A 57,080-nucleotide genomic window follows, 5' to 3' on the forward strand; every position below is an offset into this window, starting at 1 on the left:
CGTGGTGCTGCTGGTCGCGATCCTCGGCGCCGCGTGGATCGGCATCCGTGGTGCACTGGCCTACAGCCACCTGCGCGACGCGCAGCAGACCGCCGTCGCCGTTCGCGACAGCCTCGCCGACCCCGCCGCCGCAAGCGACGCGATCACCTCGCTCGCCGCCGACACCGGCGCGGCCCACGCGCTCACCTCCGACCCGGTATGGAGCCTCGCCGAAGGCGTCCCGTGGGTCGGCCCCCAACTCGCCGCCGTCGCCACCGTCGCCGAATCCCTCGACGGCGTGGCGAGCACCGCGCTGCGCCCGCTCTCCGAGGTCGCAGCCTCCTTCCGGGTCGACGCACTCCGGCCGCAGGGCGGTCGCCTCGACCTCGCTCCGCTGCAGCAGATCAGCGGCGCCGCGCAGACCGCCACCGACGGGGTCGGCGCGGCTGCGGCATCCGTCTCGGCGATCGACCGCACCGCGCTGGTCGCCCCCGTCCGCACCGCCGTCGACGAGGTCGATGGGCTCCTGACCGAGGCCGGGACCGCCACCGACGCGCTCGCCCGCGCCACGCAGCTCCTCCCCTCGATGCTGGGCGCCGACGGACCCCGCGACTACCTCGTGCTCTTCCAGAACAACGCCGAATGGCGCTCGCTGGCCGGCATCCCCGGTGCGATGGCGCTCATCCACACCGACGGAGGGGCGCTGAGCCTGGCGGCGCAGGAATCGTCGAGCGACTACGACCGCTACGACGACGCCGTGCTGCCCCTCGACGACGAGATCACCGCCATCTACGGCGATCGTCCCGCGCGGTTCATCCAGAACGTGACCCAGGTGCCCGACTTCACGGTCAGCGCCACCCTCGCGCGCGAGATGTGGGCCCGTGAGCACGGCGGGCAGCAGGTCGACGGCGTCATGGCCCTCGACCCCGTCGCACTGTCGTACCTCCTCCAGGCCACCGGCCCGATCACCCTGCCCACCGGCGACGTGCTCGCTCCCGACACCGCCGTGCCGCTGCTCCTCAACGAGGTGTACGCCCGCTACCCGCGACCGGCCGACCAGGACGACTTCTTCGCCGTGGCCGCCGCCTCGGTGTTCGCGAAACTGTCGGGCGGCGACGTCGACCCGGCCGCGCTGGTGGCCGCGCTCACCCGGGCCGGTGACGAGGACCGCCTGCTGCTGTGGAGTGCGCACGAGGAGGAGCAGCGTCTGCTGGCCGGCACCACACTCGCCGGCGGCTTGCCCGAGTCGGACGACGACGCCGCGCGCTTCGGCGTGTACGTCAACGACGGCACCGGCTCGAAGATGGACTTCTATCAGAGCGCTTCGGCCACCCTCGCCTGGGACGGCTGCACCCTCGACTCCGCGGGCCAGGCGACGGGCGACGCCGTCCTCACCGTCACAATCGGCAACACCGCTCCGGCCGACGCCGCCGGCCTTCCGTCCTACATCACCGGCAACGGCGCCTTCGGTGTGCCGGCCGGAATCACCCGGACGATCGGCTATCTGTACCTGCCCCAAGGTTTCGAGCTGATCGACGCGACGATGTCGGACGGCTCGGGATTCGGCGGCGGAACGCACGACGGACGCCGCGTCCTCAGCTTCGCCATCGACCTCCCGCCCGGCCAGACGGCGACGGCCACGGTCGTCGCGCGGGCCGCGGCACCGGTCGCCTCGACGCTCGAAGCCGCCATGACCCCCACGCTGACTCCGCCGGCCGCGGTTGCCGCAGTGTGCGGGGGTTCGTAGACTGCACTCGATGCCCCACATCGCCAGCACACCTATGCCCCGGTTCCTCCCCCGAGCCGCCCTCGTTGCGACGCTCGCACTCGGAGCCGCGATCGCGGTGCCTGCGGCGGCGAGCGCGTCGACCATCTATCCGCCCTCCGGCTCATGCACCACCACGCCGGCGACGGCGCAGGCGGGCGGCACCATCGTCTTCGCATGTGAGGCGGAGACATTCGCGTCCGACGAGACCGTGACCATCACCGTCACCGGTGAGAACGGCGCCGAGGCGAGCATCGGCATGGTGCGCTTCGCGATCAGCACGGCCAGCGACACGACGACCTCCGCCGAGGACGGCTCGATCGCCCCCATCGACATCACCCTCCCGTCCAACGCCACGGGAACGTACAACATCGCAGCCGTATCCTCGACCTCCGCGGGCGGCACCGCAGCCGTCACCATCACGGGCGCCGACGGACTGCCCGCCACCGGTCTCGACCAGGGCCAGACCATCGGCCTCTGGATCGGCGGCGGCGCGCTCCTGCTCGCCGGCGCCGCGCTGGCGGTCGTCGCCGCCGTGCGCCGCTCACGCGACTCGCGCTGACCAGCGGCTCAAGCTGACCCGCCGTGTCGACCTCGCTCGAGCGCACCTACCGGTACCTGCGGATCGGCATCGCCGGCACCGTCATCGCGATCTTCGTCGCGATCGCACAGGCGGCGACCACCTACGGCTGGCTCACGTCGGTGAGCGACTACTTCTACACGCCCGCCCGCGACGTGTTCGTCGGGTCACTGATCGCGGTATCCCTCGCGCTCTTCGCGTTGTCGGGTCGCGGCGCCGAGCGTGCGCTCCTGGACGCCGCCGCGCTGTTCGCACCCCTCATCGCCCTCGTGCCGACGACGCTGTCACCGGATGCCGTGCCCGGCGTCCCCGTCGACTGCACGCAGCGCTGCTTCCCGCCGCAGTACGAACCGGATGCCGCGAACGGCGTCGCCGTGTACCTCGTGCTGGGGGCGCTCGTGCTCCTGGTGGCCCTCGTGCTCGCCGCCCTCGGTCAGGTCTCGCTCGCCGCCGTGTGGCCGTCGCTGCTGATCGCCGTGGTCGTCCTCGCCGTCACGGGACTCACCTGGGTGTTCGCGCGCGACGCGTTCCTGCAGCAGGCGCACTTCGTCGCCACGACGGCCTTCTTCGCGCTCTTCGCGGCGACCGCGGTGCGCAACGCGTTCCCCCGCCGGGGCCCGCAGCCGACGCCGGCGTTCCGCGTGCTCTACACGATCATCGCCGTGGGTCTCGTGCTCACCCTGATCGCGTACGTCATCCTGCTGCCGCAGGCGGACGGCTCCGGCATCCCGATCGTCCTCATCGTCGAGGGGATCGCCCTCGCGCTGTTCTTCTCGTTCTGGGTCGTGCAGGGCATCGAGAAGTGGGCGGAGCCCGACCCGACGCTCCTCTGACCGCTCCGGGACGTCAGCCGGCCGCCGGGAAGAGCGCTGCGCAGCTTGGATCGATCGTGACGCTGGTCGCGGTCGCCGTAGGGGTGTGGCGCAATCGCAGCGGAGCGAGGTCGCCAGGCGGCAACGCGACGGTGAAGGCGGTGGTCACGGTCTCCCCCTTGCCGACGAACACCGTCTTGCTGACTGCGGTGTTCCCCTTCTCGACGCCGCTGCGTTCCCACCGCGCGACGTCCCCCACCGCAGGTACGGTGTCCGTGATGTGAGCTCCGGGAGGCGCGAAGAACAGCACGTCGAGCATCATCGTGGTACGCGGCAGGCCGAATCGCCCGTTGCGGAGCCCCAGCGTGTAGTTGCTTCGGATGTTGTCGCCGATGCCGTTGGCCAGCGTCATCGTTGTCGTGATCGTCCGCGCCGCGGCGTCGCACGTCGCGATGATCGACGTCGTCAGGTGGTACTCGAGCTTGCCGACGGAGGAGTCGTTCAGGTAGATCCCCACCTGCGTCTGCGTCGTGGTGTCGCTGGCCAACGCGCCGTCCACACCGAGCTCGACGGCGAGCGCCTGCGCCTCCGGGTCGACGAACGCGAGGTTGACCCGCTGCTCTGCGGCGCCCTTCTTCAGCGCCTCGAGCATCTGCAGCGGGTCCCATGTCGAGGTGGTGAGGTGTGCGAACACCTGCTTCGCGGCATCCGCGAAGAACTGGTCGGAGTCGCGGCCCTCGGGATACCGCTCGTACGCGTCACGCAGCAGCACCGAGACGGCGTTGTCGGCGGTCAGCTGTTCTCCCGTGCCCAGCGTCACGGGTCCGGCGACGGCGAGCATGTACGAGAGCACGACGGGGTCGATCGAGACGACACCGTCGAACGTCGCGCCGGTGGTGTGGGTCCAGAGGGCCTGGAACAGCTGCGCCGTCGTCGGGAAATCGGGCGTGAAGGTGTAATCCTGCGAATGCTTCGCCAACGTGGCCAGATACAGACCGCTCGTCTCGGCGGGCAGCGCCACGTACACGTCATCCTGCGTTCCGGCGTCGTAGAACGTCTGCGAGCTCGCCTGGTCCACGTACCCGAGCTTGCCGTCGGTGAGCGTCACGATCATGCTCGCCGCCGGGTTCCCGCCCGTGGCACGGATCTCGGCGTTGTTCTGGAAGATCAGGAGATAGGTCTTGGTTCCCCCCGAACCGGCCATGTCGAGAAGCGTCGGCAAGTACGTCTCGGCCACGCCGAGCGCGGGTGTCGCGAGGTCGATGAAGCTGACGATGTCGGAGATCGAGTCGCTCACCTCGGGAAGCAGGGTCGCCGTGTCGATCGGCGCGACGATGGCCTGCGCGTCCGCGAACGCTGCGGCGATCTCGGGGATCGAGCTCTGCACCTGCCGGAACGGCTCGAGGTCGATCCCGCCGCCGTCGAGCGTGAGGTCGTCGAAGTCGGTGGCCGACAGGAACTGCAGACCCGGCGCCAGGGCGCGCTCGACGAGGACGTCGACCGCATGCGTCACGCGCCGCACCGCATCCACGTTCTGCCCGATGAACGGCACCCGGGAGGCGAGATCCCACAGCGGGCCGTCCACGGTCCGCACGGCGAGCGTGACGTTCGCCTGGATCTCGTCGGTCGCCGCGAGAAGCTGGGCCTCGTCGGCATCTCCGAGATCGTCGCGCAGCGCCTCGATCCCCACCGCAGCCCGCTCGACCGCGGCACGGGCACGCTGGGCCTCCGACCAGAACTGCATCGCGAAGGCGCCGACGGTGACGCCGCCCACCAGCACGGTGAGCAGCGCGACCACGATCCACGGCCACGCGCGTCGGCGGCGCGCCTGCACAGGCGTCGCCTCATCGTCGACAGCGGCCCCAGTTTGCGCACCCTCGGGTTCGGAGCGCGTGACGATCCCCCTCGCCACGCACCCTATGGTACTCTTCGCGCCTCCGCCTGTCAGAGGTGGAGCGAGAAGGACGAGCTAGGCGGCGCCGGTCTCCGCTTCGGCGATCTCGACGACGCGCTTCACGCCCGGGGCGGGGTGGGCCGTCACCAGGATGGGCAGGTGGTCGCTGAGGCCCTGCGGGAGGGTCCGCACCCGGTCGATCTCGAAGCCGACCGACGTCGCGAAGTCGTAGTGGCCGCGGAAGAATCGGTAGCGCGTGTACGTTCGCGAATCGCTGAGGTTGAGCTCGTACCCCTGCTCGCGGATGTGCTGGCCGAGCCGCTCCTTGAACACCGGGTAGTTGTAGTCGCCGACCATGAGCGCCGGCAGCCCCTCTCCGAGCTGCTGCAGCTCACCCAGCGCCGTGCGGATCTGATGGCGCCGCAGCGAGTTCAGCGCCGTGAGCGGAGCGGCATGGAACGAGGCGACGATGACATCGATGTTCTCGTCGATGTCGTGGAGCCTGACCCCCAGCATCCGCTCCTCCGCCGGCTTCAGCACGCGGTCGTGGAGCGACTTCTTGAGCGAGATGGCCCGCACATCGACCGCGCGGAACGTGTTCTCGCGGTAGTAGAGGGCGAGACCCAGTCGGTTGCGCTGCGTCGAGTCGGCCAGCCGCAGGCCCGAGATCTCGTCAGGGATGTCGGTGGTGTCGGCCTCTTGGAGGCACAGGACGTCTGCGCCGTGGCGTTCCACCAGGTGGGCGAGCTCGCCCGCCGCCCGGTGCTTGCGCAGGTTGTACGAGATGACCTTCATGTCGACGCCCAGCCTATGCCGCAGATGTCATCGGAGGGGGGTCTTGCGGAATCACAACGACACCTCACAGGGAACGCCGATCCGTGTCGCCGGCGCGATGTACGAAAACGCCGGCGGGCGCCTCTGGAGTGTTGTCCGAGAACCCAGGAGGACCCCATGGCCGCCGTATCCACTCCCGCCATTCGCGCCGAACTCGCCGGCGCCCTCGACGTCAGCCGCCTCGCGCGCGAAGCCGCTGAGCGCGAACTGCATCGCAGCATCGCGGTGCGTTCGCGTGCGGCCGAGACGCTCGAGCGCACCGCCGAACGGCGCGGGGTCGAAGAGTCCGAGCGAACGCGCCTGCGTGACGACTACGCGGCCGCCGACCGCGCCGTCGCCGAACACCGTGCCGCCCTCGACAAGGCGCGCCAGTTCGAGCGCGCGGCGGCCATCGTCGCCGACGCGTTCGAGACCGAGGCGACATCGCCCAGCCCGCTGGCGGCCGCGCTGCTCGCGCTCGTCGGCTCACGCACCAAGGGGGCGAGGGCGCGCCGCGCAGCGGCCTGACCCCCCGGGGCGGTGCCATGTTCTCGTAGAGTCGCCTTCGTGGCTACCTCGCGACGGACGATCACGATCCTCGTCGCCGCGGGTGTGTTCGTCGTCATCGGCGTCGCCGTCGCCGCGGTCGCCCTCGGCGGGCAGGCTCCCGAGCCGCCGGGGCCGGGAACCCGCGTGGTCGCGTCGGCTCAGTCGAAGGCGACGGATGCCGCGGCCCGCGCGGCAGCGGGAAGCCCCGAGTACGACGCGGCCCACTATCTCAGCGAACAGCCGACCGCGATCTGGCTGACGCCCGAGGGCGACCCCGCCGACGCCGTCGGCGAGCGGATCGCCGACCTGGCGCAGGAGGCGAGCGCGCAGTCCGCCCGCCTCGCGGTCGTCGTCTACGGCCTGCCGGAGCGCGACTGCGGCGGACAGTCCGCCGGCGGTCTGGACGACGATGCGTACGCCGAGTGGACGGCTGCGATCGGCGACGCACTGCGCGCCGCCGCCGACACGTCGCCCCTCGTGATCCTCGAACCCGACAGTCTCGCCCTGGCCCCGGAATGCGGCAACGTCTCGGCCCGGGTCTCGCAGCTGGCGACGGCGGTCGACGCGATCGCGTCCGACAGCACCTGGGTCTACGTGGACGGCGGCCACTCCGACTGGCTGCCGGCCGACGAGATGGCCGGCCTCATCGAGCAGGTCGACCGGGCGTCCGACGACGACGGCCGCGGCATCCGGGGCTTCGCGACGAACGTGTCGAACTTCCAGCCGACCGACGACGAGGTGGCGTATGCCCACGACGTGGCCGTGCGCCTCGACGGGCTGCACGCGGTCATCGACACGTCGCGCAACGGCGCGGGCGCGAACGGCGAATGGTGCAATCCGCCCGGCCGCCTCGTCGGCGAGCCGGGCGGCACCATCGGCGACGATGTCGTCGACACCAACCTGTGGATCAAGCCGCCGGGCGAGAGCGACGGCGAGTGCAACGGCGGTCCGGCCGCCGGTCGGTGGTGGCCCGAGGCGGCGATCGAGCTCACGCGGGACGTCGTCGGATCGGAATGAGCCCGGCGGCTCGCCGCCCGCGTTGTGTAGCATCGGGGTACTGCGCACGCGTCGGGGGCCGCGGCTGGGGTCGGTCATCGGCGCAGGTTCGACCAACCGTCCGAGAGAGGACGCCCGCCGCATGAGCACCCCTGCCGACGAACTCCAGACCGCCGTCATCATCGAGGACGACCCAGAGATCCGGCACGTCCTCGCCGAGGTGCTGGAGTCGTCGGGGTTCTCGACGGTCTCGGTCGGCAACGGCATCGATGGGGTGCGGGCGGTGCTGACCTACAAGCCGGTGCTCACCACGATCGACGTGCATATGCCGGGCATCGACGGGATCGAGGCGGCCAAGCGCATCCGCGCCCAGTCCGACACGTTCATCATCATGCTCACCGGCCTGGCCGACGAGGCCGATGTGATCGCGGGCCTCGGGGCCGGCGCCGACGACTACCTCGTCAAGCCGTTCCGCCCCCGCGAACTGCGGGCGCGCGTCGAGGCGCTCCTGCGCCGTGCCCGCACGGCCACCGAGGCGACCGCGCCCGCGGCCCTGCCGACGCAGGGCAGCGTCGGCCCGTCGTTCCCGAACGCCCGGCCGGCGACGACGTCGATCCCCACGACCCCGGTCGTCGACATGCCCGTCATCGTCGACAGCACGGTTGAACGCCTGGGCGACGGCGAGTGGCTCGCACACCGCGACCTGCGGCTGCACCCCGAGAACCGGATCGCGCTCATCGGCGACGAGGAGCTCGACCTGACGCGCACCGAGTTCGACCTGCTCGCGACCCTGCTCGAATCGAAGCGCCGCGTGCGCAGCAAGGCCGACCTGACGCTGGTGCTGCGGGGCGAGTCCTACGTGACGAGCTACTTCGTGGGGGACGCCGACAAGCGCGCGGTCGAGGCGCACATGACGAATCTGCGGCGCAAGCTCGGTGAGAGCGCAGCGAACCCGCGGTACATCGAGACGGTGCGCGGCGTCGGCTATCGCCTGACCTCAGAGGTGATCTGATCCGGTGAAGGGGCCCGCCTGTCCCCTCAGGCGGGCCCCGTCACTTCCTCCCCCGCGCCGTGCTCCCCAGCCCCGGCGCTCTCCCCAGTTCCGACTCGCTTCGGGTGCGGGTCAGACCTTGTATCCGTGCTGGCGACGGATGAGCTTGAAGAACATCGACAGTGTCTGCAGCACCGTGACGACGCCGACGATCGGCCAGCCGATCCACAGGATGGTCGACTGCACCATCGGGCCGAGCATCGACCAGATGACGGCCATCGCGATGATGACCGCGATCACCACGACGAGCGGCGTCCAGTGGCCGAGGCCCGAACCGCGTTCGGCCTTGGCCTGCATGGCCCAGTTGTCGACCTTCTTGCGCGACAGGAAGCGCGTCCATGACCGGGCGAAGTAGCTGAGCCGCAGCCACATGTACACCTCGGCGGGCACGAGCGTCACAGCGAAGAAGATGTCGCGTGCGGTGCGGTTGCCCATGGTGAGCGCCATGCGGGTGTTCAGTGCGATGGCGACCGCGGGCGCCAGCAGCCACCACGGCGAGAACACGAAGGCGCCGAGCGAGAGCGAGCCGGCCAGCAGCGCCACGAAGGCGACGCGCACGAAGAGGTTCGTGAGCATACCGAAGTTCTCCAGCCAGCGCACGCGCAGGTTCGGGTGGAACGGCTGCCCCTTGGTGTCGCCGCGCTGCCCGGGCCACATGAGCTCGATGGCGCCGTAGGTCCACTTCACCTGCTGCGCGTCGAGCGCGCGGAGCGTGCTCATGCCGCCGACGTCGGCGCGTGCGAAGGGGCTGATCTTGGTCAGGTAGCCGGCGCTCTTGATCTGCAGCGAGAGCAGCGAGTCCTCGACCTCGGAGTCCTTGACCCAGGGCGTGGACTGGTGGTTCTCCTTCATGACGTCACGCAGGGCCTGCGTCGAGAAGATCGAGAACTGGCCGCCCAGCACCGCCATGTTGCGGCCGCGCAGGAGGTTGTGCAGGTTGAAGGCCGCGAACTGCGCGCGCTGACCCGTGATCAGGAACTTCGCGATGCCGCCCTTGATCGGCTTCTCGTCGATCGAGTAGATCGCCGAGATGCCCCCGATGCGGGTGTCGGAAGCCGCCTCGGACTCGAGGTACTCGACCGCCTTCGCGTCGGCGACCGTGTCGCCGTCGACGCCCAGCAGGTAGTCGTAGCCCTCGACCAGCGTGTAGCCGTAGTTGAGCGCGCCGACCTTCTTGTCGGGGTTCTTGCCGATGTCGTGGACGAACACCTCGGTGAACTGCTCGCCGAGCTCGGTGACGATCTCGTGGGGTCCCGCGAACTCCGAGGCGATGCTGACGGTGCGGTCGGACGTGTTGTTGACGACGACGTGGATCACGTCGGGCACGCGGGTCTGGCTCAGCAGCGACGCGATCACCTGGGCGATCGACTCCTCCTCGTTGTACGCCGGAATGACGCAGCCGATGGTCGAGCGATGCACCGAGGTGTCGTCGAGCACCGCCTCGAAGTCGTCGGCGAAGCCGTGGGCCGAGACGCTGAGCGGGACCAGTTGTGTCACGTTCGTCGCTTTCAAGATCAGGGCACCGGGGTCTCCGGCACGGGTACAGCCTCTCCCGCCGACCGCAACGCTCCTCCGAGGGACCGTGAGGGCTCGCGCAAGGTTTGCGCAAGGCCTCCGCAACGAACGTTGTGGCCAGGGATGCGGCGCGGCCCGAAATGCCGGATGGTCGGGCCAATAGAATCGCGGCATGGCTACCGGGGCGGCACGAACGATGCCCGTCGTGGGCACGCCCGACGCCCGGACGCGGTCGATCTGGCTCACCCAGCTCGTCCTCGCGGCGAGCGTGCTCATCACGGCGATCCTGGTGATGGTGCTGCAGCCGGACCTGTTCGGTCATTGGAACTTCCTGCTCGGGACCCTCTTGGTCGTGGTCCTGACGCTGGCGACGCTGACGGTGCCGTGGTCGGGGGTTCCGGCATCCGCGGTCCTGGCCGTCCCGTTCGCGGACGCGATCGCGATCGGCCTCATGTCGAGCGGCAGCGAACTGCGTCTGGGCTACCTCTGGGCCTTCCCCGTGATGTGGGTGGCCATGCACTTCCGCACCACCGCGCTCGCGATCATGCTCGCGTTGATCGGGATCATCCTCCTGTTCGACTCGGCGATGACCCCCGGACCGCTGGGCGCGCTGCGGGTGTTCGTGGTGCTCCTCACGCTCACCTTCATCGGGATCACCGCGCACCTCTCGCTGCGAAGGACCCGCTCGCTGCGCCGGCTCCTGCGGCGTCAGGCAGACCGGCTCACCGCCACCCTCTCCCGCCGATCCGACCAGGAGCGCCGGACGATGGAGATCCTCAACGGCATCGACACCGGCATCGCGCGCATCTCGGAGGACGGCACGGTCCTGGCCGTGAACGACGCGTATTCGCGGCTGTACGGGCTGGACGCGCTCGATCCCACCCTGCCCGCGCAATCCGTCGAATACACCGGACTGCGAGGGATGCCGGTGCCGTACTCGGAGCGCCCCTTCTCCCGCGCCGCGCGCGGGGAGACCTTCACGGATGCCTCGGTGTGGCTGTTCACCGTGGAAGGCGAATGGCGCGCCCTGTCGGTCACCGCGAAGCGGCTGGCGGCCCGCGGCGACGAAGAGTCCAGCATCCTGCTCCTCGTGCACGATGTCACGGCGCTCACCTACGCCCAGCGCGAGCGCGAGCGGTTCACGGCGATGGCCTCGCACGAGCTGAAGCATCCGCTCACGGTGATGATCGGCAACGCCGAGCTGGCCCTGGAGCTCGACGAGCTCACCCCCCGCACGCGCGAGCGCTTCGAGTCGATCGTCGCCGCGAGCGACCGCATGCTCACCATGACCGAGAGCCTGGTCACCACCTCCCGGCGCGGGTTCTCCGGCCGCGACGAGGTCGCCGACATCGACCTGCGGCAGATCCTTCTCGAGTCCGTCGCCTCCTTCCGGCCGACCGCAGCCGCGAACGACATCTCGGTCGACGTGCGCGCCGACGAGGCCCTGCCGATCACCGCCGACGGCTTCCGGCTGCGTCAGGTGGTCGACAACGTGGTGAGCAACGCCATCAAGTACACCCCCCGCGACGGGCGCGTGCGCATCGTGGGAGCGGTCGACGGCGGCACGGTCGTGCTGACGGTCGCCGACAGCGGGATCGGGATCGGCGCCGAGGATCTGCCCCGGGTGCTGACCCCGTACTTCCGCACGGACGAGGCGAAGCAGAAGTCCGGCGGCACCGGGCTCGGCCTCGGCATCAGCAACGACATCGTGCTCGCCCACGGCGGCACCCTCGAGATCGACAGCGAGGTGGGGGCAGGCACGACCGTCACGGTCCGCCTCCCGCTCGCCTCGGCATTGACGGAAGGACGACCATGACCGACGTCATCGCCGCCTCGGGCGTCGATCTCGGAATCGCTCAGGCGGTGATCACGACGCTCGCCACGATGCTGACGATCGGCGTCGCCTTCCTGGTGCGGCCCGGCCCGCCGACGCTGTACTGGAGCTTCGCGTTCACCCTCGCGATGCTCGCCACCTACGGCGTCGTCGCCGGACAGATCACCGACATGGAGGGGCTCCGGCGTGCGTCACTGGGCGCGCTCCTCGGCGCGCCGGCGTTCCTCTGGTCCGGCTTCCGGGCGGCGTGGGGCCTGCGCCCGCACGTCTGGGCCGGCGCGGTCGTCGCGGGCGCATCCGCCGTGGTGCTCGCGAGCATCGACGACCTGACATGGTTCACCGTGGCGTACCGCACCGCCTTCTTCGCGGCATCCGTCTTCGCAGGCCTGTTCGTGCTCGACTGGGCGCGGTCGGCGAGCCGTCGCAGCGACCGGCTCGTGCTGCCCCTCGCCATCGTGTCGGTCGCCTTCTTGGTGACCGGGCTCGCCACGTTCGTCGGGGGCTTCGCGTTCCCGCCCTCGGGCGGCGATGACTTCGCGCTGCTGCGGCTCGTCTCGTCAGTAGGGATGCTGGTCTACGTCGCCTGCGCGGTGGTGGCCGTCGTCGGCACGACGGCCCGCGACAGCGGGCTGGGCCGCCCCGCGGCGGTGTCGACGGGGTGGCAGCAGTTCGAGCGGATCGCCGGCGACCGGCTGCTGCGCGCCGCGAAGACGCCGGAGCCGTGGGCGGTGGTCTACCTGGGCCTCGATGACGCCCCCGACATCCGCCAGACCGCGGGTGCGGCGGCATTCGCACGCCTGTCGGAGCGACTCCAAGACGAGGTGCGCGCCGTGTTCCCTGCCGAGTCTGACGTCGGCTCGCCCGCGTCGGGCGACGTCGTGGTGCTGGTGCCGAGGCCGGATGCCGCGGTCCGTGACCTGCTGCGGACCATCCTCGAGCGGATCACGCGCCTCGACGTGCACGGCGCCCTGCCGATCCGCCCCACCGCGAGCGCCGGATGGGCGCCGGCGTCGGTGCTGGGCTACGACCTCGACACCCTCGTGTACACCGGCCGGGAGGCCGCGCGCGTCGCGAGCGAGAAGGGCGGCGACCGGTGGGAGCGCGTGGGCGCCGCCGTCGTGGACCGCCTGATCAGTCGGTCAGAGCTACCGTGAGCGTGTCGGTGGCCGTCTGCTTGGCGTATTCGCTCGACGTCGGAGTGGTCTGCACCAGGAAGTCGTAGCTGAACTGCAGCGTGACGAACGTCGCCTCCGCCGGCACCGGGCCCACGTTGAACGTCTGCGAATAGCTGTAGGGGTCGAGCACCAGGTAGCCGGGGCTCACGGTCGACGCGTCGAGCTGGGGCGGGAGGGCCTCGAGCGCGCCTGTCGGCGTCGACGGCACCGCGGTCATCGATGCCCGCTGGAGGTAGACCTTCTGCCCGTCGTCCGGCTGCACCGTCGTGATCAGCGAGATGCTGACCGGCTTCACCGCCTCGGCGGTCCATTGGTCCATCGCGAGCGTGGACCAGTAGTCGACCGTGGCAGTGACGGCGCCGGCGGTGAGAGTGCGCTGGGTGGCCCCGCCCGAGAGGTCGTTCGGCACCGGAGTCGGCACCGCGGTCGATGACGCCGTCGGCGTGCCGCCGCCGCCGGCAGGATCCCAGGGAGCCGGCCCGCAGCCCACGAGCGCGGTCACCGCCACCGCGCTGATCAAGACCACCCCGGCGAACCGGCTTCGCGTGCGCATAGGACCCCCGAGTCGACCCGCCCGAAACGTCCGGTCAGTCTAGCGGGGGCCGCTACTCGCGATCGCGCCGCGCGCGGGTCTGTTCGGCCCGCTGCGCCAGCAGATCGTCGGCCGGATAGCCGACCTCGGTCAGCGTGAGCCCGCGCGCGGCGAGCACCTTGACCTCGGGCACGCGCTCCTGCGCGTCGCGGATCTCGACGACGTCCTCGATGTCGAGCCGCCCGTCCCCCACCGCCACGCACGCTCCGACGAGCGCACGCACCATGCTGTGGCAGAACGCATCGGCCTTGACGTTGGCGACCAGCACGCCCGCGTCGTCGCGGCGCCAGTCGAACTCGAGCAGCGTGCGGATCGTCGTGGCCTCTTCGCGCGGCTTGCAGTAGGCGGCGAAGTCGTGCAGCCCGATGAGGGCGCGGGCCGCGGCATCCATCGCCTCCGCATCGAGGGGTGCCCGCACCGTGGTGGTGCGATGGCGCTCGAGCGGGTCGTAGCCCGTCACCGTGTCGCCGACGCGGTACTGGTAGCGCCGCCACACCGCCGAGAACCGGGCATCGAAGCCGTCGGGGGCGAGCCGCGTGGCGAGGACTGCCACATCGGAGTACGCGCCGACCACCCCCGTCATGCGCGCGGCGAGCGCGGCGGCGCGGTCTTCGAGCGTCGATGTGCCGGCACCGGGACGCGCATGCCGTGCGAGCAGGCGCTGCACCTGCGCGTCGTCGAGGTCGACGTGCGCGACCTGGCCGGTGGCGTGCACACCGGCGTCGGTGCGACCGGCGACGACGAGCCGCGGCGCGCCGCCCAGCACGCGGGCCAGTGCGGACTCGAGCGTCTCCTGCACCGTGCGCAATCCCGGCTGGCGCGCCCAGCCGCGGAAGTGCGTGCCGTCGTAGGCGATGTCGAGGCGGATGCGCACCTCCCCACCCTATTCGGCCACAGACAGCGAGACCCGCCACCCTCGAGGGGTGGCGGGTCTCGCGGTGCGAAGGGGTCCGATTACTCGGACTTCTCCTCGGCGGGAGCCTCGACGGCGTCCGCGGCGGCAGCCTCGGCGGCCGCGCCCTCCTCCTGCGACTCGGCGCCGGCAGCGGCGGCCTCGTCGGCGGCGGGAGCCTCCTCGGCCGCGGGGGCCTCGTCGGCGACGGGTGCCTCTTCGGCCGGCGCAGCCTTCGCGGCAGCAGCCTTCTTGGCCGACGGCTTCTTGGTCACGGGCTCGAGGACGAGCTCGATGACCGCCATGGGGGCGTTGTCACCCTTGCGGTTGCCGACCTTCGTGATGCGGGTGTAGCCGCCCTCACGGTCGGCGACCAGCGGCGCGATCTCGGTGAAGAGCTCGTGCACGACGGACTTGTCGCCGATGACCGACAGCACGCGACGACGCGCGTGCAGGTCGCCGCGCTTGGCGAACGTGATCAGGCGCTCGGCGAGCGGACGCAGGCGCTTGGCCTTGGTCTCGGTCGTCTTGATCGACTTGTGGGTGAACAGCGCTGCGGCCAGGTTCGCAAGCAGCAGGCGCTCGTGGGCGGGGCCGCCTCCGAGGCGGGGACCCTTCGTGGGCTTGGGCATTCTTTGTTACTCCAGGATCAGATTCGGGGGGTCAGGAACTCAGACGGTCTCGTCGTCGTAGCCGCCGTAGAAGTGCGCGCCGTCGAACCCGGGGACCGAGTCCTTCAGCGACAGGCCGAGCGAGACGAGCTTGTCGCGCACCTCGTCGACCGACTTCTGCCCGAAGTTGCGGATGTTCATGAGCTGCGTCTCCGAGAGGGCGACGAGCTCCGACACGGTGTTGATGCCCTCACGCTTGAGGCAGTTGTACGAACGCACCGACAGGTCGAGGTCCTCGATCGGCATCGACAGCTCGTTCGACAGGACGGTCTCGACCGGCGCGGGGCCGATCTCGATGCCCTCGGCCTCGACGTTGAGCTCGCGTGCCAGGCCGAAGAGCTCCGTCAGGGTGCGGCCGGCCGAGGCGACGGCGTCGCGCGGGGCGATCGACGACTTCGACTCGACGTCCAGCACGAGCTTGTCGAAGTCGGTGCGCTCACCGGCACGCGTCGCGTCGACGCGGTACGAGACCTTGAGCACGGGCGAGTAGATCGAGTCGATCGGGATCTGACCGGCCTCGGCGTACTCGTTGCGGTTCTGCGTCGCCGAGACGTAGCCGCGGCCACGCTCGATCGTGAGCTCGAGCTCGAACTTGGCGGTGTCGTTGAGCGTCGCGATGACGAGCTCGGGGTTGTGCACCTCGACACCGGCCGGCGCGGAGATGTCGGCGGCGGTGACCTCACCGGCGCCGGTCTTGCGCAGGTACGCGGTGATGGGCTCGTCGCGCTCGCTGGAGACGACCAGCTGCTTGATGTTGAGGATGATCTCGGTGACATCCTCCTTCACACCCGGGATGGTGCTGAACTCGTGGAGGACGCCGTCGATGCGGATCGACGTCACTGCGGCACCGGGGATGGACGACAGGAGGCTGCGACGCAGCGCGTTGCCGATCGTGTAACCGAAGCCGGGCTCCAGCGGCTCGATGACGAAACGGCTGCGGAACTCCCCGATCTTCTCCTCGGTCAGAGTGGGACGCTGTGCGATGAGCACTATGTGTTCCTTTCGATCACGTGCCCGCTATATGACACGTGCGGTGGGTGAGGTGTTGAGTTTTGATCAGGATGCCTCGTGCCGAGGCATCCGAAAACGAAGGCTGGCCCTTCGACAGGCTCAGGGACCGGTCCCCGAGCCTGTCGAAGGGCGAAGCGTCAGACGCGGCGGCGCTTCGGCGGGCGGCAGCCGTTGTGCGCCTGCGGCGTCACGTCCTGGATCGAGCCGACCTCGAGGCCGGCGGCCGTGAGCGAGCGGATCGCGGTCTCGCGACCCGAACCCGGACCCTTCACGAAGACGTCGACCTTCTTGACGCCGTGCTCCTGCGCCTGGCGGGCAGCGGACTCCGCGGCCATGCCGGCGGCGTACGGCGTCGACTTGCGCGAGCCCTTGAAGCCCACGCCACCCGACGAGGCCCAGCTGATGACAGCGCCGGACGGGTCGGTGATCGAGACGATCGTGTTGTTGAACGTCGACTTGATGTGGGCCTGGCCCAGCGCGATGTTCTTCTTCTCCTTGCGGCGCGGCTTGCGCGCGGCGGACTTGGCCTGTGCCATGTGCGTTCTCTCCCTGAATCCTTGGGGCGCCGGCGGAGGCCTAGCGCGCCTTCTTCTTGCCGGCGACGGTGCGCTTCGGGCCCTTGCGGGTGCGAGCGTTCGTCTTCGTGCGCTGACCGCGCACCGGGAGGCCGCGACGGTGGCGGATGCCCTCGTAGGAGCCGATCTCGACCTTGCGGCGGATGTCGGCGGCGACCTCGCGCCGCAGATCACCCTCGACCTTGTAGTTGCCTTCGATGTGGTCGCGAAGGGCGATCAGCTGGTCGTCGCTGAGGTCCTTGACGCGGATGTTCTCGTCGATCCCCGTCGCAGCGAGGATCTCGTTGGAGCGGGTACGGCCCACGCCGTAGATGTACGTGAGGGCGATCACCACGCGCTTGTCGCGCGGGATGTCAACGCCGGCAAGACGTGCCATGCGGTTTCTCCTGTGGAGTGAGTGGAGGTGTGGAGCAGGATCGGTGCCCGGGCCTCCGCCCGAGGTGTCCCCTCCGAAGAGGTTCTGACCCTGCCTGTGATGTGTTCAGTTGTACGTGCCGGGGCTGCGCGAAGCGCAGCAGCCCATCAGCCCTGGCGCTGCTTGTGACGCGGGTTCGACTTGCAGATCACCATGACGCGACCGTGGCGGCGGATGACCTTGCAGTGGTCGCAGATGGGCTTGACGGAGGGCTTGACCTTCATGTTGTTTCCTGTTTCGCTGTCTTCGCCGGGCAGGCTTCGCGGCTCGGTTGCTGAGCTTGTCGAAGCACTGGGGCGTTACTTCTCGACCGGTCTAGCGGTAGCGGTAGACGATGCGCCCGCGGGTGAGGTCGTAGGGCGAGAGCTCCACGACGACACGGTCCTCGGGGATGATGCGGATGTAGTTCTGCCGCATCTTGCCGGAGATCGTAGCGAGGACCTTGTGTCCGTTGCTCAGCTCAACGCGGAACATCGCGTTGGGCAGCGCCTCGGAGATCACGCCCTCGATTTCGATGACACCGTCTTTCTTCGCCATACGCTCGCTAACAGTTCTGCAGACCGGTCGGTCTGCGGTGGATGGGAGTCGGTGCTACGACACGCCAATGAAGGCGCAACGCACCAAAGATCAATCATACGTGATAGTGGATGCCTCGGCAAATCACCGACGGGATGCCGCGGGCCGCGGCATCCCGTCGTCGTGATGCTTACTCGAACAGCGTCGCCAGCTGACCCGCGGGCGGCAGCGACGAGTTCGCGATGACCTCGCCGTTGACCGCGATGGTCGGCGTGCCGATGCCCTGCGAGCCCGGCTGGATGGGGGTCTCCTCCGTCATCGCGGTGACGTAGCCGGCGTAGGTGCCGTCGTTGACGCACGAATCGATGCCGGTCACACCCACCCCCGACGCGATATCGAGGATCTCGCTGTTCGTGAGGCCCTTCGACCCCTCGGCAGGCTGGTTCTCGAACATCGCCTGCAGGAACGGCAGCGACGCGTCGGCGTCTTCGACGGCCACGCAGTACGCGGCGTTGGCGGAACGCGTGGAGTACTGCGTCCCGCTCGACTGGCCGTCCAGGATCGAGATCGGGTGGATGCCGAGGGTGATGCTGCCGTCGTCGACCATGCCCTCGATCTCGGCGCCGTACACCTGCTCGAACTGGTTGCAGACCGGGCACATGAAATCGATGTACGTGTCGAGGCGGTCCTCGCCGTCGCCCACCAGGATCGCGCCGGTCTCGCCGTCGATGTTCGACGCGGACGGGGTGTTGACCTCGGTCGGCAGCGGCTTGGGCGTCGCGGCGTTGTTGAGCGTCACCACGAGCACGATGACGAGCGCCAGCGCGATGACGACACCGGCCGTCACCCAGATCGCGAACCAGTTGGTCTTGCGTGCCGTCTGTGCCATGTCGTGCCTCCTAGGCGATCTCGCGCGGGGTCACGCCGAAGGGCGCCAGGCCCGCGGCACCGCCGTCGGGTGCGGTGAGCACCCAGATTCCGTCTTCGTGCACCGCCACGCTGTGCTCCCAGTGGGAGCCCGCCGTGCCGTCGAGCGTCGAGACCGTCCAGCCGTCGTCCTCGACGAAGGTGGCCTGATCGCCGATCACGACCATCGGCTCGATCGCGAGCACGAGCCCGGGCCGCACCTCCGGTCCCGGGTCCGGCACGCGGTAGTTGAAGACCGAGGGCGACTCGTGCATCTTGCGGCCGATGCCGTGGCCGACGTACTCGCGCAGGATGCCGTAGGTCCCCGACTCCGGGGAGTTGGCCTCGATGTACTGCTGCACGGCCGTGCCGATCTCGCCGATGTGCTTCGCCGACGCGAGTGCGGCGATGCCGGCCCACAGCGATCCCTCGGTCACGTCCGACAGCCGCTGGCGCTCGACGACGATCTCAGGGCGCGAGTCGTCGGGCAGCACGAAGGTGAACGCGGAGTCGCCGTTCCAGCCCTTGTACTCGGCACCCGCGTCGATCGACAGGATGTCGCCCGGGGCGAGCACCCGATCGCCGGGGATGCCGTGCACGACCTCTTCGTTGACCGAGGTGCAGATGGTGTGGCGGTAGCCGCGCACCATCTGGAAGTTGGACTTCGCACCTCGGGCGGTGATGAGACCGGATGCCGCGGCATCCAGTTCCGCCGTCGTCACACCCGGAGCGATCAGGGCCCGCGCGGCGTCGAGGGCCGCGGCCGTGATCAGCCCGGGCTCGACCATCGCCCGCAGCTGGGCGGGCGACTTGTAGATCGAGCGGCGCAACGACACGGGCTCAGGCGGCAGCGGCGCGGTCGAGGCCGCGCGCTTCCAGCGCCGCGATGATGCGGTCGGTGATCTCGTCGAGCGAGCCCACGCCGTCGATCCGGTCGACGATGCCGCGCGTGCGGTAGATGTCGAGGATCGGCGCGGTCTCGCGCTCGTAGATCGCGAGCCGGTTGGCGATGACCTCTTCGGTGTCGTCGCTGCGGCCCTGCTCGGCGGCACGCAGCGAGATGCGCGCGATGCTCTCGTCGCGCGGCACGTCGAGTTCGATCACGGCGTCGAGCTCCTCGTCGCGGCCCTCGAGGAACTCGTCGAGGTGCATGACCTGGGCGACGTTGCGCGGGTAGCCGTCCAGGAGGAAGCCGGCTGCGGCATCCTGCTGCGACAGGCGGTCGCGCACGACCGCGCTGGTCAGCTCGTCGGACACGAGATCCCCGGCCTCGATGATGGCCTTCACCTGCTCGCCGAGCTCGGTGCCCGCTGCCACCGCGCCGCGGAAGACGTCGCCGGTCGAGACGGGAAGGATGCCGAACGCCTCGGCGATGCGGACGCCCTGCGTGCCCTTGCCGGAGCCCTGCGGTCCGACGATGAGGAGACGGGTCATCGGAGAAGCCCTTCGTAGTGACGCTGCTGCAGCTGGGCGTCGATCTGCTTCACCGTCTCGAGGCCGACGCCGACGATGATCAGGATCGAGGCGCCGCCGAACGGGAAGTTCTGGTTGGCGCCGACCGTGGCGAGGGCGATCAGCGGCAGGAGCGCGATCAGACCGAGGTAGATCGAGCCCGGGAGCGTGATTCGCGTCAGCACGTAGTCGAGGTACTCCGCGGTGGGCCGGCCGGCACGGATGCCGGGGATGAAGCCGCCGTACTTCTTCATGTTGTCGGCGACCTCGACCGGGTTGAACGTGATCGCGACGTAGAAGTAGGTGAACCCGACGATGAGGAGGAAGTACAGCGCCATGTACAGCGGGTGGTCGCCGCGCACCAGGTAGAGCTGGATCCAGGCGACCCACGCCGGGACCTCTTCGCCCGCCTGCGGCTGGTTGAACTGCGCGATGAGAGCCGGGATGTACAGCAGCGACGAGGCGAAGATGACGGGCACGACGCCGGCCATGTTCACCTTGATCGGGATGTAGGTGTTGGTGCCGCCGTACGTGCGGCGACCCACCATGCGCTTGGCGTACTGCACCGGGATGCGGCGCTGGGACTGCTCGACGTAGACCACGAGCGCGACGACGACGATGCCGACCGCGAGGACGAGCAGGAACACCTCGAAGCCCTTGGACTGCGCGATCGCCCACATCGAGACGGGGAACGCCGCGGCGATCGAGGTGAAGATCAGCAGCGACATGCCGTTGCCGATGCCGCGCTCGGTGACGAGCTCGGCGAACCACATGATGAGGCCGGTGCCGGCGGTCATCGTGATGATCATCAGGAGCTGTGCCCACCACACGTCGTTGGTGAGGAGCTGCTCGCACTCGGGGACGTTCGTCGTCCCGAAGAGCTGGCCGCTGCGGGCCACGGTGACGAGGGTGGTCGACTGCAGGAGCGCCAGCGCGATCGTCAGGTAGCGCGTGTACTGCGTGAGACGCGCCTGGCCCGACTGGCCCTCCTTGTAGAGGGTCTCGAAGTGCGGGATGACCACGCGCAGCAGCTGGACGATGATCGTCGCCGTGATGTACGGCATGACGCCCAGCGCGAAGATGGACAGCTGCAGCAGTGCACCGCCCGAGAAGAGGTTGACCAGCGACAGCAGCCCCTCGGTGCCCGAGGACGCCTCAAGACACGTCTGGACGTTCGGGAAGTCGACGAAGGGCGCCGGGATGTGCGCGCCGAAGCGGTACAGGGCGATGATCGCCAGGGTGAATGCGATCTTCCGACGAAGGTCGGGTGTGCGGAAGATCCGCGCGATGGCGCTGAACAAGAGGATTCCTCCAGAGGGGGGCGTCGGCACGCAGACGTGCCGACGTCCAGGGTAACCCAGTGGGGGCCGGAGCAAGCTCCGACCCCCACTGTGCGCGTACTACTTGACGGTGCCGCCCGCGGCGACGATCTTCTGCTCGGCGGAACCCGAGACCTTGTCGACCGACACGGTGAGCTTCACCGAGATGTCGCCGGTGCCGAGCACCTTGACCTTCTCGTTCTTGCGCACTGCACCCTTGGCGACCAGGTCGCCGACGGTGACGTCGCCACCGGCCGGGTACAGCTCCGCGAGCTTGTCCAGGTTCACGACCTGGTACTCGACGCGGAACGGGTTCTTGAAGCCGCGCAGCTTCGGGGTGCGCATGTGCAGCGGCATCTGGCCACCCTCGAATCCGACCTTGACCTGGTAGCGGGCCTTCTGGCCCTTGGTGCCACGGCCGGCGGTCTTGCCCTTCGAGCCCTCACCACGACCCACGCGGGTCTTCGGGGTGTTGGAGCCCGGGACCGGACGCAGGTGGTGCACCTTCAGCACGCCGGGGCGCGCCACGGGGGCATCCTTCTTGGGAGCGTCCTTCTTGGGTGCGGCAGCCTTCTTCGCCGGCGCAGCCTTCTCGGCGGCGGCCTTGGGGGCAGCCTTCTTCGCAGGAGCCTTCTTGGGCGCCTTCTCAGCCTCGACGGCTTCGTTCTTCTCGGCCTTTTCAGCCATCAGTCGATCTCCTCAACCTTGACGAGGTGAGCGACGGTCCGGACGTAGCCGCGCGTCTGCGCGTCGTCGGGACGGACGACCGAGTCGCCGATCCGCTTGAGACCGAGCGAACGCAGCGTGTCGCGCTGGTTCTGCTTCTCACTCACCTTGGACTTGACCTGCGTGACCTTCAGACGCGCAGCCATCAGACACCTGCCTTCGCAGCGGCCGCGGCCTCAGCCTCGGCACGGACGAGACGGGCGGGGGCGACCTGGTCGAAGTCGAGGCCACGACGCGCGGCGACCGCACGGGGCTCCTCGAGCTGCTTCAGGGCCTCCACCGTCGCGTGGACGATGTTGATCGTGTTCGACGAGCCGAGCGACTTCGACAGGACGTCGTGGATGCCGGCGCACTCGAGCACGGCACGCACCGGACCACCGGCGATGACACCGGTACCGGCAGCGGCCGGACGAAGCAGCACCACACCGGCAGCGGCCTCACCCTGCACCGGGTGCGGGATGGTCGAGCCGACGCGGGGCACGCGGAAGAAGTTGCGCTTGGCCTCTTCGACACCCTTCGAGATCGCCAGCGGCACCTCGCGAGCCTTGCCGTAGCCGACGCCCACCACACCGTTGCCGTCGCCGACGACGACGAGCGCGGTGAAGCTGAAGCGACGACCGCCCTTGACGACCTTCGAGACACGGTTGATGGTGACGACGCGCTCGAGGAACTGGCTCTCGTTGCGGTCGCGGCCACCGCGGTCACCGCGGGTCTGGTTGCGTTCGCGTCCACCGCGGCGCGGCTCGCGCTCGCGCTCGGCGGGCGCCGTCGCGGCAGCCTCGGCCGGAGCCTCGGCAGCTGCCTGCTCGGTCACGATGTTCTCCTTGTTGTCACTCACAGGTTCAGACCTCCCTCGCGGGCGCCGTCGGCGATCGCCGCGACACGGCCCGCATAGCGGTTGCCGCCACGGTCGAACACGACATCCGAGACACCGGCGGCCTTGGCGCGCTCCGCGAGGAGCTCACCGACCTTGCGTGCCTTGGCCGTCTTGTCACCGTCGAAGGTGCGCAGATCGGTCTCGAGGGTCGAGGCCGAGGCCACCGTGTGGCCCTTGCTGTCGTCGACGACCTGCACGAAGACGTGGCGGGCCGAACGGGTGACGACGAGGCGCGGACGCAGCTCGGTGCCGACGACCTTCTTGCGCAGGCGGGCATGACGACGCGAACGCGCCTGAGTCTTTGTCTTGACAGCCATGGTTACTTACCACTCTTTCCGGCCTTGCGACGAACGACCTCGCCGGCGTACCGCACACCCTTGCCCTTGTACGGCTCGGGCTTGCGGATCTTGCGGATGTTCGCGGCGGCCTCGCCGACGGCCTGCTTGTCGATGCCCGAGACCGTGAGCTTGTTGTTGCCCTCGACGGTCAGGGTGATCCCGGCGGGCGGGTCGACCAGGACGGGGTGCGAGAAGCCGAGAGCGAACTCGACCGCCGTGCCCTTCTGCGCGACGCGGTAACCCGTGCCGACGACCTCGAGGCCCTTGGTGTAGCCCTGGGTGACACCGATGATGTTGTTGTTGATGAGCGTGCGGGTCAGGCCGTGGAGCGAACGCGAGGCGCGCTCGTCGTCGGGACGGGTCACGACGACCTGTGCCTCTTCGACCTTGACTTCGATGGGGCTGGCCACGGTGAGCGTCAGCTCGCCCTTGGGGCCCTTGACGGCGACATCCTGGCCATCGACCGAAACGGTCACGCCGGCGGGGATGTCGATCGGAAGACGACCGATTCGCGACATGTCAGATCACCACACGTAGGCGAGGACTTCCCCACCCACGCCCTTCTGCTCGGCCTGGCGGTCCGTGAGGAGGCCAGAGGAGGTGGACAGGATCGCGACGCCGAGGCCGCCGAGGACGCGAGGGATCTCGGTCGACTTCGCGTACACGCGGAGGCCGGGCTTCGAGACGCGCTTGATGCCGGCGATCGACCGCTCGCGGTTCGGGCCGTACTTGAGCGTCAGCGTGAGGGTCTGGCCGACGCGCGCGTCGCTGATCTCCCACGCGGAGATGTAGCCCTCGCGCTTGAGGATCTCGGCGATGTGGGTCTTGAGCTTGGAGCTCGGCAGCGACACAGAGTCGTGGTGCGCCGAGTTCGCGTTGCGCAGACGGGTCAGCATATCTGCGACCGGGTCTGTCATTGTCATTTGTTGATTCCTTTGTTCACGAGGTATCGGCTGCCGTTACACGCCAGACGACCTTCCATGATTGCCGTATTCAGTTATGTGATCGGATGCCGCGACCGCCGCTCGCGCGCCGGCCGCGGCATCCGGTTCAGGAGTTACGCCTGCGCGTCGTCCGACTTGAACGGGAAGCCCAGGTGGCGCAGGAGTGCGCGGCCCTCGGCATCCGTCTTCGCGGACGTCACGATGGTGATGTCGAAGCCGCGGACGCGGTCGATCTTGTCCTGGTTGATCTCGTGGAACACGGACTGCTCCTGGAGACCGAACGTGTAGTTGCCGTTGCCGTCGAACTGCGCACCCGACAGACCGCGGAAGTCGCGGATGCGGGGCAGGGCCAGGTTGACGAGGCGGTCGATGAACTCCCACGCGCGGTCGCCCCGGAGGGTGACGTGCGCGCCGATGGCCTGACCCTCGCGCAGCTTGAACTGCGCGATGGACTTGCGGGCCTTGGTCACGACCGGCTTCTGGCCGGTGATCTTGGTGAGGTCGTCGACCGCGCCATCGATCACCTTGCTGTCGCGAGCTGCCTCGCCGACACCGGTGTTCACGACGACCTTGACCAGGCCGGGCGTCTGCATGACGTTGGCATAGCCGAACTCGTCCTGCAGAGCCTTCTTGATCTCGCCGTTGTACTTCTGCTTCAGGCGGGGCTGGATCTTGCCAGCCTCCACGGCAGTGGTGGTGCTCATCAGAGGTCCTTGCCTGACTTCTTCGCGTAACGCACGCGGACGGTGCGCTTCACGCCGTCCTTCGTCTGCTCCTCGACGCGGTGACCGACACGGGTCGGCTTCTTGCTCGAGGGGTCGACGACTGCGACGTTGGAGATGTGGATCGGGGCTTCCATCGTCTCGATGCCGCCCGTCTTGGTGCCGCGCTGCGACTGGCCGACGCGGTTGTGCTTCGTGACGAAGTTCACACCCTCGACGATGACGCGGTTCTGGTCGGCGAGGACCTCGAGGACCTTGCCCTGCTTGCCCCGGTCGCCGCCCTTGTCCTGCTTCTTGCCAGTGAGGACCTGAACCAGGTCACCCTTCTTGATCTTGGCCATGGGGTCAGATCACCTCCGGTGCGAGCGAGACGATCTTCATGAACTTCTTGTCGCGAAGCTCACGGCCGACCGGTCCGAAGATGCGGGTGCCGCGGGGCTCCCCGTCGCTCTTCAGGATGACGGCGGCGTTCTCGTCGAACTTGATGTAAGAGCCGTCGGAACGACGGGTCTGCTTGACGGTGCGGACGATGACGGCCTTGACCACATCGCCCTTCTTGACGTTGCCGCCCGGGATCGCGTCCTTGACGGTGGCCACGATGATGTCACCCACGCCGGCGTACCGACGGTTCGAGCCGCCGAGAACGCGGATGGTGAGCAGCTCCTTGGCGCCCGTGTTGTCGGCGACCTTGAGGCGGGACTCGTTCTGAATCACTTGGCCTTCTCCAGGATCTCGACCAGACGCCAGCGCTTCGTGGCGCTCAGCGGGCGGGTCTCGTTGATGAGCACGAGGTCACCGATACCCGCCGAGTTGCCCTCGTCGTGCGCCTTCACCTTGGAGGTGCGGCGGATGACCTTGCCGTACAGCGGGTGCTTCACGCGGTCCTCGACCTCGACGACGATGGTCTTGTCCATCTTGTCGCTGACGACGTAGCCGCGGCGGGCCTTGCGGTAGCCGCGGGCGTGGACGTCGCGCACATCGTGCTCGGACGACTCGTGACCCTTTGTCTCGACCGCGTCGGCGGCCTTCTTCGTGTCAGCCATTACTCGGCCTCTTCCTTCGCGGCCTTGTCAGCGTCGTCCGCCTTCTTGGCCTTCGTCTTCTTCGCCTTCGTCGCCGTCTCCAGCGGTGCGGGCGTGGCACGGATGCCGAGCTCGCGCTCACGGATCACGGTGTAGAGCCGCGCGATGTCGCGCTTGACCGCACGGATGCGGCCGTGGCTCTCGAGCTGGCCGGTGGCCGACTGGAAGCGCAGGTTGAACAGCTCTTCCTTGGCCTTGCGCAGCTCCTCGACGAGGCGCTGGTCTTCGAACGTGTCGAGCTCGCTCGGAGCGAGCGTCTTGGTGCCGATCGCCATTACGCGTCGCCCTCCTCGCGCTTGATGATGCGTGCCTTCAGGGGCAGCTTGTGGATTGCGCGGGTCAGGGCCTCACGAGCGAGTTCCTCGTTGACGCCGGCGACCTCGAAGAGGACGCGACCCGGCTTGACGTTTGCGACCCACCACTCGGGCGAGCCCTTACCGGAACCCATGCGGGTCTCGGCCGGCTTCTTGGTGAGCGGACGGTCGGGGTAGATGTTGATCCACACCTTGCCGCCACGCTTGATGTGACGCGTCATCGCGATACGAGCGGACTCGATCTGACGGTTGGTCACATACGCGGGCGTCAGAGCCTGGATGCCGAACTCGCCGAAGGAGACCTTCGTGCCGCCGGTGGCCTGGCCGGAGCGACCCGGGTGGTGCTGCTTGCGGTACTTGACCTTGCGGGGAATAAGCATTACGCCGATGCTCCTTCTGCGACGGGGGCCTCGTTGCGACGGTCACCACGGTCACCGCGGTCGCCGCGGGGTCCGCGACGGTCGCCGCGATCGCGCGCCGGCTTCTGGTTGGCCTGCTCGCGAGCGAGCTCCTTGTTGGTGAGGTCGCCCTTGTAGATCCAGACCTTCACGCCGATGCGGCCGAAGGTGGTCTTCGCCTCGTAGAAGCCGTAGTCGATGTTCGCGCGCAGCGTGTGCAGCGGCACACGACCCTCGCGGTAGAACTCCGAACGGCTCATCTCGGCGCCGCCGAGGCGGCCGGAGACCTGGATGCGGACGCCCTTGGCGCCGGCGCGCTGCGCGCCCTGCAGGCCCTTGCGCATCGCGCGGCGGAACGCCACGCGAGCGGTGAGCTGCTCGGCGATGCCCTGCGCGACGAGCTGAGCGTCGGCCTCGGGGTTCTTGACCTCGAGGATGTTCAGCTGGATCTGCTTGCCGGTGAGCTTCTCGAGGTCGGCGCGGATGCGCTCGGCCTCGGCGCCGCGACGTCCGATCACGATGCCCGGGCGGGCGGTGTGGATGTCGACGCGGACGCGGTCACGGGTGCGCTCGATCTCGATGTTGCTCACGCCGGCCCGGTCGAGCTGGGTCTGCAGGAGCTTGCGGATCCTGATGTCCTCGGCGACGTAGTCGGCGTAACGCTGACCCGGCTTCGTCGAGTCCGAGAACCAGCGCGACACGTGGTCGGTCGTGATGCCGAGGCGGAAGCCGTAGGGGTGGACTTTCTGTCCCATTACTTGCTCGCCTTCTTGCTCTTGGCAGCCGGCGTCGTGTCGGTGACCTCGGGGGTCGACAGCACGACGGTGATGTGGCTGGTGCGCTTCTTGATCTGGAAGGCACGACCCTGCGCGCGGGGGCGGAAACGCTTGAGCGTCGTGCCCTCGTCGACGTACGCGTTGGCCACGTACAGGTCCTGCTCGTCCAGGTACTCGCCGTCCTTGTCTGCCTTCACGCGAGCGTTCGCGATGCCGGCGGCGACGAGCTTGTAGATCGGCTCGCTCGCGCTCTGCGGCGCGAACTTGAGGATGGCCAGGGCCTCCTCGGCCTGCTTGCCCTTGATGAGCGCGACGACACGACGAGCCTTCTGAGGGGTCACGCGGATGTGTCGCACGCGTGCGATGGACTCCACCATTTCTCTCTCCTCTGCCCCCGCGTCAGCGGCGGCGGCCCTTCTTGTCGTCCTTCACGTGGCCGCGGAAGGTGCGGGTGGGCGCGAACTCGCCCAGTTTGTGGCCGACCATGGTCTCGGACACGAACACGGGGATGTGCTTGCGTCCGTCGTGCACGGCGATGGTGTGTCCCAGCATGGCGGGGATGATCATCGAACGGCGCGACCAGGTCTTGATGACGTTCTTGGTGCCGGCTTCGTTCTGGACGACGACCTTGCGAAGCAGGTGCTCGTCGACGAAGGGGCCCTTCTTAAGGCTGCGAGGCATCTTCCTCTACTCCTACTTCCGCTTCTTGCCGGCGTTGCGACGACGGACGATGTACTTGTCGCTTTCCTTGTTCGCGTGGCGGGTGCGGCCTTCGGCCTGACCCCACGGCGAAACCGGGTGACGACCACCGGAGGTCTTACCCTCACCACCACCGTGCGGGTGGTCGACAGGGTTCATCGCGACACCGCGGACGGTCGGGCGGATGCCCTTCCAGCGGTTGCGACCGGCCTTGCCCCAGTTGATGTTCGACTGCTCGGCGTTGCCGACCTCGCCGACGGTCGCGCGGCAGCGCGCGTCGACGTTGCGGATCTCGCCCGAGGGCAGACGCAGCTGAGCGTAAGGGCCATCCTTCGCCACGAGGCGAACCGACGTGCCCGCCGAGCGCGCCAGCTTCGCGCCGCCGCCGGGGCGGAGCTCGATCGCGTGGATCACGGTACCGGTGGGGATGTTCTTCAGCGGCAGGTTGTTGCCCGGCTTGATGTCAGCCGACGCCCCCGACTCGACGATGTCGCCCTGCGCCAGCTTGTTCGGCGCGAGGATGTAGCGCTTCTCGCCGTCGAAGTAGTGCAGGAGCGCGATGCGCGCGGTGCGGTTGGGGTCGTACTCGATGTGAGCGACCTTGGCGTTGACGCCGTCCTTGTCATTGCGACGGAAGTCGATGACGCGGTACTGGCGCTTGTGGCCACCACCGATGTGACGCGTGGTGATGCGGCCCTGGTTGTTGCGGCCACCGGTCTTGCTGAGCGGGCGGAGGAGCGACTTCTCAGGCGTCGATCGGGTGATCTCGGCGAAGTCGGCCACCGACGAGCCGCGGCGACCCGGGGTCGTGGGCTTGTACTTGCGAATAGCCATATCTCTAGTCCTCTATCCCGACCGTCAGCCGACTGCCGTGAAGATGTCGATGGTGCCCGACTTCAGGGTCACGATGGCGCGCTTGGTGTCCTTGCGCTTGCCGGTGCCGAAGCGGGTACGACGGGCCTTGCCCGTGCGGTTGAGCGTGTTGACCGCTGCGACCTTGACGCCGAAGATCTTCTCGATCGCGAGCTTGATCTCGGTCTTCGAAGCGCGGGGGTCCACCAGGAAGGTGTACTTGCCCTCGTCGATGAGCCCGTAGCTCTTCTCGGAGACGACCGGCTTCAGGATGATGTCGCGCGGGTCCTTGTTGACGGCGGTCATGCCGAGACCTCCTCGGTGGCGGCGGTCTTCGAGGCGACGAACGCGTCGAAGGCGGCCTTGGTGAAGACGATGTCGTCCGAGACGAGAACGTCGTACGCGTTCAGCTGGTCGAACGGCAGCACGTGGGCGAACGAGATGTTGCGAACGCTCAGCACCGTGACGTCGTCCTCGCGGTCGACGACGACGAGCACGTTCTTGGTCGCGTTGACGCTGGCGAAGACCGCTGCTGCGGTCTTGGTCGAGGGCGCACCCTCGATGCCGAACGTCTCGACGACGTGCAGACGCTCACCACGAGCACGGTCGCTGAGCGCGCCCAGGAGGGCGGCGGCGATCATCTTCTTGGGGGTGCGCTGCGAGTAGTCGCGCGGCTTCGGGCCGTGCACGATGCCACCGCCGGTCATCTGAGGCGCGCGGATCGAGCCCTGACGGGCGTTACCCGTGCCCTTCTGCTTGAAGGGCTTGCGGCCGGCGCCCGAGACCTCACCGCGACGCTTGGTCGAGTGGGTGCCCTGGCGAGCCGCCGCGAGCTGCGCGACGACGACCTGGTGGATGAGCGGGATGTTCGTCTTGACGTCGAAGATCGAAGCCGGCAGTTCGACGGAACCAGCCGTCGTGCCGTCTGCCTTCAGGACGTCGAGCGCGAGAGTCGAGTCAGCCATGAGATCAGGCACCCTTCACTGCGTTGCGGACGTAGACGATGCGGCCACGAGCACCGGGGACGGCGCCCTTGACGAGCAGCAGACCCTTCTCGGCGTCGACGGCGTGCACCTTGAGGTTGAGGACGGTCACGCGCTCGCCACCCATACGGCCGGCCATGCGCATGCCCTTGAAGACGCGGCTCGGCGTCGACGAGGCGCCGATCGAGCCGGGCTTGCGGTGGTTGCGGTGCGCACCGTGCGAAGCGGAGACGCCCTTGAAGTTGTGGCGCTTCATGACGCCCGCGGTGCCCTTGCCCTTGCTGGTGCCGACGACGTCGACCAGCTGGCCGGCCTCGAACGTGCCGTCCACCGTGAGCTCCTGACCGAGTGAGTAGTCAGCAGCGTCCGAGGTGCGGACCTCGGTGAGGTGACGGCGCGGGGTGACACCCGCGGCCTCGAAGTGGGCCGTGAGGGGCTGGTTCACCTTGCGCGGGTCGATCTGGCCGTACGCGATCTGGACAGCCTTGTAGCCGTCCTTCTCGGGCGTACGCACCTGCGTGACCACGTTCGGTGCGATCTCGATGACGGTGACGGGAACGAGCTTGCCGTTCTCGTCCCACACCTGGGTCATGCCGAGCTTGGTGCCCAGCAGTCCCTTGGAAACCTTGTTGTTGATGTCAGCCATGTCGAACCTCAGAGCTTGATCTCGATGTTGACATCGGCCGGGAGGTCGAGGCGCATCAGCGAGTCGACAGCCTTGGGCGTCGGGTCGACGATGTCGATCAGACGCTTGTGGGTGCGCATCTCGAAGTGCTCGCGGCTGTCCTTGTACTTGTGGGGAGAACGGATCACTGCGATCACGTTCTTCTCCGTCGGAAGGGGCACGGGGCCCACGACCGTCGCGCCCGCACGGGTCACGGTGTCGACGATCTTTCGTGCCGACGAGTCGATGACCTCATGGTCGTACGACTTCAGGCGAATGCGGATCTTCTGTCCCGCCATTGTCTGCTCACTCTCTTTCTCGCGTCATACCCCAGTGGCATTGGACGCACGTGGCGCTACGCGCCTGGCACTTGCGCACCGCTGTTCTGCTGTCAATCCGGGTGTCACGCCGAAGCGCTGCTCCCGGCATCCGTTCTCCGCTTGCGCGCGAAGCATGGCTCCGCTGTGGGTGGATTCGAGATGTGGTGGTTCTGCTGCCCGCGGCCTAGGACTCTGCGCTTTGCGCCTGCCTATGCACTGCCCTGACAGTGATCCGACGCACGCCAAGAGGGGCGCCGGAATGTGGAACCTCACTAGTCTACGTGCAGCCCGGGCGTGTCGCAAACTCGGGCGTGTCGTGACGCGAGTATGCTCGGCCGTTTCCCAGATCGGGGATGCCGCGTGGCAGCGGAAAGGGCGGCCGCGCTGTGCGCGACCGCCCTCTCCGTGCTGTGTGGCGTTGTTACTGCATGCTCGCGTGACGGCGGCGGTAGGCCACGATCGCGACGACCGCGATGCCGGCGAGGAGCGCCGTTCCGCCCGCTGCGACGATGATCGGGCTGACCCCGCCACCGGTCACTGCCAGTGCTTCGGCGTCGGTCGACGTCGGGGTGCCGGCCGGCTCGTCGCCGCTGCCCACGGGCGGGTTGGCGCAGAGCGCGGTGGCCTGCGGGTACTCGACCTCGGTCGTGTAGGTCGGGTTCACCTCGAACTCGACGGTGACGCCCGCGCGGGTCCACGCGAAGTTGCCGTCGGTCTGCACGTACTCGCCGTCGACGAGGTCCCAGCCGGGCCACATCTTCGGGTTGCCGTCGGATGCGCCGGGCCAGAGCAGCTTGCCGCTCAGGGGCTGGTCCTCGACGACATAGTCCTCGCCATCCGGGTTCACGAAGGTGATCGTGACGGGGTTGGCGCTGTCGGCCACGAAGCCCTCGGGCAGTGACACGGCGTAGCCCAGGTACGGCACGTCGCCGACGCACACGGACTGGATCTCACCGGGCACCAGATCGCAGGTCTCGCCGATCTCGGCCTGCGTGAGCGGGCGGGTCTGCGTCTCGGTCACCTTCGTGGTCGACGGGACCGCCGGGCCCTCGCCTTCGAGCGTGTAGGTGGTGGTGCTGACTTCACGCGTCTGAGTCACCACGGTGTCACCGCAGGCCCACACGCCGTCCTTCCACTCGGTGCGCTCGACCGTGGTGTCGGGCGGGCACGTCGCCTGCTCGGCCGGAGTCAGGGCACGGGTGGTGACGACCGGCTCGGAGTCCACGGGAGTGCCGAGCACCCACTTCTCGGCCTGCTCGTCCCACGTGTGGTCCGTGGTCGTGGTGATGGTCGTCACGGTGGCGAGCTTGGTGTTGCAGTCGAACTTCTCCGTGGTGCGATCCGTGATGACGGGCTCGGGCTTCACCGGTAGCTCGGGTTCGCAGCCTTCAGCGAGCTGCGCCAGGTTCGAGCGGACGGTCCAGGTTGCCACCGTGCCGGCGGGGAACGCGGTGCCCGCGAGCGGCGTCGCGATCCAGGTCGTGGTCCCGTCGTCATTCACCTCGGAATCCCACTTGACTCCGTCGCCGCGTGTCAGCGAGCCGGCCGCATCACACGACGGAGGCGTGTAAGTCAGCCGCGGGGTAACGAGCGTCGGCGTCGTCGTCGGCACGGTGCCCTTGCAGACGATCCAGTGCGACACGTCGGACTGAGGGCCGCCCGCCTTCGTCAGCGGCGACGCGTAAGCCACGCCGGCCTTCGGGTTCTCGATGACGTTGTTGCTCGTGGCGCCCTTGACGATCAGCACGACCCACTGGTCACCGGGCCAGGAGTCCTGGAACTGCGACAGCGTGACGGTCTTGCCGTTGTTCGTCACAGCGCCGTGGTCGTTCCGCTCGTTGCCGTGCTTGTAGCACTGCGCGTCGAACTGGTCGTAGCGCGCCTCCCAGTACGCCTCACCATTGGCCTTGGCGCTGGCCGGCTCGATCGTTCCCACGGTCCCAACCATCGGCTCAGCGGCGGTGGCGCCGGCGGTGACCAGCGGAGCCACCACCAGTGCTGCGGCGACCAGCGCCCCAGCGAAAGCTCTCAAAGTTCTCTTGCGCACTGCAGACACAGTGTTCCTCCCCTATTCGGCGTCGAGCGCCGTCCCAGCGGTGCGCAGAGCGCACCGTACTTCCCAGCGACGTACGAGAGCACGCCGTACTTCCCAGCGACGTGCGAGAGCACGCCGTACTTCCCAGCGGCGCGCGGGGGCACGCCGGTACTTCTGCGACGCGCGGGGGCGCGTCGTACTCGCCGGCACGGGGGTGCCGTTCCTCCTCCGATGCGGGGGGCGCAGAGGAGAACGGCGGAGAACCGCCGCTCGTGCAGGCTATCGGTCGGGGGTGGATGTGCGAAATCGACGCGCGGGCCGTGGCGCAGACGCGCTCGAGCCCCTCGCGTTCGGGGTGCGAGGGGCTCGAGCTTCCGGCCTACCGAAGCGGGCCGGAGTCAGGTGGGAGAGAGCGGGCCTTGGGGCGGTCCCGCCCTCTCTCACGTCAGATGATCGCCTTGGCCTCTCCGCGGCGGCGGCGGGCGACGATCAGCATCGTCGTGCCTCCGAGCAGAGCGAACAGGCCCATGATGACCAGCAGCGGCGGCAGTTCCCCGCCCGTGGCCGGGAGCGCCGACAGCAGCACGGTGGCGTCGTCGGAGTCACGGCCGGCGTCGTCCGGGTTGCCGAAGGTGTGGTAGTCGACGACTGCCACGTTGGTGATCGAACTGCTCTTGGACGCCGGGTTCACCGTCGCCGCGAGCGTGATGGTGGGAGCCGCCGAGGCACCCTCGTTGGCACCCTGCGGCTGCAGGGGTCCGAAGAGCACGCACTCGAGCGATCCGCCGTAGCCGGCGCTGTCCTGACCCGTCACGTCACAGCTCTGCCAGTTCGGGAACACCGTGTCGTCGCCCTCGCCGTCCCAGGTCACGTCGGTGATCTTGATGTCGGCGGGGATCGCGTCCGTGACCACCACGGACTCGGCGGCCGAGTCATCGCTCATGTTGGCCACTGCGAGGCTGTAGGTGAACGATGCGCCCGGGTCGGTCTTCTCGACACTTGCCGTCTTCTCGATCTGGACGTCCGAGTGGCGGGCCACGAAGCACTCCGGGCTTGCCGGCGGATACTCGACCGCGAACTCGAGCGTCGGGTTGACGCTGAAGGTCACCGTCGATCCCAGTCGCCACGAGTAGTCCAGCTCACTCGGGTCGAGGATGAGGCCGTTGAATACGAACTCGGCCTGCTCCTCCGGCGTCATCACGTCGGTCGTTCCCGGCATGTAGTACTGCGTGGGGATCGAACCGGGCACGATGTCGCTCGCGACGATCGGCCGCCATCCGGGGTAGTCGATGGAGACTCCCGAGGGTGTGAAGGCCGTTCCGACCCATTCGATCTCATCGCTCCAGGTCGTGTCTCCACCCGGGTGGGTGATCGCCACTTCCTGGGGGTCCGTGGTCGGCTCGAGGCTGTCCGGCGTCCACAGGAAGTCGATCGGGTAGTCCAGCAGCGTGCCGGACTTCGAGATCGTCCACCCCAGCAGCGGGGCGTCACCGATGCAGCTCGTGTAGACCAGCGCCGTGATCTCGCGGACGGGGATCTCCACCTCGTCGCAGTCGTTCGTCGGGTCCTCGTCGTAGAGGGCTGCGACGCAGGCCTCGTTGACGAGTTCGTCGATCGGTGCCGGCGGCTCTTCCGCCCCGTCCGGGTAATCCGGTGCGAGGAACTCGACCGTGATGGTGATGTCGACCGACTCGCCCGCTCCCAGGGTCGGGATGCTGAGGCTCACGACGTTGTCGCCGTCGACCAGCTCGGGCGCGTTGTCGTTCGTCCAGTCCGCCGGGAAGTCGATGTTCGTGACCTCGAGGCGCTCGGGCACCGGATCGGTCACCACGACGTCCTCCGCGTCGCGGGTGCCGTTGTTGGTGACGGTGAGGACGTAGTCGAACGTGTCGCCGACCTCGACCCACGGCTCCTCGCCTTCCGGAGCCTCCGGCAGGTTCGTTGCCGTCTTCTCGATCGAGACGTCATCGAAGTGCACCGTGCCGCAGGCACTGTCGTCCTCGGTGACCTCACCGACGGTGAGGTACGCGGTGTTGACGACGCCGATGCCTTCCGCCACTTCGGCGTCACACGGCTCAGGATCCTCGGGCACGACGGTCACCTCGACGTCGACCGACACGGTGTAGACCGGGTCGTTCGCTCCGTTGCTCGGAGGGGCGACCTGATCGTCGGCGAGCTGAGCCGTCAGGCTCGGCAGGGCCCACGTGCCGCTCGTCGGCCCGGTCCACGATGCACCCGTGTAGGTGACGCCGTCGGCCGGGGTGTCGAGGGTGTCGGTGAGGTCGTACGTGATCGGCACGAGGACGCTGTTGTTGTGCACGGTGATCTCGTAGGTCACCGTCCACGACCCGTCCTCGTTCTGCACCGAGTCCACGACGTCCTTGTCGACCGTGAAGCCCTGGTCGACGTGGGAGTTGACGATGGTGCAGACCACGTCTTCACCCTTGTCGAGACCAGCGAGGTCCGCGGCACCGGAGACGCTGTTGGTCACCGCGACCGCGCCGTCTCCATCCACACACGACCACTGACCGGCCGCGAACTCGTTGGAGCCCGGGAACGTCGCGATCAGCGCTTCGGAGAGGTGGAACGGGACGCCCGCCACGACGTTGGTCGGGGGCACGTCGCCGCCGGCGATGTTCGTGACGTTGACGCCGATCTCGGGGTCTGCGGTCAGCTGCCAGTTCGTGTCGGCGACACCCGGGGCGCCCGATACGACCTTGAGCAGCGCCAGGGTCGGCAGCTCGGCGGTGTTGGTGAACACACAGGTCACCGGCTGCGCCGGCATCTCGAACGAGCCTTCACGAGCGCCGACGTCGAGGATCACCGTCTGGTCGCCACCGGTGCATACCAGTGTCGACGTGTAGTCGGACGGGTCGCCATGGGCGACCTCCACCAGTTCGGCGACGGTCACCTGCTCCCCGATCGTCGCGTCTTCGCTGATGATGTTCTCGAGGTCGGTGAACGTTCCGCCATCCGTCGTGGACGTCGCCGTTCCAGTGCCGCCGCCGCTGAGTGTGAGTTCAGCGCTGTCGCCGCTCTCGCTGTTCACCCAGCTCTTGATGACCGTGAGGTGCGACGTCTGCGCCTCATTGACGAAGCGGCAGATCGCTGCGCCCGTCACCTTGAGGAGGAAGCCGCGTCCGTCCGTGCCGACCGGAGTGGTGTCACCGGCGGTGCAGGAGAAGGACGACACGTACGTGCCCTCCGCCTGCAGCGACTCGGCCATCGGAAGCACCGCACCGATGCGAACCTGAAGCGAGACGACGTTGAGCGCGTCGAGGAAGTCCCTCGGCGAGTCCGCCAGCATGGTGGAGAGCCTCGTCGCCAGGGCGCCCGACTCGGGCGTCACCGACAGCGTCGTCCTGTCACCGGTGAGTGCGTCGATCCACCGCTTCTGCAGCAGGACCCCGACCTTGACGGAGGTGTTCGTGAACGTGCAGTTCACGTCGACCGCGGGAGCGGTGAATTCCGCAATCGTCGTCGTCTGCCCGGACGTCGCGTAGCCCGTGCACACGTAGCTCGACGTGTAGGTGCCGCGGTTCGCGCCACCCAGCGACTCGGCGATGTTGACGTCGTCACCGATGCGGACCTGCTTGACGACCACGTCGCTGTCGGTCTCGTTGACGATGAGCTGACCTGCAGTGCCGGCCGTCGACGTCGCCGCCGTGCCGTTCACCGACAGACCCGCGGTGTCACCGCCGAAGGCATCCGCCCACGTCTTGTGGACCTTCACCTGCACGGTCTTGGCCGTGTTGACGATGGTGCAGTCGACGCTCTTGCTGACGGTGATCTGCGGGATGTCGGTGCCACTGCCGTTCGAACCGTCGGAGCACGACCAGGTCGAGGTGTACTCGCCCTGGTTGTCGTCATCCAGGCCCTCGGACAGGGTCACCTTGTCGCCGATGCGCACGCTGACCTGGGCCGTCTGGGGTGACGTGCCGTTGCCCTCGGGAGCTACCGCGTTCGCGGAGCCGGTGGCGGCACCTGTGATCGAGAGGTGGGCGATATCGCCCTCGAAGGCGTTCACCCACTGCTTCTTCAGCGTGACGGTCGCCTTCTGCGCCGTGTTGGTGAAGGTGCAGACGACGTTCGCGTCAGGCATGCGGTCCAGCGTGTACGCCGTGCCGCCACCCGTGGTGGTCTGCGCCGGCGTGCACGAGAACGTCGTGCCGTAGGACGCGCCGCTCGGGGTCGTCAGCTGCTCGCCGAAGTTCACCGTCTCACCGATGCGGACGGTCGCCGTCGCGGCGTGCGCCGCGTCGAGCCACGAGCCGGACTGGCCGTTCGAGGTGCTGACGTTGCCGTTCGAACCCGTGAGGGTCAGCGCGGCCGAGTCACCCTGGAAGCCGTCGATCCACTGCTTCTGCAGCGTGACGGTGCGGGTCTTGGCCGTGTTGGTGAACGTGCACTGGACGCCGTTCGCCGACGCCGGATACGCCGGCACGACGATCGCGCCACCGGTTCCGGTGTTGTTCGTCACGGTCGCGCCCACACAGACGAGGGTCGACGAGTACGAGCCGCGGTTCTGGCCGTTCAGCAGCTCGCCGAGGGTCAGCGCCGATCCCGGTGCGACCGAGACCTGGACGACCTGACCGTTCGTCGGAGCCGTCGAGGTGCCGTTCGCGGTGGCAGCTCCCCCGATAGAGAGGTCGGACTTGTCGCCCGTGAAGGAGTTCACCCAGACCTTGCTCAGCGTCACGGTCGCGAACGGGATGTTCACGAACGGTGCGGAGATGATCGCATCGGATGCACCCTGCTTGATCTCGAAGTTCCGCGGCGTCGAGTCGAGGACGTAGCCCGTGGGCGCCGCCGTCTCGGTCACCGTGTAGGTGCCGACCGGGACGTTCACGACCTTGATCACACCCGGAGCCGGGTCGACGTCGTTGGTGCCGTTGTCGACGACCGTGCGCGGGAAGCTCGCCGCGCCCGCTGCGACACCGCCGGTGTTGGCGACGATCTGGAACGTCGCGCCGCCGAGAGGAGCGCCGGCACCGGCGTGCTTGTACCAGACCACCGTGCCGAGCGGGTCGGTGAAGGTCACGGTCTTGGACTCGGACTGGCCGAGCGTGACCTGCTGCGGGTTGTTCGGCGTCGGCAGGAGGTAGCCGGTCGGAGCCTGTGTCTCGGTGACCGTGTACGTGCCGGGGCGAACAGTGCCGTTGAAGAGGAAGGTTCCGTTCGCGTCGGTCGTCACATTGACCGAGCTACCCGCAACGCCCGTGGCCGGGTCGGGAGAGACCGTGAACTTCGCGCCCGCGAGCGGGGTTCCGTTGACGCCCGTCTTGAGGATCTTGAGCGTCGCACACGTCGACGGGACGTTCAGCGCGACGGGGTCGATCCAGTCGGCCAGCGAAGAGGTCTCGGACGGCGACTGGCTCGAACGCACGTTGAGGACGCCGAAGCTGCCGCTGCAGTTGCCCTCGCCGAACAGCTTGGTCAGATCGATCGCCACCTCGGCGAACGTCCCGGTCTCCAGTTCTCGCGTCGTGAGGTCGTTGATGGGGCCCTGGTTCACCTGACCGACGAAGCCTCCGACGTTGCCGAGGGCCACCCACTTGGTGCCGTTCCAGGTGTGCGCGCCCACCAGAGTCGGCGGGTTGTTGCCATCCTGCTGGATCGTCAGACGCAGGTCGCCCACCGTGCGGACGGTGATGGGGCTGGTGGAGGAGACGTTCGGCTTCTGGTTGAGCTCGACGTGGTAGGACACGGAGCCTTCGTTGGTCTGCCGCTCGAACCCGAAGTAGGCGTAGACGTGCCCACCTGCGGTCTGCGTGTACGCGTAGACATTGCCGATGTCGGTCTTGCTCGAACCGGAACCGCTGTTGAGGACCGTCTGGTTCGCAGCCCACGGCCAGTTCGCCTCGGAGGCGCCCTGGTCGAACTGGTGCACGTCGTCGAATCCGTCGTCGCGGACCGGCTGGCCGCCGACGGTCGCCCAGTCCAGCGTCCCCGCAGCGTTCAGGCAGAGGTTGCCGTCGATCTCGAAGCCGGCGACGGGAGAGCCTGCGACGGGCCAGGCCGTACAGGCCAGCAGCGCCTGGATCGTGATGTCGCTCGGTGCGGCGAGCGCCGAGAACGGCGCTGCTCCCGTGTCTCCCGATGCCGCATCGTCGGGTGTCGTCGCCTCAGGCGTCGTCGCAGAAGGCTCGACGACCTCGTCCGCCGGATCATCGGCCGGCGGAGCGGCCGGATCGTCCGCAGGAGGCGGAGTCGCGGCATCCGTCGAAGTGGTGTCGGTGGTCGACGCCTCGCTCGTGGCGGCGGGATCGGTGGGAGTCACCTCCTCGGCCGTTGCCGGGGACATCCCCGAGAACACGAGGGCCGCCGACACGAGGGCCGCGACACCTCCGACATACCAGCGGTTCTGAAGCGCGATCCTGCGCTCCTGAGTCCGCTCTTGACGCATGCGGCGGCGCAGACCCTCGTCAGAGGCGCGCACGAAAGTACGGTTGAACATCACTTCACCCTTGGTCGTCACGACACAGGGTGCCCCAAGAAGAGGCCCCTCCCAGCACGTAACGGCCAGTCGGAAATAGCGACGTTCCCCAAGTTTCCCCAAGAGGTTCGGCGTTGTCCCCAAACACGAGCCGAAACGTGTTCCCGCGGTCAACCTATGCCCGGCTGTCGCCGGCGTCAAGTACCGGAAGGGTAACGGGGTGTGCGGCTGGAGAGGGCGGGCCCTTGGGTTGCCCGCCCTCTCCAGGGCTCACAGGGTCGGCTTGGCCTCCCCGCGACGCCGGCGCGTCACGACCACCGCGGTGACGCCGGCCAGCAGCGCCAGGAAGCCGAGCATCAGCAGCGGCGTCAGCGGGCCACCACCCGTGGCGGGCAGGTTCGACAGCAGCACTGTCGCGTCGTCCGAGTCACGGCCCGGATCATCCGGGTCGCCGAACGTGTGGTAATCGACCACCGCCACGTTCGTGATCGTGTTCGCGCTCGACCGGGGGTTCGCCGTCGCCGAGAGCGTGATCCTCGGAGCGACGGTCGCCCCGCCGTTGTCGGAGTTGATCGGCTGCAGGGGGCCGAACAGCACGCACTCGAGCGTGCCGCCGTATCCGGAGCCGTTCTGACCCGTCACCTCGCAGGACTGCCAGTTCGGGAACGCGTCCGCGTCGCCCTTGCCCGGCCAGTTCACGTCGGTGATCTTGATGTCGGCCGGGATGGCGTCGGTCACGACCACGCTCTCGGCAGCCGAGTCGTCGCTCACGTTCGCGACGTCGAGCGTGTAACTGAACGAGGCGCCCGGTTCGGTCTTCTCGACGCTCGCCGTCTTCTCGATCTGCACCTCGGTGTGACGTGCGACGAAGCACTCCGGGGTAGCCGGCGGGTATGCCGTCGAGAACTCGAGCGTCGGGTTCACCGTGAACGTGATGTCGGTGACACCGCGCCACGCGAAGTCGAGCTCGCTCGGGTCGAGGATCAATCCGTTGAACACGTAGTCCGCCTGCTGCGCCGGCGTCATCACGACGTCGGTACCCGGCAGGTAGTACTGCGTCGGGATCGAACCCGGGACGATGTCGGACGCCTCGATGGCCCGCCAGCCCGGGAAGTCGATCGAGACGCTCGACGGCGGCGGTGTGAACACCGCACCCGGCCACGAGATCTCGTCGCTCCAGGTCGTCGTACCACCCGGCTGGGTGATCGCGACCTGCGCGGGCGTGGTCTCAGGCGTCACATCGGCGTTGTTCGGTGCCCAGAGGAAGTCGATCGGCTCATTGACGAGCGACTGCGACTTGGTGACCGCCCAGCCGAGGAACGGAGCGTCGTTCACACAGCGCGTGTACACGAGGGCTACGAGGTCGCGGGCCGGCACTTCGGCCGAATCGCAGTTGTTCTCCTCGACGCCGTCGTTCTCCATGGAGACGCACGCGGTGTTCTCGAGCACGTCGATCGGCTCCGGGATCTCGGGGAGGCCCTCGCCGCCGACCAGCGGCGGGAGGCCCTCGATGTCCGGGGTCTCGGGGTTGTTGTCGTGGTCGTAGAACACCGGCTCCTGCTCGTAGGGCAGGAACTCGACCTCGATCGTGATCACCGCGGACTCGCCGACGCCGAGGAAGTCAAGAGTGAGGTCGACGACGTCGTTCGTCTGCTCTCCCCCGCTCTCGGTCCAGCCCGGCGCGGTGTGCCACGTGATCTCCGCCGGCGCCACCGTCAGCCCGAGGATGTCGAGGCGGTCGTTGAGGTCGTCGTCCGTGACGCGGACATCCGTCGCCGCGCGTGTGCCGTAGTTGGTGACCGTCAGCTCGTAGCTGAACGTGTCACCCGGCTCCACGGACTCCTCGCCCTCCGCGAGCACCGCCGTCTTCTCGATGCCGACGTCGTCGAACTGCACGACCTGGCAGCCGTCGTCCTCCGCGACGTGCTCACCCGAGATCACGGTGGCCACGTTCGGGATCACGATGCCGTCGCCCTCGGTGTCGTCGCACGTGCCCGGCTCGCCGACCGGCGGCGCGGTGACGGCGACCGTCGCGAACACCCGGTAGGTGTGCACGCCGTTCTCCGGAGTGAGCTCGCCGTCGTCGACGACGGTCCACGTGCCGGAGCCGTTCCACGTCGGGTTCGTCGGCTCGGGGGTGACGTCATCCCAGGGCTCGGCGCTCCAGTCGCCGTCCAGCTCCACGCCTGCCGGGAGCGCCGGGGCGTCCGTCAGGTCGTACGCCACCGACTCGGGCAGCGGGTCGGAGTCGGACTCCGGGTAGCTGACCGTGACGGTGTACTCGATGTCCCACGTCCCGTCGCCGTTGTCTGTCGTCTGACCGCCGTGCTTCTCGATCTCGGGGAACACGGGCTCGGAGCAGGCGTCGACCGGGGTCTCGGATCCGCCCGAGGTGAGCAGCGCCGTGTTGAGGAAGCCGCCGGCCTCCGGACCTTCACCGCTGAGGCAGTCGGTGGTCTCCCCGTCGATCGCCTCCGCGGTCACCGACGCGACGACCGTCACCGTGTAGGTGTGCGTCTGACCGGCGTCGATCTTCTCGTCGGTCGCGAGCGTCTGCTCCTCGTCGGGTCCGGAGAAGTCGTGGGAGGTTCCCTCGAACTCCCACTCCGCGCTGCCGATGCTGATGTCACCGCCGAAGTCCAGGGTGTCGGTGAGGTCGTACTCGGCGGACAGCCCCTTCGGGTTCTGCGGCCCCTGTTCGGCCAGGGCCACGTCGATCTCGTAGACGATGGTCCAGTCACCCGTCTCAGGGTCCTGGGTCGTCGACGCCACCGTCTTGGTGGGTACCGGGTAGACGCGCTCCTCTACGGGGATGCAGTCCTCGCCGGGGATCTCGATCTCACCGATCGACAGCACCGCGGTGTTGAAGAATCCGGTGCCCTCGCCCTCGCACGCAGCGAGGTCGGGGTCGAATGTGTCGGTGATGTCGACGAGCCAGGCGATCGTGTACACGTGCGGCGCGTCGGCCGCGCCGAGGGCCGCGTCGGTCACGAACTCGACACCGGGCGTCACCGGGATCGGCGCACCGTCGGGCGTGGTGTCGGTGCGCTGCGCCGCGCCCGAGATCACCGTGATCCCGTCCGCGAACGCCGGCGTGTCGGACAGCGAGTAGGACGTGTCGAAGCCGCTGCCGGTGACCCGGAGCTCGTACGTCACCAGCCACCTCGACGCGTCGTCGGCGTCCTGCGCGGCCGAGACGCCGATCTTCTGGAACGTCGGGAGCTTGGGCTCCTCGCAGTCGTCGTCGGTGATCGGCTCGCCGTTCACCGTGACCGTCGCGGTGTTGAGGAACCCGCCCGCCGACGGACCTTCGCCGTCCAGGCACGCGAGCGTGTCACCCTCCCACGCCGCGGCGTCGACGTCGGCATTGACCGTGACCACGTAGGTGTCGACCCCCGCATCACCGACCCTCGGCGCGAGCAACCGGCCGCTCGCCAGTGTGTCGGCCCAGGCCGGGCCGGCGAAGTCGTCACCGCCGGTCGGGCCCGACCACGAGGCATCCAGGATCTCGATGTCGCCGCCGAAGAGCAGCTCGTCCTCGAGGTCGTAGACCGCGGCATACTCTGCCGACTCGTTCGTGACCACGACGTCGTAGGTGATGTCCCACGTGCCGTCGGCTCGCTGCGACGTCCCGGTCACGGTCTTGTCGATGGTGACCGTCGGACGCTCGATCTCGGCGCAATCGGTGGACGTGTTGCCGCCGACCCCGTTGGTGACGGTCGCCGAGTTGTCGATCCCGCCGCCCTCGATGTCGCAGTCGAGCTCTCCATCGCTGACGGATGCCGCGACCTCGACGGTGCGCGACACCGTGTAGGTGTGCGTCGCGTCGGGCTGGATGAGGCCGCTGGCCAGCAGCGTGTCGCCGTCACCGTTCCAGTTCGCGTTGCGCACGCCTCCGCCGTCGGCCGGAACGGGCCCGGCCGCGGTCCAGGTGCCGCCGGTCACACCGGCCGGCAGGGCCTGGGGTGTGTCGGTGAGCGAGTACCACAGCTGGATTCCGCTGGGGTTCGACACCGAGACCTCGTAGGAGAGCGTCCATTCGCCGGTCACGGGGTTCTGCACGGACGGCTGCGCCGTCTTCTCCACCACGGGCGTCGCCGGGATGGCGCAGCCGCTGTCGGTGTCGGTGCCGCCCGGGAACGTCACCGTCGCGACGTTGAAGAAGCCACCGCCGTTGTCGGTGCATCGCAGGCCGGACGCGGGTACCGGGTCGACCTTCGACGTCGCCGTCACCACGTAGGTGTAGACGTGCGCCGCCGCGCCGGTGGCGTTCGCCGCGATCGGCACCTCGGTGGTGTCGGGCGCGCCGGACCATCCCTGCGTGAGGATCGCGAAGCTCGTCGCGTCGAACTGCGGCGCGTCGGTCAGCGTGTAGACGCTCGGCAGCGGGTTCGGGTTCGACACCGTCACCTCGTAGGAGATCGTCCAGACGCCATCCTCGCCCTGCGAGACGGCACCGTCGGACTTCACGACCTCGACGGGCACCGGCAGGATCTCGACGCAGTCCTCCGCCGAATCCTCGAACACGCCGTTCGTGACGACCGTCGTGTTCCAGATGCCCTCGTTCTCGGCCGGGACTTCACCGCACGCCAGGTCGTCGGGGTCGACCGCCGTCGTGAGCGTGACGCCCGCGGTGACGGTGTACGTGTGCTTCGCTCCGGTCGGAATCGTCCCCGTCGCCAGCTGCGGCTGGTCGGCGCCGTTCCATCCTGCCGTCAGCGTCGCATCGCCGGCGTCCGCGGGTGCCTTGACCGGCCCCGAGACCGCCCACGCGGTGGTCAGGTCGACACCCGTCGGCAGAGCGAACGGCACATCGTCGAGCGTATACGCGAGCGTCATGCCGCTCGTGTTGCTCACCTCGACCGTGTACGAGATCGTCCACGATCCGCCCGCGCCGGGCGCCGGTGCAGCGGCCGTCTTCGTCACCGTCGGCGCGCCGGGCTCGGCGCAACCGTCGTCGTTCGCGGTTCCCCCCGGGTAGGTGATCGTCGCGACGTTGTAGAACGCGCCGCCCTGACCGGGCACGCATTCGAGCTCCGGCTCCTCCGTCTCGGAGTCGAACGACGCCACGACGCGGTACACGTACTGCTGCGAGCTGTTCGCCGCGATCGCCGTGTTCGGCGCCGGAGCCGTTCCCTGCCACGTGCCGCTCACCACCGAGAACCCGGTGCCCAGGTCCGGCGTGTCGGTGAGCGTGTACACCGTCGCGAAGCTGCTCCCGTTGGTCACTGTCACCGTGTAGTCGATCTGCCAGTCGCCACCGGCGAGCTGGCTCACGGTACCGTCGGTCTTGGTCACGGTGACCGGGGGCAGCACGACTGTCACACAGCCCGTGGCATCCTTCACCACCTGGCCGGAGGTGACGGTCGCCTTGTTCTTGAGGCCCGCCTGAGCGGCGCAGTCGCCGATCGAGGTCGCCGCCGTCGACGGCACGAGCGTGCCCGTCACCGTGTACGAGTAGCTGGTGTTCGCAGGCAGCGTGCCCTGCCAGATCGTCGCCGATCCGGGCGCGTAGGGCGACGCCGCCGGCGCCGGCGCGCTGCCGACCGCGGTCACGACCCAGCTGCTCGCGTCGAGCGTCCACCCCGCGGGGGCCGCCGGGAAGGCGTCGCTCAGCGTCGCCTGGACGGCCGTCGTGGTGCTGGGGTTGCCCACGGTGACGGTGTACTCCACGTTCCACGAGGCATCCGCGTTCTGCGATGCGGGGTTCGTGCCGACCTTGACGATCGTCGGGAACGCCGGCTGCGCGCAGTCCTGCACCGTGGTCGGCTCACCGTCGACGGTGAGCGTCGCGGTGTTGAGGAACGCCCGCTTCGTCTGCGTCGACGTGCAGACCGAGGTGTCGGCACCGGCCGCGCTCTGCGCGACATCGGCAACCACCGTCACGGTGTAGACGTGCGTCGCGAGGGGCTCTTCGCCGTCGGTCTGCGGGGCGAGCGACGCGTTCGTCGCGAGCGTCGCTGTTCCTGCCGGCAGCGTGAACGCACCGCCGGTCCCGTTCGGACCCGTCCAGCTCGCCGACGAGGCGGTGATGCCCGCGCCCAGCTCGAGCGCGTCGGTCAGCGAGTAGAACAGCGTCGACGTGCGCGACTCGTTCGTGACGGTGATGTCGTAGACGATCTGCCACTTGCCGGCATCGGGTCCGGCGGCGATCTGCTGCGGCGAGCCGGCCCTGACCTTCTTCACGATGCCGCCTTCGGCGGGAACGGCCGTGTTGGTGATCTCACAGGTGACGTTCTTGCCGACCGCCGGAACCACCACGTCGTCGTCGATCGGGAACGCCACGCGCGGGTCGCTGCCCGTCACGTAGCAGCTCCAGTCCCCGGCGGTGTAGCCGGAGACGTTCTCGCTCTCGGTGAGGGTGTATTCCGCTCCGGGCATGACTGCTCCGGATGCCGTTCCCTGACCCGTGACCGACGTCTGGCCGTCGGCCGCCGCGGTGAGCGTCCACAGGTCGGGCGTCGCGGAACCGGCGCCGTTCTTGTTGTCGACGACCTTGACGAGCGTGAGCGTCGGTTTGATCGCGCGGTTGGTGAACGTACACGTCACGTTCGCCCCGTTGGCCACGGTAACGGTCTTGTTCGCCAGAGACGTCTGGCCGGTGGAGCAGACGAGGTTCGTCCACTCGTAGCCCGTGATCTGGTTGACCTCCGCGAGGGTATAGACGCCCGCGGGGACGTCCTTCGTCTCGTTGTGGTTGAACGTCAGCGTCGCATCGGCGCCACGCTTGACCGTGAGCTTCTGGTTCCAGTCGGCGGCGACCGCCGTGCCGCCGTTGCTCGCGTCGACCACCTTGACCAGCGTGAGCTTGCCCGGAAGGTCGTCGTTGGTGAAAGTGCAGGTGACATCGTCACCCGGCTTGAGGGTCAGCGTCGGGCTGCCCTTCGTCGTGCCCGCGTAGCCCGTGCACGACAGCGTCGAAAGGTCGTAGCCGGCGATCGCCGACTCCCCCAGGGTGTACACCACACCCGCCTCGACGTTCTGGCCCGACACGGCCGGGGTGCCGGTCACACCGCTGATGCTGGGTCCCCCCGGCGTCGTGGCCGAGAGGGTCCAGTCCGTCTTGACTGCCACGCCGCCGTTGTTGTTGACGACCTCTTTGAGGAGCGTGAGCTTCGGCGCGACGTCGTCATTGACGAATCGGTAGACCGGAGTGTCGAGGCCCGCCACTTGGATCAGCCAGTTGCCGTTGCCGTCTTTGCGCGGGAACCCGGCGGGATCGGCATTCGCCAGGACATCGACCCAGGAGCCGCCGACGAGCTGCTGCAGCTTCTGGAACTGATAGCCCGGCACGCTGGACTCGGTGAGCGTATAGGTGTGGCGCGGCCGCACCTGGAAGGTACTCGCGGGAACCTGCGTCTCCGAGCCGGTGACGGTCGTCGCCGACAGGCCGGCGAGCGTCGCAGGCGTTCCGGTCAGCTTCCACTCGCTCGCCGTCGCGGAGCCGCCGTTGTCGTTGACGACGTGCTTCAGCAGCGTAAGCGACGCGGTCTGGTTGACGAGCGTGCAAGCGACGTTGAAGCCGAGCGGCACATTCACCCCGCCGTTGATGCCGTCGGAGAACCCGCTGCCCTGGACGGGGTTGCCGTTGCCGTCGACCCGGATACAAGTCGCCGAGCCGCTCGAGAGCGGGTTGGACTGCAGGTTGGTGCGGTTGTCGGTCTGCGCGTAGAGCGGGCTGCCGTTGGTCTCGAAGAGCTGGTAGCGCGCGTTCGGCGTGACGTCGTGCTTGACGCCCGTCGTGCCGGGAGCGAATGCCAGCGGGCTGCCCGCGTCGGTGCTCTGCGCGTTCAACGTCCAGGAGGAGGGTGCCGCGGTGCCGCCCTGCACCGACTTGACCAGCGTCAGCGTGCTGCGGCATGTCACGGTATTCGTGATCGTCGCCGTGTTGTGCACCTGCGAAAGGGCGACCTGGTAGCCGCTGCCCAGCGCCGTGTTCATCGACGCGCCGTTGACCTCGGTCACGCGCGCGTCGTTGGTGCAGAGCTGAGGGTCGATCAGGCCGACGGTCTCGCTGAGCGTCGTCGTGTTGCCCTGCGTGTACCCGGTGCGCGTGACTCCCCAGCCCTGCGGAGTGGCGCCCGCGGCGCCGGGGCCCGTGAGGCTGAGCTGAGCGGAGAGACCGCCGGGCTGCGCGCCGTTGGCATACGCGGTGCCGTTGACGATCCACTTCTTCGTCACCGCAATATCAGCTTCTGGGCTGGGCGCACGGTTGTAGACGATGCAGTTGACCGCCTGGGTGCTGGGCACATCCACCGAGAATCCGAGGGCGCCCTGGTTCGTGACAGCGACGGCCGAATTCGTATTGAGATTTGTACAGACGGCGTTCTGGCCGCCGACCTGCGTCAGCGTGAATCCCGCCTGCTGCGTTTCTGTCACGGTGACGTTGCCCGCCGTGATGCCGCCGCCGAAGGTCAGCGGGTAGGTCACGGTGCCCGTGCCGTCGTTGGTGGTCGAGCGGTTCGCGGTCGGGGTGGTCACATTGGCGGTGTTCGAGACGCCGTTGAACTGCCAGCCCGCGCCCGCCGGCACGGCGCCCGCGATCGATCCAGCGGGAGCGGTGTTGGGCACGATCTGCTTGGTGACCGTGAGGTTGCCCTGGCAGTTGCCGAGCGCGAGGTTGCGCAGAGCGGTTCCCACCGCCGCGTAATCGGCCGTCTGGTAGTAGTCGGCGACGGCGCCGTTGTTGCTGCCGTTGTACGGAGTCGGGCCCGAGATCGCGCGCAGGTTCAGCCCGTTCGTCGCGCCGGTCGCGCCGGCACCCACACCGAACGCGAGGACGCGAGTGCCCGCGGCCTTGAGCGCGTTCGCCGAGAAGATGCCGTTCTCGGTCTCACGGAAGCGGTTGTCGCTTCCGCTGCCCTGGTACGGCTGGTTGTAGGTGGTCGGGTTGCCGTCGGTGATGATCACCGCGACGTCGAACTTGTTCGCCCCGGTGTTCGACGATGCGGCGATGCCGAGGCCGCGGTCCCAGTTGGTGCCGCCGTCGGAGTCCCAGCCCGCGTAGCGGTTCTTGAAGGTGCCGGCCTGCCCGGACGTCGAGACCGAGACCAGGTCGGGGTAGTTCTGGGAGGCGCCGGATCCGGGCGTCTGCCACGAGAAGGAGAAGAGCGACATGCGCGACGGCGTGCCCACCAGTGAGTCGACGAAGGTGTTGGCCGCCTGCTTCAGGTTCGGGAGCGCGCTGCCCACCGAGCCCGAGATGTCGAGGATCAGCGCGACGTCGAGACCACATGCCGGGGCGAGCGTGGCGTTGTTGCGCGACTGCTGCCAGATGCCGCCCGAGGCGTTGTCGGCGGTCCCGGACGACAGCATGAAGTCGTTCGCATCCTGCGATGAGTACGTCTGGCCCGAACGAAGCAGCGAGCCGGTGCGGAACTGGTAGGCGAGCGGATCGCCCGCTCCGCTCGCGCCGCCGACACGGAGGACGGGGTTGGTGTAGTAGCCGGCAGGCACGCCCGACTGGACCACCCAGTAGCGGGCGTCGCGGTTCGCACCGCCGCTGCCCGTGTTGGGCACGACGAACGAGCAGTCGCCCTGGGCGTCGGAGACGCATTTCGCCCAGCCGTCGCCCGTGCCGGCCACGCCGTCGGGGCGGGTGCCGCTCGGCGAGTTGTTACCGGTGTTCAGCAGTAGCGTGACCCCCGCGAGGTTGGTCACGCCCGTGATGCCGGTGCGGTCGGATCCGACCTTCACGGTGATGACGGCCTCGCCGGCGCCCGGGGTCGGCACCGACAGGACGCCGACGCCTGCCTCCTCGGTCGGCGCGAGGCGCGACTGCGTCTGGTCCGTCTTCGGCTCGTCGGTCTTCGACTCGTCGGCCGGCGGCTCGGAAGGCTCCGCCATCTCCTCGGACGGTGCCGGGGCCGGCTCCACGGGCGCGGGCGCCGGGTCTGACGGCGCCGGGTCGGCCGGCGTCTCCGCGGGCGGAGTCGTCTCCTCCGCGGGCGGGTTCGACTCGGTCGACGCAGAGGGCGTCGGCGCGGGAGTCTCCTCCGCGAGCGCCGGGCTCACCCCGCTGAAGATCAGCGCGCCCGACAGCAGCGTCGCGATGCCTCCGGCGTACCACCGGTGCCGCATCGTCAGTCTGCGGTCGCGCTCACGCGCCTCCCGCAGCTTCCGCCGCATACCCGAACGTGCCGAACCGTCATTTCCCCAGTGCACAGACATCGAGGGTTCCCCTTCTCGCTGATGTCAGCTCAAGGGGACCCCGAGTTTCCCGGTCGGACTCCCCAAGTGTGCGTTTCCCTCCGGTGTTAACTCCCCAGTTGCACCGGACGCACGTAGCCCACCGTCAAGCTATCGGCGTCCGCGTCGCGCCGTCAACGACGAATGATCACGGCGAGGTAACGATTGCGAAAACCCGCGTAATAGATCCGGAAACGCGAAAACGGCCCGGTTCGACCCGGGCCGTTCCGCTGGCAGCTGCGCGCTACTGGTTGCCGACAGCTCCGTCGACGTTCCCGCGGATGTCCTCCACGGTGGCGTGGTGCTCCTCCGGCACGACCTTCTTCGCGAGCCCGGAGGCGCCGTCCAGCACCTTGTCGCTGATGTCCTCCGCCTGCTCCGACTTCAGGAACTCGTCGATCTTGTCCTTGTTCTGCTCGTAGAGACCCTTGCCCTGATTGACGAGGTCATCGAAACCGCCCATGCTCACTCCTTCAGCCGCCCCCGGCGAGGCGTCAGCACCATCTTGGCCGGACGGATGCCGCGGCGAAACCCTCCTCGATGCGGGGGCGCGAGACGCTGCGAGCCGGGCACGACAGAGGGGGCCGGACCCTTGCGGGTCCGACCCCCTCTGGGATCAGCAGTTGCGAAGAACTTACTTGATGATCTTCGTGACCGTGCCGGCGCCGACGGTGCGGCCACCCTCACGGATCGCGTAGCCGAGGCCCTCCTCCATGGCGATCGGCTGGATCAGCTCGACCGTCATGTCGGTGGTGTCGCCGGGCATGACCATCTCGGTGCCCTCGGGCAGCGTGATGACGCCGGTGACGTCGGTGGTGCGGAAGTAGAACTGCGGACGGTAGTTCGTGAAGAACGGGTTGTGACGGCCGCCCTCCTCCTTGGACAGGATGTACGCCGTGCCCTCGAAGTTGGTGTGCGGGGTGACCGAACCGGGCTTCACGACGACCTGGCCGCGCTCGACGTCGTCACGCTTGGTGCCGCGCAGGAGCAGACCACAGTTCTCGCCGGCCCAGGCCTCGTCGAGCTGCTTGTGGAACATCTCGATACCGGTGACGATCGTCTTCTGCGTCGGGCGCAGACCCACGATCTCGACCTCGGAGTTGATGGCCAGCGTGCCACGCTCGGCGCGGCCCGTGACGACCGTGCCACGGCCGGTGATGGTGAAGACGTCCTCGATCGGCATGAGGAACGGCTTGTCCTTGTCGCGCACCGGGTCGGGGATCGACTCGTCGACCGCCTCCATGAGCTCGAGGATCTTCTCGGTCCACTCGGCGTCGCCCTCGAGAGCCTTCAGGCCCGAGACGCGCACGACCGGAGCGTTGTCACCGTCGAAGTCCTGCGACGACAGCAGCTCGCGGACCTCGAGCTCGACGAGCTCCAGGATCTCCTCGTCGTCGACCATGTCCGACTTGTTCAGCGCGACCAGCAGGTACGGCACGCCGACCTGCTTGGCGAGCAGCACGTGCTCGCGCGTCTGCGCCATCGGGCCGTCGGTGGCGGCGACCACGAGGATCGCGCCGTCCATCTGAGCAGCACCGGTGATCATGTTCTTGATGTAGTCGGCGTGACCCGGGGCGTCGACGTGAGCGTAGTGACGCTTCGGGGTCTCGTACTCGACGTGCGAGATGTTGATCGTGATGCCGCGCTGGCGCTCCTCGGGAGCGGAGTCGATCGACGCGAAGTCGCGCTGCACGTTGGTGGCCGACGGGTACTTGTCGGCGAGCACCTTCGAGATCGCTGCGGTGAGCGTGGTCTTGCCGTGGTCGACGTGACCGATCGTTCCGATGTTCACGTGCGGCTTGGTGCGCTCGAACTTGGCCTTAGCCACTGGGTCCTCCTCAGGACGTTCGTGTAGAACTTCCGGACGCTGGTGTGCGCCGGTCGCCTACGGGGATATCTCCACCTTAGTGGAGACGGTTCTGGTGATTCTGTGTGAAGTTGTGCCCCCGGGATGCCTCGTCACCGAGGCATCCCGGGAGAAAAGGGCTTACTCGCCCTTGACCTTCTGGATGATCTCGTCGGCCACGGCGCGAGGAACCTCGGCGTAGCTGTCGAACTCCATCGAGTAGACGGCGCGGCCCGAGGTCTTCGAGCGCAGGTCGCCGATGTAGCCGAACATCTCGGACAGCGGGACCAGCGCGCGGACGACCTTGACGCCCTGCGCGTCTTCCATGGACTGGATCTGGCCACGACGCGAGTTCAGATCGCCGATGACGTCGCCCATGTACTCCTCGGGAGTACGCACCTCGACCGCCATGAGCGGCTCGAGGATGACGGGGTTCGCCTTGCGGACGGCCTCCTTGAAGCCCATCGAGCCGGCGATCTTGAACGCCATCTCGGACGAGTCGACGTCGTGCGACGCGCCGTCCGTGAGGATCGCCTTCACGCCCACCATGGGGTAGCCGGCGAGCACGCCGACGGCCATCGCGTCCTGGAAGCCCTGGTTGGTCGGCTCGATGTACTCGCGCGGGATGCGGCCACCGGTGACCTTGTTCTCGAACTCGTACGTCTTGTCGGCCGTGACCGCGAGCGGCTCGAGCGCGAACTGGATCTTCGCGAACTGACCCGAACCACCGGTCTGCTTCTTGTGCGTGTAGTCGTGACGCTCGACGACCTTGCGGATCGTCTCGCGGTACGCCACCTGCGGCTTGCCGACGTTGGCCTCGACCTTGAACTCCCGCTTCATGCGGTCGACCAGGATGTCGAGGTGCAGCTCGCCCATGCCCTTGATGACGGTCTGACCGGTCTCGGAGTTCTGCTCGACGCGGAACGTCGGGTCCTCCTCGGCGAGCTTCTGGATCGCGAGACCCAGCTTCTCCTGGTCGGCCTTCGTCTTGGGCTCGATCGCGACCTCGATGACCGGCTCCGGGAACGTCATCGACTCGAGGACGACCTGGTTGGTGCTGTCGGACAGCGTGTCACCCGTGGTGGTGTCCTTCAGGCCGATGACGGCGTAGATGTGACCGGCGGTGACCGAGTCGACCGGCATCTCCTTGTTGGCGTGCATCTGGAAGATCTTCCCGATGCGCTCCTTCTTGCCCTTGGTCGCGTTGACGACCTGGGCGCCGGAGTCGAGGTGACCCGAGTACACGCGGATGTACGTGAGGCGACCGAAGAACGGGTGCGTCACGATCTTGAACGCGAGCGCCGCGAACGGCTCGTCACGGTCGGCGTGACGCTCGATGATGATCTCTTCGTTCTTCGGGTCCTTCGCCTCGATGGCGGGGACGTCGAGGGGCGACGGGAGGTAGTCGACGACCGCGTCGAGCATGGGCTGCACACCGCGGTTCTTGAACGCCGAGCCGCAGAGCACGGGGTAGAGCTCCGAGGCGATGGTGAGCTTGCGGATCGCGCCCTTGATCTCGGCGACCGTGAGGCCTTCGCCACCGAAGTACTTCTCGAGCAGGTGCTCGTCGGACTCGGCGACCGTCTCGAGCAGCTTCTCGCGGTACTCGGCCGCCTTGTCGGCGAGCTCGGCCGGGATCTCCTGGATCTCGTACTTGGCGCCCATGGTCACGTCGCCCTTGGCGTCGCCGGGCCAGACCAGCGCGCGCATCTCGACGAGGTCGATGACGCCCACGAAGTCGTTCTCCGCGCCGATCGGCAGCTGGATGACGAGCGGCTTGGCCTTCAGGCGGTTGACGATGGTGTCGACCGTGAAGTAGAAGTCGGCGCCCAGCTTGTCCATCTTGTTGACGAAGCAGATACGGGGCACGTCGTACTTGTCGGCCTGACGCCACACGGTCTCGGACTGGGGCTCGACGCCCTCCTTGCCGTCGAAGACGGCGACGGCACCGTCGAGGACGCGGAGCGAGCGCTCCACCTCGACCGTGAAGTCCACGTGACCGGGGGTGTCGATGATGTTGATCTGGTTCTTGTCCCAGAAGCACGTCACGGCGGCGGACGTGATCGTGATGCCGCGCTCCTGCTCCTGCTCCATCCAGTCGGTGGTGGCAGCGCCGTCGTGCGTCTCGCCGATCTTGTGGTTGACGCCCGTGTAGAACAGGATGCGCTCGGTCGTCGTCGTCTTGCCGGCATCGATGTGCGCCATGATGCCGATGTTGCGGACCTTGTTGAGGTCGGTGAGCACTTCTTGTGCCACGGGGGTCTGTCCTTACTTGTGGTGACGGATGTCGCGGACCCGCCGCTCCCGTGGGTTCCACGGGAGCGGCGAGAAGGCTGTTACCAGCGGTAGTGCGCGAAGGCGCGGTTCGACTCGGCCATCTTGTGGGTGTCCTCGCGGCGCTTGACCGCGGCACCCAGGCCGTTCGACGCGTCGAGGATCTCGTTCTGCAGACGCTCGGTCATCGTCTTCTCACGACGACCCTTCGCGTAGCTCACGAGCCAGCGCAGCGCCAGCGTGTTGGCGCGGTGAGGCTTGACCTCGACCGGCACCTGGTAGGTCGAGCCACCGACACGGCGGCTCTTGACCTCGAGGGTCGGGCGCACGTTGTCGAGCGCCTTCTTGAGCGTGGCGACGGCGTCCTGGCCGTTCTTCGCCTCCACGCCCTTGAGGGCGGTGTAGACGATCGACTCGGCGATCGACTTCTTGCCGTCGACGAGGATCTTGTTCACCAGCTGGCTGACGATGGGTGCGCCGTATACCGGGTCGTTGACGACGGGGCGCTTCGGGGCGGGTCCCTTACGAGGCATCTTTCTCAGCCCTTCTTCGCGCCGTAGCGGCTGCGAGCCTGCTTACGGTTCTTGACTGCCTGGGTGTCCAGGGCGCCACGGACGATCTTGTAACGCACACCGGGGAGGTCCTTCACACGACCGCCACGGACGAGCACGAGCGAGTGCTCCTGCAGGTTGTGACCCTCACCGGGGATGTACGCGGTGACCTCGGTGCCGTTGCGGAGCTTGACACGGGCGACCTTGCGCATCGCCGAGTTCGGCTTCTTCGGGGTGGTGGTGTACACACGGGTGCAGACACCCGCCTGCTGCGGGTTCGCCTTGAGCGCCGGCGCCTTGGTCTTGGTGACCTTGGGCGAGCGACCCTTGCGAACCAACTGCTGAATGGTTGGCACGTTCTCTCCTTGTCGATCTGCGCGGTTGTGACGCGCAGCTGCTGCACGGTGACAGCGTCGTGGTTTCACCACAAACCCACCGGCGCGACAGCGTGCTGTCGGGCGTTTCGTGGTGGATATGCCGTGGGGGTGGCCTGTTCGCAGGCCGTTCCCTGAGATGCGGCGCCCGTCCGGCCGCCGACACGCCGAGGCACGTCGGACGGCGCGCGTGAGCGCACACCCGCTCTATGATACGCGGGATTCGGAGGTCGGGCAAACGCGGGACGGATGCCGGGTCTCAGCGGCCCCTCGTATCGGCTCCGCGGCGCGAACTCCGCGATGGGTCACGGCTTCGGAGCCACCCAGCGCATCGTGCTGAGGATCACGTCGCCCGTCTCGAGCAGGACCTCCGTGACCGCGGCCGCGTCCGGCGCGGCGGGCTCGTCGGGCAGCGACACCCCGTCGAGGTTCATCACGGTGAAGACGAAGTGCAGCGCGCGGCGGGTGTCGGCCTCGCCCTCGACCGGCACGACATAGTGGCGCACCCGGGTGCGCAGCGCCGGCTCCCCCGGTTCGCCGTCCATCTGCTCATCGCGGGTCCACCGCCACATCGTCGTCTCGGTGAACTCCGGCATGTCGACCGGCGCGTTGCGGGCGAGGCGGCGGATCGCAGCATCCCACGAGACTTCTGCCGGGCGCACGAACGGCGCCACGGTCAGCACCGCCGGCAGCGGGTTGCCGCGGATCAGCGGGGGGAGGTAGGCGTCGAACGCGCGCGAAGCCCGCAGTGCCGACCGCAGCTGCGAGATCATGCCTCTCATCTGCAGCACGAGGTCGGGACGACCGGCCTCCTTGAAGCGCGCCACCGCCGCCTCTGCCATCTCGTCCGCCAGCACCGAGGTCGGCACCCGACGCCAGCCGGCCGGGCACAGCAGGCGGTACGGGGTGGGCGCGGTGGGCGCCGGCTTCTCGACGCCGAGCAGCTCGTCTCGCAGCGACATCAGCGCCCGCCTTCGGATCCGGCCGACGACGACTCCGAGAGCGCGGCGTCCGCGATGGCGGCGAACAGGACATCGGTGTCGACGGCGCGCGCGTTCGCGGCGGCCGGGTCATGGTCGTTCGTCACGACGTAGCAGACCCACGCCGGCGCGACGCCGAGCCATTCGATGCGCGGCATGGGCACCGGGTCCTCGTCCGCGTCGTTCCGCAGCACCAGGACGAGCGTGCGCCGGCGCGCCGCCGAGACGAAGCCGGGAACGTCGAGCCGCTCCAGCACGGGGGTCACCGCCGTGAACCCGGTGTCGGGCAGAAGATCGGCGGCATCCGTTCCATCCGGCGTGCGCGTCTCGAGATAGACGTCGACGAATCCGGTCGGCACGCCGTCGATCGGGTAGTGCCAGAAACGGCCCCACACGTGCGCGGCGGGAAAGAGCGCCACCGACTGGGCGGCGTCACGGACGACCGGTGCGACGACATCCGCGTCCGGGCGGCCCCGCGTCGTCTCGTCGGCGAGCCAGTCGGCCCACGATGCCGCATCGGCCCATCGGGTATCCACGTAGTCGAGCGGCACGCGGATCCAGCGGTTCGAGTCGTACTCGATGTCGACGAGCGTCACGACGCGTCGCCCGCCCAGACGACCGGCGGCTTCTTGCGCCGCAGGCGACGTGCGTCCTGAGGACGGATGATGCGCTTCTCCTCCAGCACCGTCAGCACCACGTCGTAGGACTTGTCGGCGCTGCCGCGCTCGGCGGGGCTCAGCTTCAGAGCCACACCGGCCCACCACTGCTCCACCGGATCCACCACAGGCTCGGTCGCATGGACGAATTCCGGCGATGCCAACGCGTCGCGGTCCATGCGTCGCGCGTAGACGGCCAGCGCGATGGCGCCGAGGATCGCGGCCGCGAGCAGGCACACCCCCGCGATCGGCCCCCACGGCTCGTAGACGTCGACCTCGTCCCAGCTGAACACGATGAACGCCAGCGCCACGGCCCAGAGCACGGCGAGGAAGAGGTACATGCGGAACCCATTGCGCGTGCGGGAACCGAAGTACTTCGAGCGAGGCCGCGTCCGTTCCTGGCTCACCAGGCCGACCAGGCTGACGACGGCGAGCACGCCGACCCACAGCGCCCCCGCATCGACATCGACGGCGACGCGGCCGTTGCGCGGGGACGGCAGGATGAACGACACCGCGATGACGCCCACCAGGAACGCCACCACCAGCACGACCTCTCGCCAGCGCGGCAGCCCGCCCCCATCCTTCGGCTGCGGCAGCGCGGCGCGCGCGCCCTCGGCGCGATCCAGCTCACCCTTCAGACGGGGAACCGCCACGACGAACGCGCCACGCGACGCATCCACCACGGCCCCGAGCGGCTTCATCCGCTCGAGTTGTGCGGACCGGCGTCCGATGT

Annotated in this window: 54 protein-coding genes (2 of these 54 cut by a window edge); 8 read left to right on the forward strand and 46 right to left on the reverse strand. The window is 68.4% G+C overall.

Features of this window, described 5'->3' with window-relative positions; all coding sequences use genetic code 11:
* The 3 genes in view from ACI3KY_RS02525 to ACI3KY_RS02535 are tightly spaced (at most 23 nt apart) and all read left to right on the forward strand, a layout consistent with a single transcriptional unit that may run on beyond the window.
* Positions 1-1,726, forward strand: partial view of a DUF4012 domain-containing protein gene (locus tag ACI3KY_RS02525; RefSeq protein WP_404928638.1) — the 3' portion only. The gene continues 65 nt to the left of window position 1, outside the view; 1,726 of the gene's 1,791 nt are visible here — the last part of the coding sequence; its start codon lies off the left edge, out of view; its stop codon occupies positions 1,724-1,726.
* Between the two features lie 10 nt (positions 1,727-1,736).
* Positions 1,737-2,306, forward strand: a complete 570-nt coding sequence (locus ACI3KY_RS02530) for an LPXTG cell wall anchor domain-containing protein (RefSeq protein WP_404928640.1) — start codon at positions 1,737-1,739, stop codon at positions 2,304-2,306.
* A gap of 23 nt (positions 2,307-2,329) precedes the next feature.
* Positions 2,330-3,157, forward strand: a complete 828-nt coding sequence (locus tag ACI3KY_RS02535) for a hypothetical protein (RefSeq protein ID WP_404928642.1) — start codon at positions 2,330-2,332, stop codon at positions 3,155-3,157.
* Positions 3,158-3,170: 13 nt separating this feature from the next.
* Here the strand turns inward: ACI3KY_RS02535 and ACI3KY_RS02540 are convergent, their stop codons facing one another.
* A complete protein-coding gene (locus ACI3KY_RS02540; RefSeq protein ID WP_404928643.1) occupies positions 3,171-5,048 on the reverse strand; it encodes a DUF4012 domain-containing protein in 1,878 nt (625 codons plus the stop codon).
* A 57-nt stretch (positions 5,049-5,105) separates the two neighbouring features.
* On the reverse strand, positions 5,106-5,825 hold the full coding sequence (locus ACI3KY_RS02545) for an endonuclease/exonuclease/phosphatase family protein (protein WP_404928644.1): 720 nt from the start codon (positions 5,823-5,825) through the stop codon (positions 5,106-5,108).
* Between the two features lie 156 nt (positions 5,826-5,981).
* On the opposite strand from ACI3KY_RS02545, the gene ACI3KY_RS02550 reads away from it, so the two are divergent.
* The 3 genes from ACI3KY_RS02550 to ACI3KY_RS02560 all read left to right on the forward strand — a co-directional run bounded on the left by ACI3KY_RS02550 (position 5,982) and on the right by ACI3KY_RS02560 (position 8,400).
* A complete protein-coding gene (locus ACI3KY_RS02550; protein ID WP_404928645.1) occupies positions 5,982-6,371 on the forward strand; it encodes a hypothetical protein in 390 nt (129 codons plus the stop codon).
* A gap of 39 nt (positions 6,372-6,410) precedes the next feature.
* Entirely contained in the window at positions 6,411-7,409 is a 999-nt protein-coding gene (locus ACI3KY_RS02555) for a glycoside hydrolase family 6 protein (RefSeq protein ID WP_404928646.1), read from the forward strand.
* Between the two features lie 121 nt (positions 7,410-7,530).
* Entirely contained in the window at positions 7,531-8,400 is an 870-nt protein-coding gene (locus ACI3KY_RS02560; protein WP_404928647.1) for a response regulator transcription factor, read from the forward strand.
* A 111-nt stretch (positions 8,401-8,511) separates the two neighbouring features.
* Here ACI3KY_RS02560 and ACI3KY_RS02565 read toward each other — a convergent pair whose 3' ends face one another.
* On the reverse strand, positions 8,512-9,936 hold the full coding sequence (locus tag ACI3KY_RS02565; protein ID WP_404928649.1) for a glycosyltransferase family 2 protein: 1,425 nt from the start codon (positions 9,934-9,936) through the stop codon (positions 8,512-8,514).
* 190 nt (positions 9,937-10,126) lie between these two features.
* Here ACI3KY_RS02565 and ACI3KY_RS02570 point away from each other — a divergent pair, with 190 nt between their 5' ends.
* Entirely contained in the window at positions 10,127-11,770 is a 1,644-nt protein-coding gene (locus ACI3KY_RS02570; RefSeq protein ID WP_404928650.1) for a sensor histidine kinase, read from the forward strand.
* Positions 11,767-12,942, forward strand: coding sequence for a hypothetical protein (locus ACI3KY_RS02575; RefSeq protein ID WP_404928651.1), 1,176 nt, complete (start codon positions 11,767-11,769; stop codon positions 12,940-12,942). Before ACI3KY_RS02570 ends, ACI3KY_RS02575 begins: the two co-directional genes overlap by 4 nt.
* Here the strand turns inward: ACI3KY_RS02575 and ACI3KY_RS02580 are convergent.
* The 43 genes from ACI3KY_RS02580 to ACI3KY_RS02790 form a co-directional block, all read right to left on the reverse strand.
* Positions 12,920-13,516 (reverse strand): hypothetical protein, encoded by a 597-nt coding sequence (locus ACI3KY_RS02580; RefSeq protein WP_404928653.1) that lies wholly within the window; start codon positions 13,514-13,516, stop codon positions 12,920-12,922. The genes ACI3KY_RS02575 and ACI3KY_RS02580 overlap by 23 nt on opposite strands.
* A 52-nt stretch (positions 13,517-13,568) precedes the next feature.
* Complete coding sequence (truA, locus tag ACI3KY_RS02585) at positions 13,569-14,429, reverse strand: tRNA pseudouridine(38-40) synthase TruA (protein ID WP_404928654.1); 861 nt, start codon at positions 14,427-14,429, stop codon at positions 13,569-13,571.
* 80 nt (positions 14,430-14,509) lie between these two features.
* Positions 14,510-15,079: a 50S ribosomal protein L17 gene (gene rplQ, locus ACI3KY_RS02590; protein ID WP_404928655.1), complete on the reverse strand. Its 570-nt coding sequence runs from the start codon at positions 15,077-15,079 to the stop codon at positions 14,510-14,512.
* 39 nt (positions 15,080-15,118) lie between these two features.
* Entirely contained in the window at positions 15,119-16,108 is a 990-nt protein-coding gene (locus ACI3KY_RS02595) for a DNA-directed RNA polymerase subunit alpha (RefSeq protein WP_163618871.1), read from the reverse strand.
* Positions 16,109-16,266: 158 nt separating this feature from the next.
* Entirely contained in the window at positions 16,267-16,665 is a 399-nt protein-coding gene (gene rpsK / locus ACI3KY_RS02600) for a 30S ribosomal protein S11 (RefSeq protein WP_018171470.1), read from the reverse strand.
* Positions 16,666-16,705: 40 nt separating this feature from the next.
* Entirely contained in the window at positions 16,706-17,080 is a 375-nt protein-coding gene (gene rpsM / locus ACI3KY_RS02605; protein WP_404928656.1) for a 30S ribosomal protein S13, read from the reverse strand.
* Between the two features lie 146 nt (positions 17,081-17,226).
* The gene (gene rpmJ, locus ACI3KY_RS02610; protein ID WP_017885303.1) at positions 17,227-17,343 is read right to left on the reverse strand and encodes a 50S ribosomal protein L36; all 117 of its coding nucleotides are present in this window, start codon (positions 17,341-17,343) and stop codon (positions 17,227-17,229) included.
* 91 nt (positions 17,344-17,434) lie between these two features.
* Entirely contained in the window at positions 17,435-17,656 is a 222-nt protein-coding gene (gene infA, locus ACI3KY_RS02615; RefSeq protein ID WP_017201569.1) for a translation initiation factor IF-1, read from the reverse strand.
* Between the two features lie 169 nt (positions 17,657-17,825).
* Entirely contained in the window at positions 17,826-18,524 is a 699-nt protein-coding gene (locus tag ACI3KY_RS02620) for a DsbA family protein (protein ID WP_404928657.1), read from the reverse strand.
* Positions 18,525-18,534: 10 nt separating this feature from the next.
* Positions 18,535-19,377 carry a type I methionyl aminopeptidase gene (map, locus tag ACI3KY_RS02625; protein ID WP_404928658.1) on the reverse strand — a complete coding sequence of 281 codons (843 nt, stop codon included), beginning with the start codon at positions 19,375-19,377 and terminating at the stop codon, positions 18,535-18,537.
* Between the two features lie 4 nt (positions 19,378-19,381).
* The gene (locus tag ACI3KY_RS02630) at positions 19,382-19,975 is read right to left on the reverse strand and encodes an adenylate kinase (protein WP_404928659.1); all 594 of its coding nucleotides are present in this window, start codon (positions 19,973-19,975) and stop codon (positions 19,382-19,384) included.
* Complete coding sequence (gene secY, locus ACI3KY_RS02635; protein WP_194414494.1) at positions 19,972-21,294, reverse strand: preprotein translocase subunit SecY; 1,323 nt, start codon at positions 21,292-21,294, stop codon at positions 19,972-19,974. Before secY ends, ACI3KY_RS02630 begins: the two co-directional genes overlap by 4 nt.
* A gap of 99 nt (positions 21,295-21,393) precedes the next feature.
* Complete coding sequence (gene rplO / locus ACI3KY_RS02640; RefSeq protein WP_404928660.1) at positions 21,394-21,999, reverse strand: 50S ribosomal protein L15; 606 nt, start codon at positions 21,997-21,999, stop codon at positions 21,394-21,396.
* On the reverse strand, positions 21,999-22,184 hold the full coding sequence (gene rpmD / locus ACI3KY_RS02645) for a 50S ribosomal protein L30 (protein ID WP_018171461.1): 186 nt from the start codon (positions 22,182-22,184) through the stop codon (positions 21,999-22,001). Before rpmD ends, rplO begins: the two co-directional genes overlap by 1 nt.
* Positions 22,184-22,876: a 30S ribosomal protein S5 gene (rpsE, locus tag ACI3KY_RS02650; protein WP_194414495.1), complete on the reverse strand. Its 693-nt coding sequence runs from the start codon at positions 22,874-22,876 to the stop codon at positions 22,184-22,186. Before rpsE ends, rpmD begins: the two co-directional genes overlap by 1 nt.
* Positions 22,873-23,232 (reverse strand): 50S ribosomal protein L18, encoded by a 360-nt coding sequence (gene rplR / locus ACI3KY_RS02655; protein WP_163618859.1) that lies wholly within the window; start codon positions 23,230-23,232, stop codon positions 22,873-22,875. Before rplR ends, rpsE begins: the two co-directional genes overlap by 4 nt.
* Positions 23,233-23,234: 2 nt before the next feature.
* Positions 23,235-23,771 carry a 50S ribosomal protein L6 gene (gene rplF, locus ACI3KY_RS02660; protein WP_194414496.1) on the reverse strand — a complete coding sequence of 179 codons (537 nt, stop codon included), beginning with the start codon at positions 23,769-23,771 and terminating at the stop codon, positions 23,235-23,237.
* A gap of 6 nt (positions 23,772-23,777) precedes the next feature.
* Positions 23,778-24,176: a 30S ribosomal protein S8 gene (rpsH, locus tag ACI3KY_RS02665; RefSeq protein WP_194414497.1), complete on the reverse strand. Its 399-nt coding sequence runs from the start codon at positions 24,174-24,176 to the stop codon at positions 23,778-23,780.
* A gap of 134 nt (positions 24,177-24,310) precedes the next feature.
* Entirely contained in the window at positions 24,311-24,901 is a 591-nt protein-coding gene (gene rplE / locus ACI3KY_RS02670; RefSeq protein ID WP_194414498.1) for a 50S ribosomal protein L5, read from the reverse strand.
* A complete protein-coding gene (gene rplX / locus ACI3KY_RS02675) occupies positions 24,901-25,260 on the reverse strand; it encodes a 50S ribosomal protein L24 (RefSeq protein ID WP_194414499.1) in 360 nt (119 codons plus the stop codon). Before rplX ends, rplE begins: the two co-directional genes overlap by 1 nt.
* A gap of 4 nt (positions 25,261-25,264) precedes the next feature.
* The gene (gene rplN, locus ACI3KY_RS02680) at positions 25,265-25,633 is read right to left on the reverse strand and encodes a 50S ribosomal protein L14 (RefSeq protein ID WP_194414500.1); all 369 of its coding nucleotides are present in this window, start codon (positions 25,631-25,633) and stop codon (positions 25,265-25,267) included.
* The gene (gene rpsQ, locus ACI3KY_RS02685) at positions 25,630-25,962 is read right to left on the reverse strand and encodes a 30S ribosomal protein S17 (protein ID WP_194414501.1); all 333 of its coding nucleotides are present in this window, start codon (positions 25,960-25,962) and stop codon (positions 25,630-25,632) included. Before rpsQ ends, rplN begins: the two co-directional genes overlap by 4 nt.
* Entirely contained in the window at positions 25,962-26,276 is a 315-nt protein-coding gene (rpmC, locus tag ACI3KY_RS02690; RefSeq protein WP_404928661.1) for a 50S ribosomal protein L29, read from the reverse strand. Before rpmC ends, rpsQ begins: the two co-directional genes overlap by 1 nt.
* A complete protein-coding gene (gene rplP, locus ACI3KY_RS02695) occupies positions 26,276-26,695 on the reverse strand; it encodes a 50S ribosomal protein L16 (RefSeq protein ID WP_018171451.1) in 420 nt (139 codons plus the stop codon). The genes rpmC and rplP overlap by 1 nt, the downstream gene beginning before the upstream one ends.
* Complete coding sequence (gene rpsC, locus ACI3KY_RS02700; RefSeq protein ID WP_194414503.1) at positions 26,695-27,468, reverse strand: 30S ribosomal protein S3; 774 nt, start codon at positions 27,466-27,468, stop codon at positions 26,695-26,697. Before rpsC ends, rplP begins: the two co-directional genes overlap by 1 nt.
* Positions 27,468-27,866 carry a 50S ribosomal protein L22 gene (gene rplV / locus ACI3KY_RS02705; RefSeq protein WP_404928662.1) on the reverse strand — a complete coding sequence of 133 codons (399 nt, stop codon included), beginning with the start codon at positions 27,864-27,866 and terminating at the stop codon, positions 27,468-27,470. Before rplV ends, rpsC begins: the two co-directional genes overlap by 1 nt.
* A gap of 22 nt (positions 27,867-27,888) precedes the next feature.
* Positions 27,889-28,170 (reverse strand): 30S ribosomal protein S19, encoded by a 282-nt coding sequence (rpsS, locus tag ACI3KY_RS02710; RefSeq protein WP_045275479.1) that lies wholly within the window; start codon positions 28,168-28,170, stop codon positions 27,889-27,891.
* A gap of 12 nt (positions 28,171-28,182) precedes the next feature.
* Positions 28,183-29,022, reverse strand: a complete 840-nt coding sequence (rplB, locus tag ACI3KY_RS02715) for a 50S ribosomal protein L2 (RefSeq protein WP_194414505.1) — start codon at positions 29,020-29,022, stop codon at positions 28,183-28,185.
* A 24-nt stretch (positions 29,023-29,046) separates the two neighbouring features.
* Positions 29,047-29,346 (reverse strand): 50S ribosomal protein L23, encoded by a 300-nt coding sequence (gene rplW / locus ACI3KY_RS02720; RefSeq protein WP_045301485.1) that lies wholly within the window; start codon positions 29,344-29,346, stop codon positions 29,047-29,049.
* Positions 29,343-30,005 (reverse strand): 50S ribosomal protein L4, encoded by a 663-nt coding sequence (gene rplD, locus ACI3KY_RS02725; protein ID WP_404928663.1) that lies wholly within the window; start codon positions 30,003-30,005, stop codon positions 29,343-29,345. Before rplD ends, rplW begins: the two co-directional genes overlap by 4 nt.
* A 4-nt stretch (positions 30,006-30,009) precedes the next feature.
* Entirely contained in the window at positions 30,010-30,669 is a 660-nt protein-coding gene (rplC, locus tag ACI3KY_RS02730) for a 50S ribosomal protein L3 (protein ID WP_404928664.1), read from the reverse strand.
* Positions 30,670-30,677: 8 nt separating this feature from the next.
* A complete protein-coding gene (gene rpsJ, locus ACI3KY_RS02735; protein ID WP_106816553.1) occupies positions 30,678-30,986 on the reverse strand; it encodes a 30S ribosomal protein S10 in 309 nt (102 codons plus the stop codon).
* A 442-nt stretch (positions 30,987-31,428) separates the two neighbouring features.
* Positions 31,429-33,039, reverse strand: a complete 1,611-nt coding sequence (locus ACI3KY_RS02740) for a hypothetical protein (protein ID WP_404928665.1) — start codon at positions 33,037-33,039, stop codon at positions 31,429-31,431.
* 448 nt (positions 33,040-33,487) lie between these two features.
* The gene (locus tag ACI3KY_RS02745) at positions 33,488-39,499 is read right to left on the reverse strand and encodes a SpaA isopeptide-forming pilin-related protein (protein ID WP_404928666.1); all 6,012 of its coding nucleotides are present in this window, start codon (positions 39,497-39,499) and stop codon (positions 33,488-33,490) included.
* A 249-nt stretch (positions 39,500-39,748) separates the two neighbouring features.
* Positions 39,749-49,558, reverse strand: a complete 9,810-nt coding sequence (locus tag ACI3KY_RS02750) for a hypothetical protein (RefSeq protein ID WP_404928667.1) — start codon at positions 49,556-49,558, stop codon at positions 39,749-39,751.
* A 352-nt stretch (positions 49,559-49,910) separates the two neighbouring features.
* Complete coding sequence (locus ACI3KY_RS02755; RefSeq protein ID WP_404928668.1) at positions 49,911-50,129, reverse strand: hypothetical protein; 219 nt, start codon at positions 50,127-50,129, stop codon at positions 49,911-49,913.
* 171 nt (positions 50,130-50,300) lie between these two features.
* Positions 50,301-51,494, reverse strand: coding sequence for an elongation factor Tu (tuf, locus tag ACI3KY_RS02760; protein WP_194414510.1), 1,194 nt, complete (start codon positions 51,492-51,494; stop codon positions 50,301-50,303).
* Between the two features lie 159 nt (positions 51,495-51,653).
* Complete coding sequence (gene fusA / locus ACI3KY_RS02765; protein ID WP_404928669.1) at positions 51,654-53,768, reverse strand: elongation factor G; 2,115 nt, start codon at positions 53,766-53,768, stop codon at positions 51,654-51,656.
* A gap of 80 nt (positions 53,769-53,848) precedes the next feature.
* Positions 53,849-54,319: a 30S ribosomal protein S7 gene (rpsG, locus tag ACI3KY_RS02770; RefSeq protein ID WP_055962856.1), complete on the reverse strand. Its 471-nt coding sequence runs from the start codon at positions 54,317-54,319 to the stop codon at positions 53,849-53,851.
* Positions 54,320-54,324: 5 nt separating this feature from the next.
* Positions 54,325-54,693, reverse strand: coding sequence for a 30S ribosomal protein S12 (gene rpsL / locus ACI3KY_RS02775; RefSeq protein ID WP_018187369.1), 369 nt, complete (start codon positions 54,691-54,693; stop codon positions 54,325-54,327).
* Between the two features lie 323 nt (positions 54,694-55,016).
* The gene (locus tag ACI3KY_RS02780; RefSeq protein ID WP_404928670.1) at positions 55,017-55,673 is read right to left on the reverse strand and encodes a hypothetical protein; all 657 of its coding nucleotides are present in this window, start codon (positions 55,671-55,673) and stop codon (positions 55,017-55,019) included.
* Entirely contained in the window at positions 55,673-56,287 is a 615-nt protein-coding gene (locus tag ACI3KY_RS02785; RefSeq protein ID WP_404928671.1) for a hypothetical protein, read from the reverse strand. Before ACI3KY_RS02785 ends, ACI3KY_RS02780 begins: the two co-directional genes overlap by 1 nt.
* A protein-coding gene (locus ACI3KY_RS02790; RefSeq protein ID WP_404928672.1) for a hypothetical protein crosses the window boundary here: on the reverse strand, positions 56,284-57,080 show its 3' portion. It continues 31 nt past the right edge of the window; the window shows 797 of its 828 coding nt (coding positions 32-828); the start codon falls outside the window, past its right edge — the gene reads right to left on this strand; it ends in the stop codon at positions 56,284-56,286. Before ACI3KY_RS02790 ends, ACI3KY_RS02785 begins: the two co-directional genes overlap by 4 nt.

The sequence above is a fragment of the Microbacterium sp. ZW T2_14 genome, from assembly GCF_044987405.1.
Classification (GTDB): Bacteria; Actinomycetota; Actinomycetes; order Actinomycetales; family Microbacteriaceae; genus Microbacterium.

Bases quoted from the DNA above. Each gene is read 5' to 3' on its own strand.
- rpmD (WP_018171461.1), bottom strand. From the start codon at position 22,184: ATGGCTGCGCGTCTGAAGGTCACGCAGGTCAAGTCCAAGGTGAGTGAG.
- rpmC (WP_404928661.1), bottom strand. From the start codon at position 26,276: ATGGCGATCGGCACCAAGACGCTCGCTCCGAGCGAGCTCGACACGTTC.
- ACI3KY_RS02630 (WP_404928659.1), bottom strand. From the start codon at position 19,975: ATGACCCGTCTCCTCATCGTCGGACCGCAGGGCTCCGGCAAGGGCACG.
- rplV (WP_404928662.1), bottom strand. From the start codon at position 27,866: ATGGTGGAGTCCATCGCACGCGTGCGACACATCCGCGTGACCCCTCAG.
- rplB (WP_194414505.1), bottom strand. From the start codon at position 29,022: ATGGCTATTCGCAAGTACAAGCCCACGACCCCGGGTCGCCGCGGCTCG.
- rpsH (WP_194414497.1), bottom strand. From the start codon at position 24,176: ATGACAATGACAGACCCGGTCGCAGATATGCTGACCCGTCTGCGCAAC.
- rpmJ (WP_017885303.1), bottom strand. From the start codon at position 17,343: ATGAAGGTCAAGCCCTCCGTCAAGCCCATCTGCGACCACTGCAAGGTC.
- ACI3KY_RS02530 (WP_404928640.1), top strand. From the start codon at position 1,737: ATGCCCCACATCGCCAGCACACCTATGCCCCGGTTCCTCCCCCGAGCC.
- rpsG (WP_055962856.1), bottom strand. From the start codon at position 54,319: ATGCCTCGTAAGGGACCCGCCCCGAAGCGCCCCGTCGTCAACGACCCG.
- ACI3KY_RS02620 (WP_404928657.1), bottom strand. From the start codon at position 18,524: ATGGCACAGACGGCACGCAAGACCAACTGGTTCGCGATCTGGGTGACG.
- rplQ (WP_404928655.1), bottom strand. From the start codon at position 15,079: ATGCCCAAGCCCACGAAGGGTCCCCGCCTCGGAGGCGGCCCCGCCCAC.
- infA (WP_017201569.1), bottom strand. From the start codon at position 17,656: ATGGCGAAGAAAGACGGTGTCATCGAAATCGAGGGCGTGATCTCCGAG.
- rplE (WP_194414498.1), bottom strand. From the start codon at position 24,901: ATGAGCACCACCACTGCCGTGGAGGCTGGCAAGATCCAGCCCCGCCTG.
- rpsJ (WP_106816553.1), bottom strand. From the start codon at position 30,986: ATGGCGGGACAGAAGATCCGCATTCGCCTGAAGTCGTACGACCATGAG.
- ACI3KY_RS02750 (WP_404928667.1), bottom strand. From the start codon at position 49,558: ATGCGGCACCGGTGGTACGCCGGAGGCATCGCGACGCTGCTGTCGGGC.
- rpsS (WP_045275479.1), bottom strand. From the start codon at position 28,170: ATGCCTCGCAGCCTTAAGAAGGGCCCCTTCGTCGACGAGCACCTGCTT.
- rplR (WP_163618859.1), bottom strand. From the start codon at position 23,232: ATGGCTGTCAAGACAAAGACTCAGGCGCGTTCGCGTCGTCATGCCCGC.
- rplC (WP_404928664.1), bottom strand. From the start codon at position 30,669: ATGGCTGACATCAACAACAAGGTTTCCAAGGGACTGCTGGGCACCAAG.
- ACI3KY_RS02570 (WP_404928650.1), top strand. From the start codon at position 10,127: ATGGCTACCGGGGCGGCACGAACGATGCCCGTCGTGGGCACGCCCGAC.
- rplX (WP_194414499.1), bottom strand. From the start codon at position 25,260: ATGGCCAAGATCAAGAAGGGTGACCTGGTTCAGGTCCTCACTGGCAAG.
- ACI3KY_RS02745 (WP_404928666.1), bottom strand. From the start codon at position 39,499: ATGTTCAACCGTACTTTCGTGCGCGCCTCTGACGAGGGTCTGCGCCGC.
- ACI3KY_RS02575 (WP_404928651.1), top strand. From the start codon at position 11,767: ATGACCGACGTCATCGCCGCCTCGGGCGTCGATCTCGGAATCGCTCAG.
- rplO (WP_404928660.1), bottom strand. From the start codon at position 21,999: ATGGCTGAAAAGGCCGAGAAGAACGAAGCCGTCGAGGCTGAGAAGGCG.
- ACI3KY_RS02545 (WP_404928644.1), bottom strand. From the start codon at position 5,825: ATGAAGGTCATCTCGTACAACCTGCGCAAGCACCGGGCGGCGGGCGAG.
- ACI3KY_RS02755 (WP_404928668.1), bottom strand. From the start codon at position 50,129: ATGGGCGGTTTCGATGACCTCGTCAATCAGGGCAAGGGTCTCTACGAG.
- rpsM (WP_404928656.1), bottom strand. From the start codon at position 17,080: ATGGCACGTCTTGCCGGCGTTGACATCCCGCGCGACAAGCGCGTGGTG.
- rpsC (WP_194414503.1), bottom strand. From the start codon at position 27,468: ATGGGACAGAAAGTCCACCCCTACGGCTTCCGCCTCGGCATCACGACC.
- rpsQ (WP_194414501.1), bottom strand. From the start codon at position 25,962: ATGGCTGACACGAAGAAGGCCGCCGACGCGGTCGAGACAAAGGGTCAC.
- rplP (WP_018171451.1), bottom strand. From the start codon at position 26,695: ATGCTTATTCCCCGCAAGGTCAAGTACCGCAAGCAGCACCACCCGGGT.
- ACI3KY_RS02780 (WP_404928670.1), bottom strand. From the start codon at position 55,673: ATGTCGCTGCGAGACGAGCTGCTCGGCGTCGAGAAGCCGGCGCCCACC.
- rplD (WP_404928663.1), bottom strand. From the start codon at position 30,005: ATGGCTGACTCGACTCTCGCGCTCGACGTCCTGAAGGCAGACGGCACG.
- rplF (WP_194414496.1), bottom strand. From the start codon at position 23,771: ATGTCGCGAATCGGTCGTCTTCCGATCGACATCCCCGCCGGCGTGACC.
- rpsK (WP_018171470.1), bottom strand. From the start codon at position 16,665: ATGGCACAGGCCAAGTCCGCCGCGCGCAAGCCGCGCCGCAAGGAGAAG.
- ACI3KY_RS02560 (WP_404928647.1), top strand. From the start codon at position 7,531: ATGAGCACCCCTGCCGACGAACTCCAGACCGCCGTCATCATCGAGGAC.
- ACI3KY_RS02550 (WP_404928645.1), top strand. From the start codon at position 5,982: ATGGCCGCCGTATCCACTCCCGCCATTCGCGCCGAACTCGCCGGCGCC.
- ACI3KY_RS02580 (WP_404928653.1), bottom strand. From the start codon at position 13,516: ATGCGCACGCGAAGCCGGTTCGCCGGGGTGGTCTTGATCAGCGCGGTG.
- rplW (WP_045301485.1), bottom strand. From the start codon at position 29,346: ATGACCGCCGTCAACAAGGACCCGCGCGACATCATCCTGAAGCCGGTC.